Origin of the sequence: Sphaerisporangium rufum, from assembly GCF_016863395.1 — a bacterium.
Classification (GTDB): Bacteria; Actinomycetota; Actinomycetes; order Streptosporangiales; family Streptosporangiaceae; genus Sphaerisporangium; species Sphaerisporangium rufum.
This window is the reverse complement of record NZ_BOOU01000052.1, coordinates 115,343-172,114: the sequence shown is the minus strand read 5'-3', so window position 1 is coordinate 172,114 and position 56,772 is coordinate 115,343. Positions and strand designations below refer to the sequence as shown.

Annotated in this window: 52 protein-coding genes (2 of these 52 only partly in view); 28 read left to right on the top strand and 24 right to left on the bottom strand. The window is 73.6% G+C overall.

Features of this window, described 5'->3' with window-relative positions; genetic code table 11:
- Together Sru01_RS18760 and Sru01_RS18755 are read right to left on the bottom strand one after the other, a co-directional pair.
- Positions 1-1,455, bottom strand: the 5' portion of a protein-coding gene (locus Sru01_RS18760) for a hypothetical protein (protein ID WP_203987886.1). 558 nt of this gene lie to the left of the window's left edge; 1,455 of the gene's 2,013 nt are visible here — the first part of the coding sequence; the start codon lies at positions 1,453-1,455; the stop codon falls past the left edge of the window.
- Positions 1,456-1,692: 237 nt separating this feature from the next.
- Positions 1,693-2,832: a hypothetical protein gene (locus Sru01_RS18755; protein WP_203987883.1), complete on the bottom strand. Its 1,140-nt coding sequence runs from the start codon at positions 2,830-2,832 to the stop codon at positions 1,693-1,695.
- A gap of 535 nt (positions 2,833-3,367) precedes the next feature.
- On the opposite strand from Sru01_RS18755, the gene Sru01_RS18750 reads away from it, so the two are divergent.
- The 3 genes from Sru01_RS18750 to Sru01_RS18740 are packed head-to-tail and all read left to right on the top strand — an operon-like array spanning position 3,368 to position 9,473.
- The gene (locus Sru01_RS18750; RefSeq protein ID WP_203987880.1) at positions 3,368-5,113 is read left to right on the top strand and encodes a type I restriction-modification system subunit M; all 1,746 of its coding nucleotides are present in this window, start codon (positions 3,368-3,370) and stop codon (positions 5,111-5,113) included.
- Entirely contained in the window at positions 5,113-6,324 is a 1,212-nt protein-coding gene (locus tag Sru01_RS18745; protein WP_239137544.1) for a restriction endonuclease subunit S, read from the top strand. Before Sru01_RS18750 ends, Sru01_RS18745 begins: the two co-directional genes overlap by 1 nt.
- On the top strand, positions 6,324-9,473 hold the full coding sequence (locus Sru01_RS18740) for a type I restriction endonuclease subunit R (RefSeq protein ID WP_203987874.1): 3,150 nt from the start codon (positions 6,324-6,326) through the stop codon (positions 9,471-9,473). The genes Sru01_RS18745 and Sru01_RS18740 overlap by 1 nt, the downstream gene beginning before the upstream one ends.
- A gap of 111 nt (positions 9,474-9,584) precedes the next feature.
- Here Sru01_RS18740 and Sru01_RS18735 read toward each other — a convergent pair whose 3' ends face one another.
- Positions 9,585-10,052 (bottom strand): NUDIX hydrolase, encoded by a 468-nt coding sequence (locus tag Sru01_RS18735; protein WP_239137543.1) that lies wholly within the window; start codon positions 10,050-10,052, stop codon positions 9,585-9,587.
- A 477-nt stretch (positions 10,053-10,529) separates the two neighbouring features.
- Here Sru01_RS18735 and Sru01_RS18730 point away from each other — a divergent pair, with 477 nt between their 5' ends.
- A complete protein-coding gene (locus Sru01_RS18730) occupies positions 10,530-11,039 on the top strand; it encodes a DinB family protein (RefSeq protein WP_203987871.1) in 510 nt (169 codons plus the stop codon).
- Positions 11,040-11,138: 99 nt separating this feature from the next.
- On the opposite strand, the gene Sru01_RS18725 is transcribed toward Sru01_RS18730, so the two are convergent.
- A complete protein-coding gene (locus Sru01_RS18725) occupies positions 11,139-12,161 on the bottom strand; it encodes an alpha/beta fold hydrolase (RefSeq protein ID WP_203987868.1) in 1,023 nt (340 codons plus the stop codon).
- A complete protein-coding gene (locus tag Sru01_RS18720) occupies positions 12,158-12,652 on the bottom strand; it encodes an anthrone oxygenase family protein (RefSeq protein WP_239137542.1) in 495 nt (164 codons plus the stop codon). Before Sru01_RS18720 ends, Sru01_RS18725 begins: the two co-directional genes overlap by 4 nt.
- A gap of 1,025 nt (positions 12,653-13,677) precedes the next feature.
- Between Sru01_RS18720 and Sru01_RS35720 the strand changes: the two genes are divergently transcribed.
- Positions 13,678-13,893: a hypothetical protein gene (locus tag Sru01_RS35720; protein WP_239137541.1), complete on the top strand. Its 216-nt coding sequence runs from the start codon at positions 13,678-13,680 to the stop codon at positions 13,891-13,893.
- A 102-nt stretch (positions 13,894-13,995) separates the two neighbouring features.
- Here the strand turns inward: Sru01_RS35720 and Sru01_RS35715 are convergent, their stop codons facing one another.
- Positions 13,996-14,916, bottom strand: coding sequence for a hypothetical protein (locus Sru01_RS35715; protein WP_239137540.1), 921 nt, complete (start codon positions 14,914-14,916; stop codon positions 13,996-13,998).
- A 465-nt stretch (positions 14,917-15,381) separates the two neighbouring features.
- On the opposite strand from Sru01_RS35715, the gene Sru01_RS18705 reads away from it, so the two are divergent.
- From Sru01_RS18705 to Sru01_RS18695, 3 genes are all read left to right on the top strand, one after another.
- Positions 15,382-16,422, top strand: coding sequence for a radical SAM protein (locus tag Sru01_RS18705; RefSeq protein WP_203987848.1), 1,041 nt, complete (start codon positions 15,382-15,384; stop codon positions 16,420-16,422).
- Positions 16,419-17,087 (top strand): dTMP kinase, encoded by a 669-nt coding sequence (locus tag Sru01_RS18700; protein ID WP_203987834.1) that lies wholly within the window; start codon positions 16,419-16,421, stop codon positions 17,085-17,087. Before Sru01_RS18705 ends, Sru01_RS18700 begins: the two co-directional genes overlap by 4 nt.
- An 87-nt stretch (positions 17,088-17,174) precedes the next feature.
- Positions 17,175-17,621: an NUDIX hydrolase gene (locus tag Sru01_RS18695; protein WP_203987831.1), complete on the top strand. Its 447-nt coding sequence runs from the start codon at positions 17,175-17,177 to the stop codon at positions 17,619-17,621.
- 288 nt (positions 17,622-17,909) lie between these two features.
- Here Sru01_RS18695 and Sru01_RS18690 read toward each other — a convergent pair whose 3' ends face one another.
- Positions 17,910-18,377: a MerR family transcriptional regulator gene (locus Sru01_RS18690; protein ID WP_203987827.1), complete on the bottom strand. Its 468-nt coding sequence runs from the start codon at positions 18,375-18,377 to the stop codon at positions 17,910-17,912.
- Positions 18,378-18,518: 141 nt separating this feature from the next.
- On the opposite strand from Sru01_RS18690, the gene Sru01_RS18685 reads away from it, so the two are divergent.
- On the top strand, positions 18,519-19,343 hold the full coding sequence (locus tag Sru01_RS18685) for a methyltransferase domain-containing protein (protein WP_203987823.1): 825 nt from the start codon (positions 18,519-18,521) through the stop codon (positions 19,341-19,343).
- A 33-nt stretch (positions 19,344-19,376) separates the two neighbouring features.
- Here Sru01_RS18685 and Sru01_RS18680 read toward each other — a convergent pair whose 3' ends face one another.
- The 3 genes from Sru01_RS18680 to Sru01_RS18670 all read right to left on the bottom strand — a co-directional run bounded on the left by Sru01_RS18680 (position 19,377) and on the right by Sru01_RS18670 (position 22,709).
- Positions 19,377-20,336, bottom strand: a complete 960-nt coding sequence (locus Sru01_RS18680; RefSeq protein WP_203987808.1) for a DUF2786 domain-containing protein — start codon at positions 20,334-20,336, stop codon at positions 19,377-19,379.
- A gap of 94 nt (positions 20,337-20,430) precedes the next feature.
- Positions 20,431-20,634, bottom strand: a complete 204-nt coding sequence (locus Sru01_RS18675) for an Arc family DNA-binding protein (RefSeq protein ID WP_203987806.1) — start codon at positions 20,632-20,634, stop codon at positions 20,431-20,433.
- 80 nt (positions 20,635-20,714) lie between these two features.
- Positions 20,715-22,709, bottom strand: coding sequence for an AfsR/SARP family transcriptional regulator (locus Sru01_RS18670; protein ID WP_203987805.1), 1,995 nt, complete (start codon positions 22,707-22,709; stop codon positions 20,715-20,717).
- Between the two features lie 100 nt (positions 22,710-22,809).
- Between Sru01_RS18670 and Sru01_RS18665 the strand changes: the two genes are divergently transcribed.
- The 4 genes from Sru01_RS18665 to Sru01_RS18650 all read left to right on the top strand — a co-directional run bounded on the left by Sru01_RS18665 (position 22,810) and on the right by Sru01_RS18650 (position 26,961).
- Positions 22,810-23,688: an alpha/beta fold hydrolase gene (locus tag Sru01_RS18665; RefSeq protein WP_203987803.1), complete on the top strand. Its 879-nt coding sequence runs from the start codon at positions 22,810-22,812 to the stop codon at positions 23,686-23,688.
- A 144-nt stretch (positions 23,689-23,832) separates the two neighbouring features.
- Complete coding sequence (locus Sru01_RS18660; RefSeq protein WP_203987801.1) at positions 23,833-23,988, top strand: hypothetical protein; 156 nt, start codon at positions 23,833-23,835, stop codon at positions 23,986-23,988.
- Positions 23,989-24,152: 164 nt separating this feature from the next.
- A complete protein-coding gene (locus Sru01_RS18655; protein ID WP_203987799.1) occupies positions 24,153-25,310 on the top strand; it encodes a CaiB/BaiF CoA transferase family protein in 1,158 nt (385 codons plus the stop codon).
- A gap of 154 nt (positions 25,311-25,464) precedes the next feature.
- Complete coding sequence (locus tag Sru01_RS18650) at positions 25,465-26,961, top strand: carboxyl transferase domain-containing protein (RefSeq protein ID WP_203987988.1); 1,497 nt, start codon at positions 25,465-25,467, stop codon at positions 26,959-26,961.
- Positions 26,962-27,125: 164 nt separating this feature from the next.
- Here the strand turns inward: Sru01_RS18650 and Sru01_RS18645 are convergent, their stop codons facing one another.
- The 7 genes from Sru01_RS18645 to Sru01_RS18615 form a co-directional block, all read right to left on the bottom strand.
- Positions 27,126-28,262: a hypothetical protein gene (locus tag Sru01_RS18645; protein ID WP_203987797.1), complete on the bottom strand. Its 1,137-nt coding sequence runs from the start codon at positions 28,260-28,262 to the stop codon at positions 27,126-27,128.
- A gap of 296 nt (positions 28,263-28,558) precedes the next feature.
- Positions 28,559-29,779 carry a hypothetical protein gene (locus Sru01_RS18640; protein WP_203987794.1) on the bottom strand — a complete coding sequence of 407 codons (1,221 nt, stop codon included), beginning with the start codon at positions 29,777-29,779 and terminating at the stop codon, positions 28,559-28,561.
- Positions 29,769-30,284 (bottom strand): SigE family RNA polymerase sigma factor, encoded by a 516-nt coding sequence (locus tag Sru01_RS18635; protein WP_239137539.1) that lies wholly within the window; start codon positions 30,282-30,284, stop codon positions 29,769-29,771. Before Sru01_RS18635 ends, Sru01_RS18640 begins: the two co-directional genes overlap by 11 nt.
- Entirely contained in the window at positions 30,281-30,709 is a 429-nt protein-coding gene (locus Sru01_RS18630; protein WP_203987791.1) for a UCP033725 family protein, read from the bottom strand. The genes Sru01_RS18635 and Sru01_RS18630 overlap by 4 nt, the downstream gene beginning before the upstream one ends.
- Entirely contained in the window at positions 30,706-31,164 is a 459-nt protein-coding gene (locus Sru01_RS18625; RefSeq protein ID WP_239137538.1) for a hypothetical protein, read from the bottom strand. Before Sru01_RS18625 ends, Sru01_RS18630 begins: the two co-directional genes overlap by 4 nt.
- 10 nt (positions 31,165-31,174) lie before the next feature.
- Positions 31,175-31,996, bottom strand: coding sequence for a carbon-nitrogen hydrolase family protein (locus tag Sru01_RS18620; RefSeq protein ID WP_203987788.1), 822 nt, complete (start codon positions 31,994-31,996; stop codon positions 31,175-31,177).
- Positions 31,993-32,967: a DUF418 domain-containing protein gene (locus Sru01_RS18615; RefSeq protein ID WP_239137537.1), complete on the bottom strand. Its 975-nt coding sequence runs from the start codon at positions 32,965-32,967 to the stop codon at positions 31,993-31,995. Before Sru01_RS18615 ends, Sru01_RS18620 begins: the two co-directional genes overlap by 4 nt.
- Before the next feature lie 104 nt (positions 32,968-33,071).
- Between Sru01_RS18615 and Sru01_RS18610 the strand changes: the two genes are divergently transcribed.
- From Sru01_RS18610 to Sru01_RS18600, 3 genes are all read left to right on the top strand, one after another.
- Positions 33,072-34,250: a pyridoxal phosphate-dependent aminotransferase gene (locus Sru01_RS18610; protein ID WP_203987784.1), complete on the top strand. Its 1,179-nt coding sequence runs from the start codon at positions 33,072-33,074 to the stop codon at positions 34,248-34,250.
- Between the two features lie 77 nt (positions 34,251-34,327).
- Positions 34,328-34,525 (top strand): CopG family transcriptional regulator, encoded by a 198-nt coding sequence (locus tag Sru01_RS18605; RefSeq protein WP_203987780.1) that lies wholly within the window; start codon positions 34,328-34,330, stop codon positions 34,523-34,525.
- Positions 34,522-34,902, top strand: a complete 381-nt coding sequence (locus Sru01_RS18600; protein ID WP_203987777.1) for a Fic family protein — start codon at positions 34,522-34,524, stop codon at positions 34,900-34,902. Before Sru01_RS18605 ends, Sru01_RS18600 begins: the two co-directional genes overlap by 4 nt.
- A gap of 158 nt (positions 34,903-35,060) precedes the next feature.
- Here the strand turns inward: Sru01_RS18600 and Sru01_RS18595 are convergent, their stop codons facing one another.
- The gene (locus Sru01_RS18595; protein ID WP_203987762.1) at positions 35,061-38,261 is read right to left on the bottom strand and encodes a S8 family serine peptidase; all 3,201 of its coding nucleotides are present in this window, start codon (positions 38,259-38,261) and stop codon (positions 35,061-35,063) included.
- A gap of 331 nt (positions 38,262-38,592) precedes the next feature.
- Between Sru01_RS18595 and Sru01_RS18590 the strand changes: the two genes are divergently transcribed.
- Together Sru01_RS18590 and bar are read left to right on the top strand one after the other, a co-directional pair.
- Entirely contained in the window at positions 38,593-39,501 is a 909-nt protein-coding gene (locus Sru01_RS18590; protein ID WP_239137536.1) for a carbamate kinase, read from the top strand.
- A 58-nt stretch (positions 39,502-39,559) separates the two neighbouring features.
- Complete coding sequence (gene bar / locus Sru01_RS18585) at positions 39,560-40,666, top strand: barbiturase (RefSeq protein ID WP_203987759.1); 1,107 nt, start codon at positions 39,560-39,562, stop codon at positions 40,664-40,666.
- 145 nt (positions 40,667-40,811) lie between these two features.
- Here bar and Sru01_RS35710 read toward each other — a convergent pair whose 3' ends face one another.
- On the bottom strand, positions 40,812-41,378 hold the full coding sequence (locus Sru01_RS35710) for a CGNR zinc finger domain-containing protein (protein ID WP_239137535.1): 567 nt from the start codon (positions 41,376-41,378) through the stop codon (positions 40,812-40,814).
- 58 nt (positions 41,379-41,436) lie between these two features.
- Here Sru01_RS35710 and Sru01_RS18575 point away from each other — a divergent pair, with 58 nt between their 5' ends.
- The 3 genes from Sru01_RS18575 to Sru01_RS36260 all read left to right on the top strand — a co-directional run bounded on the left by Sru01_RS18575 (position 41,437) and on the right by Sru01_RS36260 (position 43,477).
- Complete coding sequence (locus Sru01_RS18575; RefSeq protein ID WP_203987756.1) at positions 41,437-42,729, top strand: MFS transporter; 1,293 nt, start codon at positions 41,437-41,439, stop codon at positions 42,727-42,729.
- The gene (locus Sru01_RS18570) at positions 42,695-43,279 is read left to right on the top strand and encodes an SseB family protein (RefSeq protein WP_203987753.1); all 585 of its coding nucleotides are present in this window, start codon (positions 42,695-42,697) and stop codon (positions 43,277-43,279) included. Before Sru01_RS18575 ends, Sru01_RS18570 begins: the two co-directional genes overlap by 35 nt.
- 66 nt (positions 43,280-43,345) lie before the next feature.
- On the top strand, positions 43,346-43,477 hold the full coding sequence (locus Sru01_RS36260; protein ID WP_275412186.1) for a hypothetical protein: 132 nt from the start codon (positions 43,346-43,348) through the stop codon (positions 43,475-43,477).
- A 32-nt stretch (positions 43,478-43,509) separates the two neighbouring features.
- Here the strand turns inward: Sru01_RS36260 and Sru01_RS18565 are convergent, their stop codons facing one another.
- Complete coding sequence (locus Sru01_RS18565; protein ID WP_203987750.1) at positions 43,510-44,172, bottom strand: SSI family serine proteinase inhibitor; 663 nt, start codon at positions 44,170-44,172, stop codon at positions 43,510-43,512.
- Positions 44,173-44,405: 233 nt separating this feature from the next.
- Here Sru01_RS18565 and Sru01_RS18560 point away from each other — a divergent pair, with 233 nt between their 5' ends.
- The 6 genes from Sru01_RS18560 to Sru01_RS18535 all read left to right on the top strand — a co-directional run bounded on the left by Sru01_RS18560 (position 44,406) and on the right by Sru01_RS18535 (position 49,384).
- Positions 44,406-45,272, top strand: coding sequence for a prepilin peptidase (locus Sru01_RS18560; protein WP_203987747.1), 867 nt, complete (start codon positions 44,406-44,408; stop codon positions 45,270-45,272).
- A 91-nt stretch (positions 45,273-45,363) separates the two neighbouring features.
- Positions 45,364-46,542: a chorismate synthase gene (gene aroC, locus Sru01_RS18555; protein WP_203987744.1), complete on the top strand. Its 1,179-nt coding sequence runs from the start codon at positions 45,364-45,366 to the stop codon at positions 46,540-46,542.
- Positions 46,539-47,045, top strand: coding sequence for a shikimate kinase (locus Sru01_RS18550; protein WP_203987730.1), 507 nt, complete (start codon positions 46,539-46,541; stop codon positions 47,043-47,045). The genes aroC and Sru01_RS18550 overlap by 4 nt, the downstream gene beginning before the upstream one ends.
- Entirely contained in the window at positions 47,042-48,118 is a 1,077-nt protein-coding gene (gene aroB, locus Sru01_RS18545; protein WP_203987727.1) for a 3-dehydroquinate synthase, read from the top strand. The genes Sru01_RS18550 and aroB overlap by 4 nt, the downstream gene beginning before the upstream one ends.
- Before the next feature lie 46 nt (positions 48,119-48,164).
- Positions 48,165-48,605: a type II 3-dehydroquinate dehydratase gene (aroQ, locus tag Sru01_RS18540; protein ID WP_203987724.1), complete on the top strand. Its 441-nt coding sequence runs from the start codon at positions 48,165-48,167 to the stop codon at positions 48,603-48,605.
- Positions 48,602-49,384, top strand: a complete 783-nt coding sequence (locus Sru01_RS18535; RefSeq protein ID WP_203987721.1) for an SGNH/GDSL hydrolase family protein — start codon at positions 48,602-48,604, stop codon at positions 49,382-49,384. Before aroQ ends, Sru01_RS18535 begins: the two co-directional genes overlap by 4 nt.
- Here Sru01_RS18535 and Sru01_RS18530 read toward each other — a convergent pair.
- The 4 genes from Sru01_RS18530 to Sru01_RS18515 all read right to left on the bottom strand — a co-directional run bounded on the left by Sru01_RS18530 (position 49,354) and on the right by Sru01_RS18515 (position 55,277).
- A complete protein-coding gene (locus Sru01_RS18530) occupies positions 49,354-50,535 on the bottom strand; it encodes a sensor histidine kinase (protein ID WP_203987718.1) in 1,182 nt (393 codons plus the stop codon). The two genes, Sru01_RS18535 and Sru01_RS18530, sit on opposite strands and share 31 nt — an antisense overlap.
- A gap of 3 nt (positions 50,536-50,538) precedes the next feature.
- On the bottom strand, positions 50,539-51,207 hold the full coding sequence (locus tag Sru01_RS18525) for a response regulator (protein ID WP_203987715.1): 669 nt from the start codon (positions 51,205-51,207) through the stop codon (positions 50,539-50,541).
- A 37-nt stretch (positions 51,208-51,244) separates the two neighbouring features.
- Positions 51,245-52,906, bottom strand: coding sequence for a carboxylesterase family protein (locus tag Sru01_RS18520; RefSeq protein WP_203987712.1), 1,662 nt, complete (start codon positions 52,904-52,906; stop codon positions 51,245-51,247).
- A gap of 214 nt (positions 52,907-53,120) precedes the next feature.
- Positions 53,121-55,277, bottom strand: coding sequence for an ATP-dependent DNA helicase (locus tag Sru01_RS18515; protein ID WP_203987969.1), 2,157 nt, complete (start codon positions 55,275-55,277; stop codon positions 53,121-53,123).
- A gap of 539 nt (positions 55,278-55,816) precedes the next feature.
- Between Sru01_RS18515 and Sru01_RS18510 the strand changes: the two genes are divergently transcribed.
- Positions 55,817-56,772, top strand: the 5' portion of a protein-coding gene (locus Sru01_RS18510; protein WP_203987709.1) for a hypothetical protein. Its footprint extends 586 nt past the window's final position; only the first 956 of its 1,542 coding nucleotides appear in the window; the start codon lies at positions 55,817-55,819; its stop codon lies off the right edge, out of view.

Here is a 56,772-nt window from a genome sequence, read left to right as displayed (position 1 = left end):
CAGCCCGCCAAGAAGGGGGTAAACGTTGCTGAGGCGGCGAATATCTGTCGGTCCCATGATCTGAGGCGACGCCGTACCGGTCAATCTAAGAGCAAGGTCGCCGATTCCTTGTTGAAATGGAGCTTGGTTGTCGAGAGTGTTGCTGAACGTTTTGATGAACCGATAGGTATCTTGAGGGCTCAAGCGAAAGGCGGCGCTGAGGCCTGGCACCGGGTTCTTCGTTGCACCTAAGGTGCTGGCCGACTGATGGTCTACATCGGTGAAATTGGCGCCCACGGCTATTTCGGTGGCGTAGGAGCCGGCGATTTCTGAGAGGTGGATGCGGGTGGGGGCGGCGAGCTTGAAGTCGTCGGCGGTGGTCATGACGGTGAAGGCGAAGCGGGCGGCGGCGTCGGTGTGCCGGCCGTCCTGCTCGTCGTAGGCGCCGGAGGCGGCGGCGAGGAGCTTGCCGAAAGTGTCGGCGGAGGTGTCGTCGATCGCCGCGCGGTCGTTGAGGTTCTTGAGGAAGTCGGCGAGCTGCGGTCGGCTGTCGGTCCGGCCGGTGGCGGGGTGGTTGGGCATCAGCCGGGCCAGGACGTCGCGGGGGAGCGGTGCGTCCCGGGTGGCGAGCGAGACGGCGAGCCGCGCGGCACCGGGGTCCTTGGCCAGGGCCGCCAGGTAGGGGGCGAGGGTCTTGCCGGAGGTCTTGTCACCGGGCGTGAAGACCTGGGTGGCGACGACCTGGGCCAGCCATTCGGTGGGGAACCGGCCGGCCGACAGCAGGTCGCCCATGCTGCGGCGTTCCTTCTCGCTCTCCGCCTTGCCCTTCATCGCCTTGCTGACGGCGGCGAACCCGGCCACGGCCGCGCCGCCGCTGATCGCCGTGGCGAACGCGCGGCTGACGGCGGCGATCGCCCCGTCCTCGTCCTCGGTGATGCCGTGGCGGAGGCGCTCGGCCAGCATGACCGTCTCGCGGGCGCCGAGGGCGGCGAAGAAGGCGGCGGTGAACTCCGCGTCGTTCGCGTGCTCGTTCAGCCGGTCCACGATGGCGCGGTACCGGTCGTTGAGGCCGATGTCCAGGACGTTGTTCAGCCCCGCCTTGTGGTAGTCGGCGGCGAGGTCCCGGCCGAGCCGGCGGGCCTCGGCGACGGGCAGGGTGGATTTCTCCTCGTACGGCACCAGGCCGGCGGAACCGTCGGGGGACCAGTCGGGGAGGGTGGCGGTGGCCTGGGCTATCTGGTTGCGGCGGCGCAGGTCGGGGAGGCGCTCGTCGATCCAGCGCTCGACCTCGGCGATCGGGTCGAGCGAGGCGGCCGGGACGCCGTTGGCGGCGAAGACCCGGCGGATGGCCTCGGTGCGTTCACCGATCACGCCGCGGGCGTGCTCCAGCTCGGTGATGAAGCCGCCCATCAGGTGCGGGTCGATGCCGGAGAACTCCGGCGACAGCGGTCCGGTCCCTGGCGGCGGTGTGCTCACGCCGATCCCCCTTGTCCACCTTCGGCACCGCGGTAAGCCCCGGCCCCACCGTAACGCAGATTTCCCGGCGGAAAGGGAGATCAACTCATCAAGTCTGCGTTGTTTGTCAGATAGAGCGTGGTTGGTCCCGTCAATTGCACTAGGTGGAAGCTATCGGCTATTTACGGCGTTTCATCGCCGCGATGGGCGCCGACCGGAATGCGGCCCGGAGTGAAGGCCGGGCCGCCAGAAGGGGATTCAGGGGGCGCGATGGGCGCCGGGCTCGCCGGATGCCGGGGCGGTCCGCCGCCTGCGGAAGGTTCGCCGGCCCCGGGGGAGGAGCAGCGCCGCGACCGCCACCATTGCCGCGATGAGCACGGCGAGCGCCACCGCCTCGCCGGGAAGCGCCGTCAGCGTCGCGCCCTCGTCGCCCATCGGGGACGCGGACAGGGCGAGGTGCAGCCGGACGGCGGCCGGGAGGGTGAGGACGAGCGACAGCAGGACCCAGGCGGCGACGAAGCGATCCGGTTCGGCGGCGATCAGCAGCATCAGCAGGCAGGAGACGACCAGCAGGGTGAGCGCCAGCTCGGCGGCCGGGACCAGGCGGTCACCGGCCGACCCGGCGGCCAACTCCCACAGCGACAGGTGCCCGGTCGTCTCGGTGCCGTCCGGGTGGCGAAGGTGGCGGGCCGCCCACGGCAGCGTCTCGGCGAGCAGGAGCAGCACGGCGAGCACGGACCCCTGGGCGGCGTACCGGAGCCGGCGGGGGAGGCCGGCAGGCTGCGGGCCGAGGCCGGCAGGCTGTGCGGCGCGGTCGGCAGGCTGCGGGACGAGGGCGCGGTGCCTCGCCGGGCAGCCGTCGGGCGGGCGGACGGCGGCGGCAGCCGTGCGGGACGCCGAGCCGGCCACGGGCCGCCCCGGCGCCGCCTGGACGTCGGGCGCGCTGTCGACCAGGGCCAGCAGACCCAGGCCGAGCATGAGCGCGAGCGTCTCGGCGAGCGCGGCGGCCACTCCGGGGCCGGCGGTGATCGAGGCCGGGAATCCGGGAAGGCGGGTGGGAGTGCCAGTGAGCGCCTGGTGCAGCCACATGGTGTTCAAGAAGCTCAGCACCGCCGCGAGCAGCGCGCACAGCACCACCGGGCGGGCCGGCCACCAGGCGGCGAGCAGGGTCAGCGCGAGGGCGAGCAGCAGCATGCCAAGCGCGCTCATCCCATGCCCGCTGACGTCCCGTCCGTCGTGCTGTGGCAACTCCCACAGCGAGAGGAGCACCGCGTGATCACATACCCATGCCTGGGTGCTGGTGATCAGCAACAGGACGGCCAGCCCGGCGCACCACACGGTGTACCGGATGCGCTGGACCGCCGGGAAAGGCTCTCGCCGAGCCGGACCGCTGGACATGGGAGAACGGCCACCGCTTTCCGATAGGGGGAAGAACGGGCGCAGTCGGGCGCCCGCCGAGTGCTCCGGCATGGACGTGGCGCGTGGCGCGGTCGGCCGGGTCTCGCGGGCCCGGGTGGCGCCGCTGGTCGCTTGGCGACGTTAGGCGGCGGCCTGGAGGGCCGGAACCGCCTGCCGGTGTCGCGGCGAGGCATCCCGGTTCGGTGGCCACGTCGTCCGTATGTCGTTCCCCGGGATGTGCGCCCGGTGCGTCCCATCCGGCTCTGGGCGAACGGCGCCCACCGGCGACGGGTGGTCGCCGGTGGGGCGGGTGAGCTTCCTCGACGGCCCGCGGCGCACGCCAGATCTCCAGGTGGCGTGCATCGGGACGTGCCTGTTGTTCCGCCGCCTGCCGAATTACGAGATTCGGTGACGGGATATCGGTATTGGAACGGTCACGCAAGAAATATGATGCCGCTTACGTGTTCCCCCCTTGCTGTACGCGCATTGTGGGGCGGCGCAGCCATGCACGCTGAGTGACCCCCCGAGGAGCCTAGTGAGCACACTTGGTAGTTTCATCTGGTCGATCGCGGATCGGCTTCGGGGTCCCTACCGCCCCAACCAGTACGGGAACGTGATTCTCCCGTTCACGATCCTCCGGCGCCTCGACTGCATTCTGGAGGCGGACCGCGAGACCGTCCGAGAGTTGGCCTCAGCACACCAGAACCCGAACCGGCTCCGGATCGAGGTCAAAAGGGCCACCGGCCGGCCGTTCTACAACACCTCGAAGTACGGCTTCGCCAACCTGCTGCAGGACGCGGACGGGCTTGAGGACAACCTCGTCGATTACATCGACCGGTTCTCCGCCGACGTCGATGTGTTCGAGTACTTCGACTTCAAGAAGGAGATCATCGCCCTGGAGAAGGCCGGTCTCCTGCGCGAGATCGTGAAGTCCTTCGCCGCCGTTGACCTGCACCCCGACGTCGTGTCGAACGCCGACATGGGGGACGCGTTCGAGTACATCATCCGCAAGTTCAACGAGGCCGCGAACGAGACCTCCGGTGACCACTACACGCCGCGTGACGCGATCCGGCTGCTGGTCGACCTGCTCTTCGCCGAGAAGGACGCCGCCCTGACCGAGGCCGGGATCGTCCGCACGATCTACGACCCCACCGCCGGCACCGGCGGCATGCTCACCGTGGCCGAGGACCACCTGCTCGCCCAGAACCCGGACGCCCGGCTGAGCCTTTACGGCCAGGAGTACAACCCGCAGTCGTACGCGATCTGCAAGTCCGACCTGCTCGCCAAGGGCCACGACGCGTCCAACATCGCCTTCGGCAACACGCTCACCAACGACGCCTTCAAGGGCCGCCAGTTCGACTTCTGCATGTCCAATCCGCCGTACGGCGTCGACTGGAAGCAGTACGCCAAGGCCGTCACCAAGGAGCGCGACGAGGCCGGCCCGTACGGCCGCTTCGCGCCGGGCCTGCCCGCCACCTCGGATGGCCAGATGTTGTTCCTGCTGCACCTGGCGCACAAGATGCGCGCCCCCGAGGACGGCGGCGGCCGGGCCGGGATCGTGATGAACGGCTCGCCGCTCTTCAACGGCGCCGCCGAGTCCGGCCCGTCCAACATCCGTAAGTGGCTGCTGGAGAACGACCTGGTCGACGCGATCGTCGCGCTGCCGACCAACATGTTCTTCAACACCGGCATCGCCACCTACATCTGGATCCTCGACAACACCAAGCACCCCGACCGTAAGGGCCTGGTCCAGCTCATCGACGGCACGTCGTTCTGGACTAAGATGCGCAAGAACCTCGGCTCCAAGGGCCGCGAGATCAGTGACACCGACCGCGCCCAGGTCGTCCGGCTGTACGCCGACTTCACCGACGCCGACCCGGACTTCTCCAAGGTGCTGCGCAACGACGAGTTCGGCTACTGGGCCGCCACCGTCGAACGGCCCCTCCTGGACGAGGCCGGCAAGCCCGTCGTCGATCGCAAGGGCAACCCGAAGCCCGACGCCAAGAAGCGCGACACCGAGAACGTGCCCTTCACCTACGGCGGCTCGACTGCCGGCGCCGCGGCCAAGGTCGAAGTCATCCAGGCGTACTTCGACACCGAGGTCAAGCCGCACGTCCCCGACGCCTGGATCGACTGGACCAAGGTCAAGATCGGCTACGAGATCCCCTTCACCCGCCACTTCTACAAGTACGTCCCACCCCGCCCCCTCGCCGAAATCGACGCCGACCTGGAAAAGCAGGTCACCAAGATCCTCGACCTCCTGAGGGAGGTCGAGCAGTGATGGACAGGTCCTGGCCCGTAGAAAAGCTTGGGCGCACGGCTCGGATCGGCAACGGATCGACTCCGAGGCGGGACAGCACCATCTATTGGGACAGTGGTGCCGTCCCATGGCTGAACAGCTCCGTCGTCAACGAGTCTCGTGTCACTCGAGCCGAACAGTTCGTGACTGCCGCGGCCCTCCGAGAGTGCCACCTGCCAGTTGTTGCTCCCGGCTCTGTTCTGGTCGGTCTGACGGGCCAGGGGAAGACTCGCGGCATGGCAACCATCCTCGACATTGAGGCCACGCTGAACCAGCACGTTGCGTACGTTACTCCTGACCCGAGCCGGTGGGTTCCGGATTATCTTTTGTGGTCACTCAGGGCGGCTTACGACGAGCTCCGATACCTCAGCGAGGAGAACGGAAGCACGAAGGGCGGCCTTACGTGCGAAGCTCTGAAGCAGTTTCGGCTGACCGTGCCTCCCCTCATGTATCAGCGCGCTGTCGTTGACTATCTCGACCGCGAGACCGTCCGCATCGACACGCTCATCGAGGAGCAGCAGCGCCTGATCGAGCTGCTCCACGAACGTCGCGAGGCAGTCACCGGTGCCGCCTTCCTTAACGCTCAGGCGCAGCAGCCTCTGAAACGCGTAGTCCGAGACGTCACTGTCGGCATCGTCGTGCAGCCTTCCCGGTGGTATGTAGATGACGGCGTACCTGCCCTGCGCGGCCTTAACATCAGCCGAGGATCTGTTTCTGCTCGTGACCTGGTGTACATCTCCGCTGAAGGTGATGAAGCAAACCCCAAGTCTCGCCTCAATGCGGGAGATGTTGTTGTGGTCCGAACTGGTCAGGCTGGTGCAGCCGCCAAGATCCCTAAATCGCTTGATGGTGCTAATGCTATTGATATACTCATAGTTCGCCCGGGGGCAGGGATTGACGCAGATTTTCTTGTCTGGTATCTCAATTCTCCTGTGGCCGCTTCTCGTATCAATGAAGGCTCCGTTGGAGCAATTCAAGGACACTTCAATGTAGGGGCTCTGCGTGAGTTGCCGTTGCCGATCTTCTCTCTTAATTTACAGCGCCGAATTGCTGTTGACTTGGATACGAAAGTTGCTGCTATCGACACCTTGATCGGCGAAACCAGGCGGTTCATCGAACTCTCGCGGGAGCGCAGAGGCGCGCTGATCTCGGCGGCTGTGACGGGGGAGATCGACGTGCGTGGGGCGGCGTGATGGCCGACCACCATGAGGTCGCCTTCGAGGCTGAGATCTGCGAACACCTTGCGGCCCACGGCTGGCTGTACTCGGAGAACGACACCGGGTACGACCCAGAGCGGGCGCTCTTTCCCGAGGACCTGTTCGCCTGGCTGGGGGCGACGCAGCAGGCGGCGTACGAGAAGGCGTTGAAGGCGGCGGGGTCGGCGGGGAAGTTCCTCGATGTGCTGGCCGCGGCGCTGGACCGGCCGCTGGAGCACGGCGGCGGGATGCTGAACATCCTGCGCGGTGGGGTGCAGTACATCGGCGGCGGCCGGTTGAAAATGGCGCAGTTCCGGCCGGAGACATCGCTGAACGAGACGACGAACGCGCACTACGCGGCGATGCGGGTCCGGGTGATGCGGCAGGTGCACTTCTCGACCGCCGACCAGCGCAGCATCGACCTGGTGTTCTTCGTCAACGGGCTCCCGGTCGCGACGGTGGAGCTGAAGACCGACTTCACCCAGTCGCTGACCGAGGCGATCCGGCAGTACCAGAAGGAACGCAACCCGCTGACCGGCGGCCGGCGCGAGCCGCTGCTGTCGTTCGGGCACCGGGCGCTGGTGCACTTCGCGGTCTCCAACGGCCTGGCCGCGATGACCACCCGGCTGGAGGGCGAGGATACGCACTTCCTGCCGTTCAACGTCGGCTACGAGAACGGTGCCGGGAACCCGCCCGCCACCGGCGGGCGGTCGGCGACGGCGTACCTGTGGGAGCGGATCTGGGAGAAGCACGCCTGGCTCACCATCATCGGCCGGCTGATGATCGTGGAGACCAGGGAGGAGTGGGACATCGCGACCGGCACGCCGGTGCGCCGGACGAGCATGCTGTTCCCCCGCTTCCACCAGTGGGAGGCGGTCACCAAGATCGTGGAGGCCGTGGCCGAGGAGGGGGTCGGCCAGCGATACCTGATCGAGCACTCCGCCGGATCGGGGAAGACGAACACGATCGCCTGGACCGCGCACCGCCTCGCCCGGCTGCACGTCGACGACCGGAAGGTGTTCGACTCGGTCATCGTGGTCGTCGACCGGACGGTGCTCGACGGGCAGCTCCAGGACGCGATCCGGCAGATCGACGGCAGCGGGAACATCGTTGCGACGATCAGCCCCGAGGACGTGCGCAAGGCCGGCGCGACGTCGAAGTCCGGCCTGCTGGCCCAGGCGTTGAAGAACGGCGAGCTGATCATCGCGGTGACGGTGCAGACGTTCCCGTTCGCGCTCGACGAGATCCGGGCCGACTCCGGCCTGAAGGGCAGGCGGTTCGCGGTCATCGCCGACGAGGCGCACTCCTCGCAGTCGGGGCAGATCTCCTCGAAGCTGAAGCAGGTGCTGACCGCCGAGGAGATCAAGGACATCGAGGACGGTGGCCCGGTCGACGTCGAGACGGTCCTGGCCGCGGAGATGGCCGAGCGGGCCGAGTCGAAGAACATCTCCTACTTCGCCTTCACCGCGACGCCGAAGAACAAGACCTTGGAGCTGTTCGGCCGGAAGGGGCCGGACGGCCGGCCGCGCGAGTTCCACCTGTACTCGATGAAGCAGGCGATCGAGGAGGGCTACATCCTCGACGTGCTCAAGGGGTACCAGTCGTACGAGACCGCGTTGCAGATCATCGGCAAGGCCGAGAGCGGCGACGGCGGCGAGGTCGAGGAGTCGGCCGCGCGCAAGGGGCTGATGCGGTGGGTGAAGCTGCACCCCACCAACATCGGCCAGAAGGTGCAGATCATCGTGGAACACTTCCACGTCAGCGTCGCCCACCTGCTGGAAGGCCGGGCGAAGGCGATGGTCGTCACCGACTCGCGCAAGGCGGCGGTGAAGTACAAGAAGGCCATCGACGCCTACATTGCCAGGCGGGCCGCCGAGGACGCGTCGTACAACTACCGGACTTTAGTCGCCTTCTCCGGCTCGGTGTCGATGCCCGAGGACGAGACGTGGAGCCAGGACTGGGGGCCGGCGCCGGCCAAGGACGTCGAGTTCACCGAGGCCAACATGAACCCCGGAGCGGGCGCCGATCTGGCCGCGGCGTTCAAGGGCGACACGTTCAAGGTCATGCTGGTCGCCAACAAGTTCCAGACCGGCTTCGACCAGCCGCTGCTCTCGGCGATGTACGTCGACAAGAGGCTGTCGGGGGTCACCGCCGTGCAGACGCTCTCCCGGCTCAACCGCACCCACCGCACCGCCGGCGGGGAGCAGAAGGCCAAGACGTTCGTCATCGACTTCGTCAACAAGCCCGACGACATCAGGGCCGCCTTCGAGCCGTACTACACCGACGCCACCCTGGAGACCGAGACCGACCCGTACGTCGTCATCAACCTGGCGGACAAGCTCGCCCAGGCAGGGGTCTACACCAGGGAGCAGGTCCGCCAGGTCGCCGAGCTGTGGGTCGCCCGCAAGGGCAACAACGCGCTCTCGGCGGCGATCAGCCCGGCCCAGCACGAGTTCCGGCGTCGCTACGCGGCGGCGATCGAGGCCGACGACAAGGTCACGCTCAACACGCTCGACCTCTTCCGCAAGGACGTCGCCACCTACGTGCGGCTGTACGACTTCATGAGCCAGATTCTCGACTACGGCGACCCGTACCTGGAGATGCTCTCGATCTTCCTCCGGCTGCTGGACAAGGTCATCGCCGATTCCTCTTGGAGCGCCGACGTCGACCTATCGGACGTGGTGCTGGCCGGCGTGAAGCACAGCAAGGGGATCCCGGTCGACATCTCGCTGACCGGGGACGGGCAGCTGAAGGGGATCGGCGCGGCCGGCACCGGCACCAGGAAGGAGCCGAAGTACGTCGCGCTCCAGGTCGTCATCGAGAAGCTGAACGACCTCTTCGGTGCCGAGTCGTTCGCCAGGTCCCAGATCCAGGAGTTCGTGCAGGGACTCCTGCAGCGGCTGCTCGCCGACACCAACCTGGTCCAGCAGACCCGGGTGAACTCCAAGAAGCAGTTCGTGGAGTCGGCGGACTTCCAGTCCGCCGTCAGCGAGGCCGTCGCCGACAACCAGCACGCGCACAACACCATGGCCGACTACTTCTTCACCGACGGGCCCAGGGGCCAGGAGGTCATCGCGGCGCTCGCCGACGCGTTCTACGAGGCCGCGATCGACAACGACGCGGTTCAGCCTTCTTCGCGACCGTGACGGCCCGAGGCGCCGGGGCGGGTTCGGCGGCGGGCCGGGGCGTGCTCCGCGCTGATCGCGACCACGCCCCGGACCTGGCCGGGGATCCGGCGTCGGGGAGGTCCTATCGGGTCATCGCTGCGTGATGATCTTCTGCCAGGTCTGGATGGTGCGCTTGTAAGGTTCGGGCATGCGCAGGGCCGGCACCTCAAGGTAGCTGAACAGCCCGAGCTCCTTGTGCTCGTTCGAGCTGCGCACCTGCTCGTCGCCGTCGTAGGTGGTGCCATAGCTCACGATGAAGGTGTGCCGGTTTCTGGTGATCTCGTAGACCCAGGTGTCGATGATCTCCTCGACGCTCACCGTGAGGTTCAGCTCCTCGAAGACCTCCCGGTAGACGCACACCTCCGGTGTCTCACCGACCTCAAGCTTCCCGCCTGGTAGTTCCCACTCGTCCCGCTCGTTCATGAGCAGCGGGACCTTCCCGCCCATGTCGACCACCAATTTCACCGAGATCGGCAGTTGGTACTCGAAATATCCGGGGTTCCGCTCGACCAGGTACTCCGGCATCCCATTACTACGAAGGCGGTCAGGGCCGTCCATGCTCAACTCCTGCTTCCACTGTCCGTAGGATGGCTGCTCGGCTTCTCCCAGCTCGCTGGCTGTCGAGGGCTCCGCTTTTCGCTCAAGATACTGCCACGAAGGTGACCGCCTGACGTACGGCCACGGCGATGTCTGGCACGTCTCTTGCCGTGCGTCAATAACATTCTCTGGATTTGCGGAGACTGACGTCATCTGCCCGGATGTGCCGCAATTATCGTAAGGGCGATGGGGAAAAGCGGCTCTTTCCAAACGGCTCGGGGCGGCGTACGGCCGGGTGCTCGTACTCACTGGGGAGCAGGAGGTCGCCGGCCCGGGAAATGTCGGTGGTGAGGGCTATGGTCGTGGGTGTGTGCGAGTGAGACACCGGGTGCGGCAGTTGAGCCGCGCGTGGTGGGCCGCGAGAATCCGACATCCCTGACCGGAGGCCGCCGGGCCGGCCGGTGAGTTCGTGATGTCCAGAACCGGAAGGCGGACCGGATGACCGTGTCGAACGAGACCCTGAGCGGCGAGCGGCGCGATCTGCTGCAGACGCTGGCCAAGCACCGGGGGTTCCTGCGCCAGACCGTGCGGGGGCTGGACGACGAGCAGGCCGCCCGGCGGACGACGGTGAGCGAGCTGACCCTGGGCGGCCTGATCAAGCACGTCGCCACCACCGAGTCGCTGTGGATGGGCTTCGCGACCGGCGGCGCGGATGCCATGCGGCTGGAGCCGGAGGACTGGGCGGGTCAGCATCGCATGGGTGAGGGCGAGACGCTGGCCGGTCTGCTGGAGGGCTACGAGCAGGTGGCGGCGCGCACCGACGAGCTGGTGGCCACGCTGCCCGACCTGGACGCCTCGCACGAGCTGCCGAAGGCGCCGTGGTTCGAGCCGGGGGCGCGCTGGTCGGTCCGGCGGGTGCTGCTGCACGTCATCGCCGAGACCGCCCAGCACGCCGGGCACGCCGACATCATCCGCGAGGCGCTGGACGGTGCCAAGACCATGGGCTGACGCGCGGGTCCGCGTCGCCGGTGCCATGCGGTCGAGGCGATATGGCGGCCGGCGCCGGCCGCGGTCCGCGCGGTCCGGTCATCGGCCCGCGCGGTCCGGTCAGCGAGGTGCGTGGCGGCGGAGGAACGTCCGGGCGGTCGCCTGCGCTCGCGGCGCCGCCGGGCTGAGCCAGAAGGCCAGGTGGTCGTCCTGCTCCAGCCAGTGGTGTTCGGCGCGGGGGATCCGGCCGGCCGCGTACTCGCCGTCGGAGAACGGCACGTCGCCGTCCTGCCTGCCGTGCACCACCAGCGTCGGAGCCGTGATGCGCTCCAGCGGCGGGCCGGTGTGCCGGAGCTGCGCGGCGTCGTTGTCGGTCCCTGGCCAGCGCCGCTGGTAGGGGAACGTGGTGGCGAACATCGCCTGGAAGAACGCCCGCACCCGGGGCGTGCCCATGATGTACGCGACCCGGGCCGCCCGCTGCTCGGCGGTGAAGGTGCTGGTCTCGTCCAGGGTTCCCTTGACGATGGCCTCTAGGGAGATCTTCGCCGTCAGCGCGGCGATCTTCTGGCCGATGGCGTTCAGAAAGGCCCGCTGTACCGGGGCAGGCTCGGCGGCGGGCCGGGGTGTGCTCTGCGCGCTGATCGCGACCACGCCCCAGACCCGGCCGGGGTGGCGGGCCGCGAACGTGTAACCGACCGGGCCGCCCGCCGAGATCGCCAGAACGCCGACCCGGTCGATCCCGAGCCCGTCCAGCAGCGCTGCCAGCAGGTCGGCCTGCTCCTCGTTGGTCCGGCCGCTGTCCAGCGGGGTGCCGAGGTATCCGGGGCGGGACGGGCTCAGGATGCGGAACCCGTCGCCGCGCAGCCAGTCGGCGAACAGCCGGCCCTGGTCGGCGCCGCCCAGCCCGGCGTGCACGACCAGCACGACCGGCCCCCGCGTCCCGTACAGGTCGTACTCCACCGGGCCCAGCCGGGTGGTCGCCGTGCGCAGGTCGACGCGGACGCCGTCGGCGATCTCGCGGCGCGGATCGTCGTTCACCCCGCCGTCCCACAGCAGCAGCCCGGCCAGGCCCAGCGCGGGCAGCCCGACCAGCACGGCCAGCGCGACGCGGACGGCCCGGACGATCCGGCGCGGGCGGGTCATGCCGGCCTCCGAGCGGCCGGCGTCGCGGGCCGGGCCAGGGCGCCGACCGCGATGACCAGCACGAACGCCGCCAGCGCGGTGCCGGTCCGGATCGTGTGGAAGGTCTCCCACCGCGCCAGGATCCCGGTGTATCCCTCGGGGACGACGGACGTGGCGGCCCACCGGCGGAAGTGCCCGTGCAACGGGACGTTGCCGAAGACGGTGACCAGCAGCGAGGTCATGGTGAGCCCGGCGGCCACCGCCGCCGTCCGGCGGGCCGGCCCGCGCTCGGCCACCGCCAGAGCGGCGGTGGACAGGATGGCCAGCGCCATCGCGCTCTGCATGACCGGTTCGTTGACCTTCATCATCGCGGTGTGGAAGGTCAGCCGGACGTCCAGCGGCACGGCGGCGAACGTGGGCACCACGTTCGCCGCGCCGTACCCGAACGCACCGGCGAGCAGCCCGGTGGCCAGCGTCGCTGCTGCCTGGGCGTACCTGACGGGGATTCTCATAGACCGAGATCCTCGCCCGGCCTGGGTGGTCCGGCGTCCCGCACCGAGCGGCCGCCGGCGTACCTCCCGGGATGAGAACCTGCCGCGCCTACCACCGTGGAAGTACCAGGACGTACCCGGCGCGCGGCGGGATCCAACCGATAAGGCGACCGTTCCGTCACCGGGCCGGATCAGCCTGAAATCGGACGGCAACCAGATGTCAGCCGTCGAAAAGTACGTTCAGGGCGGGCGATCGGCGTCCGTATCACGAGGTGTCGAGGCTCCGGCCGAGCAGGGAGACGAGATGGCAGGCACCCTCACCGTGTACTACCGCCCGGCGAAAGGCATCCTCGGCGGCGCCGGATACATCTACGACTTCGGACACGTGATGGTCGAGGTGCGCGACTCCACCGGCAAGCGCACCTCGCTGGACGTGTGGCGCGAGGAGCACGGCACCAAGATGTACGTGAACCCCAACGTGGACGACGTCCGCCGCGCGGAGTTCGCCGACAAGCTGTCCTTCTCGATCTCCGACCAGAAGGTCGCCGATGTCGTGAAGTACATGAACGACAAGCGGGCGAACCCCGGAATCTACGACCTGGACACCAACAGCTGCGTGACCGTCACCGCGGCCGCCTTACGCATCGCCGGGCTGATGAACTTCCGCAAGGCGTACGCGACGCCGGCCGACCTGTGGAAGGCGCTGCTCAACCGGGTGGACGACTACCGGCTGCGGCCGGTCTACGTGGACCAGCGGTCCATCCGGGGCGTGCTCGGCGCGGTGGGTCAGGTCTCGTACGTGGGGGAGCGGGGCGAGGTCGGCCAGGTCGCGGAGACCGGGGTGCGCGGCGTGGTGGGTGTCCGGGGCCAGACGGGGGTGGTCGGGCAGGTCGGGGTGCACGGGGAGGTGGGCCAGGTCGCCGAGACCGGGGTCCGCGGAGTGCTGGGCGTCCGAGGGCAGACCGGGGTGGTCGGCCAGGCCGGTGTTGGGGGTGAGGTGGGCCAGGTCGCGGAGACCGGGGTCCGCGGGGTGATCGGCCGCCGCGTTGACCGCGCTCGGGTTCCACCTGGCCTGCGCGGTGGTGATGGGCCTGGACGGATTCGTGCTCGCATTCGCCGCCGGGCTGCCCTGCGTGGTCTATACGGCCGCGACCCTGTCCGCGGTCATGCCGGTTCCGGCGCGCTGGGGTGTCGCGGGGGCGGTCGCCATGGCGGTCGTCGGATGGCTGGCCTTCTGGCTCGGCCGCGAGACCCGGCCCTGACCGGGCTCCCCGGCACCCGGCAGTCGCCGTCCGGGACTTCGCTACCCGCCCAGCCTCGCCGGGGACGCAACAGACGTCCGCTCCGATCGCAACCCCCGAGCCCTACCCGCGGTCGAGCACCGCCGCCAGCTGCCCAACGCCGGCCACTCGCGGATGCCGGGCCACCAACTCTCCGGCGATCGCCCGGATCGCCGGCCGGTCGCGTACCTCGCTCGGCGCCTCCTGGCCGGCGGCGAGCAGCGCGTGGGCGGTCTGCTCTGGCTTGCCCCACATCCACCACGCCCGTGCCAGGTCGGTGTGCAGCCGCCCCCGGCGCTCCGGGGTGGGGAACTGCTCCGGCCGTAGGCCACGACCCGCGTGCAGCGCTGTCCCGGCATCGCCGAGCGCCCAGTGCACACTGACGCGATACAGCGTCACCTGAGGCGATACCCCATCGCCTCCCCGCGAAATCCGCGACACCCGCTCCGCCTCGCCGATCAGCTCCAACGCCCGGTCCCGGTCCCCGGCCTGGGCGGCGTTGTAGCCGCACGTGCACAGCATCCGTACATACACCGCCGCCTTCACCGTTGTACGCAGCCCTGCCGCCTCCAACCGCCCAGCCGCCTGCAACGTCACCCGCTCGGCGATCTCCGGGCGCCCCTCATGCCGCAGCACGATCCCCAGCGCTCGCGCCGAAGCGGCCATCGCGGCCACCGAACCCGACCGCGCCGAGGACGCCGACGACCGGTCCGCGGTGATCCGGCTCGCCGGCCTTCTGCCGATCTTGTTCAACGCTCCGGTCGCCACGTCATAACACGCCGCCAACAACACCAGCGACGACGGCGTCCCCGTACGCTCCGCGGCGTGCTGTGCCGATGCCAGCAGATCAGGTAGCCCGCCGACCACCGCTGCCAGCTTCCCGGCGTCATACGCCCGGCGCGCTCCGGCCAGCGCCGCCTTGACGTCCCCCACCTCGGCCGCATGCGCCGGCGACGGGGTCAAGGCGAGCGCCTCATCCAGCCTGTCCAGCAGGTGCAGCGGCACTGACAGACCCGCCGCGGCCATCAATGTCCGACGTCGCATCGGGTCCTCGCTTCCGCTGGTGCCGCCTGCCGCCACGTCCACGATCGGCGACGCACTGCGGCCTGGACCAGCCGTAGGCGATCCTCCACGCCTCAAGGCGCCGCATCTCCGGCTGCAGGGCATCGAGGATCGCCAGGGCGATCTGCTCGACGGCAATGCCGTCGCGTTGGCAGGTGAGACGTATCTCTTGGGCTCGGCGTTGCAGCTCGGCCCGTCGTGCTCGGCTCATCGTGGCCATCGTGGACCTCCGGCGCGAACAACCTGCACCGAGAGTAGTCCTGCCGACACGCGCGAGGCATTGCCTTTGATGGCAATGTCCCGGGCGAACAGCGACATTGATGCGTTCACCTGCCGCAGCGGACCGTGATGCAGGACAAAGCAACGCCGGCCGCCCTAGGGCCGGCAGACCAGAGAAGGTGAGCCTTGGTGAGCGCTCTCACCGATCTCCCCATGCCAGGCCTCTCCGGCGGCGCCGTCGACTTCGCCCGCCGCGGCGGCCAACTACGGGTCTCCTTCACGCCTCGCTGCCAGCTTGGAAGCTGGTTCTGCCACAACGAAGGCGAGGTCCCACCGAGGATCACCCACCACGACCGGACCATTCAGCCGCGACGCCGGGCACTGGCCCCGGCCGACTACCTGAACGCGATCAACACGATGACCGCCGCCGGCATCCGGCGGGTCTTCTTCACCGGAGGCGAGCCCCTACTGTCCCCGGCGGCCCGCCCGGTCCTTCAGGGGATCCCCACCCACCAGCCCAGCCAGTACACCACCACGCTCATCACCAACGGTCTGACTCTCGTCAAGGAGCTGCCCTGGCTGGGTGACACCACGCTGGATCGGGTGAAGGTGTCGCTGCACTACTTCTCCGACGCGTCCATCGCCGCGATCGCCGAAGGGAAACCGGGCGACATCGCCAAGATCAAAGCAGGGATCGAGGCCGCCATCGACGTGATCCCGACCGTCGAGCTCAACCTGCTGCTGCAGGAGCAGAACGCCCACGAGGTGATGGACATAATCGCCTACTCCCGCCACCTCGGGACCGGCCTGCAGATCATCGAGCTGGTCGACACCGATCACAACGCGGGCCTCGGCGGAGCCAAGATCCCCTCCGTAGACATCGCCTCCTACCTGCGGGCCATCGCCACCGCCGAACAGGTCGTGACCACCGGAACCGGTCAGGGGAGGCGCGTCTTCACCGTCACCGGCAGCACCGGGCCGATGACCATCGAGGTCATCGATGCATCCCTCGGCCGCCACCACGTCGGCCAGTGCACCACCTGCCCGGCGCGCCGCAAATGCATCGAGGGGTTCTGGGCGCTGCGCCTGGACTCGGCGGGCACCCTCGCCCCGTGCCTGCTCCGCACCGACCTGCGCATGGACGTCACCCCCTACTCCGATGACCCGGCCGCGCTGCTCTCGGCGGTCTCGGCCCACCTGGACGCCTTCACTGAAGGGACACTCCGTTGACCACTACGCAGACCACTGCCACTGCCCACTCGGTATCGGAGGCCTACCAGCCAGCCGACACCCCCCGCCGCGGGATCTTCGTGGTCCTCGAAGGAGTCAGCGGGTCAGGCAAGTCGACTCTCGCCACGATCCTGGCTGAACGGTTCGCCTGCTCCCACTTCCACACCGTCCCCTCTCCGGTCAGCGAGCTGCAGCCCTACATCAACGCCCACGCTCGCGCGTTCCCCCAACTGGCGTTCTACCTCGCCGGCGCTCTCCACGCCTCCGACCTCGCCCGGGAAGCCCTCACGACCGGGCACGCCATCGCCGACCGGTACGTCAACTCTGTCATCGCCAACCACGCCGCAGTCCACGGCCTTGAAAACGACACCGTCGCCTCGGCGATCGCCCCGTTCGCCGGCTACCTCACCACCCCCGACCTGACCATCTATCTCCGCACCGATCTGGACGCCCTCACCGAACGGATACGTGCCAAACGAGACCAGACCCAAAGCGACCGAGACCTGATGCGTGACCGGGCCCTGCTGGCGCGGCTCCAGGACCACTATGACCAGATCGCCCGCAGCGACCCGACCGGCTACCTGCTGCCCACCGACGGCCGCGCCCCCAACGAACTCGCCGATCACATCGCTGCCTTCATTCCCGCTGGGGCCGATCGAGGCTGACGGCCGACCGGGCGGCGCCGTGCAAACCCGCGACGCCGCCCGGTTCCTTGACCCGACCACAACGAGCCGGCCGGGTACCGTGGCCCAGTGGCCGATCACATCTTCCGCCCTCACGTCGGCGTGCACCTCATCCTCGTTCGAGACGGCAAGGTGCTGCTGCTGAAGAGGGCGAATACCGGTTTCGCCGACGGCTCTTGGTCTGTTCCCGGTGGCTGCCTCGAAGAAGGCGAGGCTCTGCCCGCCGGCGCGGTCCGCGAAGCGATCGAAGAACTCGACATCGTCATCGATCCCGCCGAACTGGTCTTCGCCCACGTATGCCACCACGCAGACCCTGACGGCCAAGCCCGCATTGGCATGTTCTTCACCACCACGCGGTGGACCGGCGAGCCGGTCAACGCCGAACCAGGTAAATGCAGCAAGATCGACTGGTTCGACCTTGTCGACCTCCCCGAACAGATCGTCCCCTACATCCGCACCGGGATCCGGGCATACCAGCACGGCCGGCCGTTCAGCCTCGACGGATGGACCGGATAGCCGAACGCCCACCTGCGGGACATCGCAAGGCGATGATCGCTTCCCATCTCCGCTCATCACCCATGGTCGTCGTGCGCCTGCCCGGCGGTGACGTTCCGCTGCTGCCCGCCTCGTGGCCACCGACCCGACCGTCATGAGGCCGCCATGACCGACTACCAGTTGTGGCCCGAGACCAACGGCCCTGACACACCGGGCGTGCGAGGGAATCCGGGACTACTCGGTCCGCTGGGACCGAGCACGCGCCGGCCGGGCGGACGGCGGGGCGCACCTGGGCTGCAGCACGCCCGGTCAGCGGGCGCTGGCCGGGTGGCAGTGGCATTCCTCGCCGGGCGGGTGCGGCGGGCCGGCCGGGGTGAGGCCGGCCCGGGTGCGCGCGGCGGCACGGAAGTGCGGGCACTCGGTGACGTCGGCGTGCGAACAGTCCAGCGCCGTCTCGATCAGGTCGAGCGCCGCCCGCGCCTCGGCGATGCGGCGGGCCAGGGCGGCGTGGTGGCGGCGCAGGATCTCCCGGCGCTCCGCCGGGTGGCGGACGGCCAGCATGTCGCGGATGTCGTCCAGCGTGAAGCCGGCCTCTTTGGCGCGAAGGATCAGCGCCATCCGATAGAGGTCCTCGTCGCCGTAGCGACGCCGATCCCCCCGGACGCGGGCGGGGGCGAGCAGGCCGGCCGACTCCCAGTGCCGCAGCACGTGCGGCGCCAGCCCGAACCGGGCGGCGGCCTCGCCGATGGACAGCATCCGCCGGGGGGCCGTGCTCATGACATACCCCGGGTCCGCCGGGCGCGCACCGCCCGGCCGATGCGGCGGGGTGCCGTCGCGCCGCGGCCGGCGACGGCGCTGCCCCGGCCAGGGGTCCGCGACGCGTTCGCCGCCGGGCCGGCGGGGGAGCCGGGTTTCCCGATGGCCGCGAGGACGGGGCTTGACTTCATGTCGACATTAAGTCCGATGCTGGCCGACATGTCGAACGAGCACGCCACCGTGGAGAACGAGGACCCGGCCCTGCTGCGGCTGCTGGACACCGCCGACGCGTTGCCGGGCGCGGCCATGCTGCGCGCCTGGACCTACGAGCTGCTGCGGCCGGCGCCGGGCGCCGCCGTGGTGGACGTGGGCTGCGGTGGCGGGCGCGCGGTCGCCGAGCTGGTCGAACGCGGCGCCAACGCCATCGGGGTGGACGCCGACCCGCGGATGGTCGCCGCCGCCCGGCGCCGCTGGCCGGGCACCGACGTGCGCCTCGGGGACGCCGCCGACCTGCCGCTCGGGGACTGCGAGGTGCACGGGTACCGGGCGGACAAGGTGCTGCACGAGCTGCTGGACCCGGTCGCGGCGCTGGTGGAGGCCCGCCGGGTGCTGGCACCGGGCGGCCGGATCGTGCTGGTGGGCCAGGACTGGGACACCATCGTCATCGACTCCGCCGACCCCGCGCTGACCAGGGCCATGGTGCACGCCCGCGCGGACACCGTCGCGAGCCCCCGGGTCGCCCGCGCCTGCCGCAACCTGCTGCTGGACGGCGGCTTCACCGAGGTGACCGTGGAGGTGCGCACCGCGGTGTTCACCGGAGACCGGATGCTGCCCATGCTGCGCGGCCTGGCCGAGACCGCCCGCGCGGCCGGGGTGGACGGCCGGGAGCGGGTGGACGGGTGGCTGGCCGACCAGGAACGCCGTGCCGCCGCCGACCGCCTGTTCATCGCCCTCCCCCTGTTCATCACCGCCGCCACCCGACCCTGACCTCCGCGGATCGTCGCGGTGACCTGTCGGGGGTCAGCGGGGAGCGGGGCGGGGCGGCAGGGCGGCGGCGGGGGAGTGGAGGGTGCGGTCGCCGAGGTCGGCGCGGTGGCCGGCGGCGCGGCCGGTGTGGTAGCCGTCCGCGTCCAGGGGCGTGGTGCGGGCGTGGCGGAGGCCGGGGAAGCGGCGGTCGAACTCGGCGCGTACCAGCGCGGTGCGGTCCAGCAGCACCAGCTCGGCGCCGGTGCCGGCCAGTTCCTCGGTCATCTCGGCCATCCGCTCGCGCAGCCGGGCCGCCACCCCGGCGCCGAACCCGACGTAGAAGGCCCGCCGGAACCCGGCGGCCCCCCTGGCCCGCCGGCCGGCGTCCGCTCCGGCGCCCGGCGCGTCGCCATGGACGCTCTTCGTGCCGGCAAGCGGACGAGAGGCGGCCGGCCCGGTGTCAGGGCCGTTCCTCGCACCCGCTCGCGTACCGGGGACGACCGCCGGGCCGGGAGGGTGGCCGGCATCCGCTTCGGCGGTGGCGCGGCGCAGGGCCGGGGCGACCTGGTTCTCCATCTGCAGGGTGAGCGACGGCAGCAGGATGCGCAGGTCGTCCAGCACCGCCTCCGGGCCGACCACGGTGAGGGTGACCCGGCGGGCGCCGCGGATGCCGCGCCCCTTGACGCCGGTCCAGTGCTGGGCGCCCTTGCAGCCGAGGGCGTCGCAGACCAGGTGCAGCGCCCAGCAGCGTTCCCGGGCGTGGCCGCCCCGGTTGGAGACCTCCATCTCGATGCCGTCGATCGTCTCGGCGCGGCCGGTGCGGCGGCGCCGGACGGCGGCGGCGGTCAGGCCGTGCCGGAGCATCAGGGCCGCCGCGTGCGCCGAGGCGAGCGCGGCCTCCTCCTCGCCGGTGCGGGGATGCTCGGCCAGCTCCAGCAGCCGCCGGACCCGCTCCATGACCTTGTCGTTGGCCGCGTCCGTGGCGGCGGCCGCCGGATCGCTCGGATGGTGCACCAGCCGACCGTACCGCCTGGCGGCCGCACACCGGGGCACCCGGCCGGTCTCGCGGGCGTAAGGGTTCGCCGGGCGGGTCGGCTCGGACGGGCGGTCATCGGGCGAGCCGCTCCAGCAACTCCCGGTCTCGCTCGGCGATCCTCCGCCCCATCGCGCGGTAACGCTCCCGACTGCGGCGGGCGATGTACTCCTCGATCGCGAGCACCATCGCCGAGTTGACGCTCTGGGCGTCTCCGCTCGCGATCTGCTTGATCTGCTCGTACGTCTCATCCGGAAGCCGCAGTCGAGTCTCCGCCATACAGCCGATGGTGCCACTTTCCGGCACCGCCTCGCCGCGGGCATCGAACGCCGCCTGGGGGCCCGGTGCCGGGGTGGCCTTCAGGACGGCGGGGCGGTTCGCGTGGTGCGGCCTGGGGCCGGCGCGGACCGGATGCCCGGGGCCGCCGCGATCGCGGCGAGGACCTCGGAGACCGGGCCGAGGCTGAGCAGGCCGCTCGCGGCGCCCGCCAGTTCCCCCGCGGCCGGCAGCAGCGCGGCGTGCGCCCGCCGCAGCGGCGGGACGTCGCCCAGCTCCAGCGCGGCCCTGGCCAGGAGGGTCCACAGCGCTTCGGCGAGCAGGTCATGGGGCGGGTCGGGGGCGTCGCGCAGCGCCCGGGCGGCCTGGTCGCGCCGCCCGCCGGCCAGCAGGAGCACCGGCAACGCCCACGGGCGGTAGGGGCCGAAGTCGTCGGGATCGGCCGATTCGGGAGCGCGGCCGTGGCGCAGGCGCAGGGCGAGGCCGGCGAGGGCGGGCAGGCCCTCGCTCAGTCCCGGCATGCCGGCCGAATCCAGCAACTCGCAGGCGGCGCGCAGGGCCGACTCCTTGGCCTGGAAGGCGATCCCCGGCTCCTCGGCGCGGCGGAGTGCGCGGTACCAGGTGGTGAAGACGGTCACCAGCGGCCGGTCGTGGCGCTCGGCGAGGGCGTCCAGCAGGGCGGCATGGCGGTCAGCCCGGGTGAAGTCGGCGACCGCCGCGGCGGACTGCAGCTCGATCAGCCGGCCCAGCACCTCGTAGGTCGGCAGGCCGTGCCGGACCGACCGGGCGGTGATCTCCGCCCCGATGCGGCCCCGCTGTCCGGACATGCCGGTGGTCTGGAACGACTGCATGTACCGCGCGTTGAGGGCGAACGCCAACAGGGCCGGATCGTCCAGGCCGCGGGCGATGCGCTCGGCCTCCCGCGCCGCGGCGCCCGCGCGCGGGGAGCCGGTGCCGCGTGATTCCAGCGCGACCGTCGCCAGCAGGCGTGCCCGCAGGCCGGGGGCGGTGTCGGCGGGCAGGGCGGCGAGGGCGCGCTCGGCCGCGGCGACCACCCGGGCCGCCTCTGCGGAGTCGTCGGACCTGGGCCAGCTCGCCGGGACGTCGTAGGCGCCGATCACCCGGGCGGTCACCTCGGCGTCGCCGAGGTCCTCGGCCGCCTGGACGGCGGCGGCGCGGTGCTCGCGGGCGGCGAGCAGGCCGCCGGCTCCGGTGACGGCCAGGCCCCGCATGAGCCCGACCGTCGCCTCCAGGCGCAGGCCCGCTCCCGGAGCCGCCCGGTCGTGGGCGGCCGCCGCGTTCGCCCACACCTGGGACGCCGGGTCCGCGGGCGGGTCGAGCCGGTCGGCCTGGCGCAGGATGTCGGTCTCCAGCTCGCGCAGCCGCGGCCCGGGATCGAGGCCGAACTCCTCGGAGAGCGCGCGGCGCGCGCCGCGCAGGGCCGCGAGCGCGTCGGCCTGGCGTCCCGCCCGGTAGTACGCCAGCGCGAGCAGCCGCCAGCCCTCCTCCCGCCAGGGGTGCGCCCGGGTGTGCGCGTCGAGGCCGGGTACGGCCTGCGCGGCCCGGTCCAGCGCGAGGAGTGCCTCGGCACGCCGTTCGACCGCGCGTGACCGCAGTTCCGCCAGCCTGGCCCGCTCCGGCTCCGCCCAGGGCGCCGCGGCGAAGTCGGAGTAGGCGGGCCCGCGCCAGAGCGCCAGCGCCGCGTCCAGCCGGGTGAGCAGCGCGGACGGCTGCTCCCGGGCCTCCACCGCCTGCTCGAAGCGCCAGGCGTCGACGGCGTCCGGCGCGGCGCGCAGCGCGTAGCCGGTTCCGGCGGTCACGATCAGGCTCGGCGGTGTCCGGGGCGGGCGGCCGGGCTCCAAAGCCCGGCGCAGCGCTCCGACGAACGTGCGGATCGCGCCGATCGCGCCCGGCGGAGGGTCGTCCCAGAGATCGGCGGCCAGCAGGTCGACCGATACCACCCGCCCGCCGGCCGCGACGAGCCGGGCCAGGACCTCCCGGTGCCTGGGCCCCTTGAGCGGGACCGCCGCCCCCGCGGCGTCCCAGGCCGCGACCGGCCCGAGGACCCCGATGAACACCCGCCTCCCCCTCTCCCCGCTCTTTCACGTTAGCGCTGATCGGACGCTCATCGGGGGCGGGCAACCTGGGGGCGTCCGACCGACCGAGGAGAAAGATCTCATGACGAGCGGCATTCCGGGCTTCACCTACCACCGCGTCCCCGTCGGCGACGGCGTCGCGCTGAACACCGCCACCGGCGGGTCCGGGCCGGCGGTCGTGCTGCTGCACGGCTTCCCGCAGACCCACCTGATGTGGCGGCACGTCGCCGCCGAGCTGGCCGCCGACCACACCGTCATCTGTCCCGACCTGCGCGGCTACGGCGCGAGCGACAAGCCGGCCGAGACCGGCCCGGACACCTACGCCAAGCGCACGATGGCCGCCGACGTGGTCGCGCTCGCCCGCGCCCTCGGCCACGAGCGGTTCGCCCTGGCCGGGCACGACCGGGGTGCCCTGGTCGCCTTCCGGGCCGGCCTCGACCATCCCGCCGCCGTCACCCATCTGGCCTGCCTGGACGTGCTGCCCACCCTGGACATGTGGGACGTCATGCACGGCGTGTCGGCCGCCGTCGGATGGCACCTCTATCTCATGGCCCAGCCGCCCGGCCTGCCGGAGAAGATGATCGCCGCCGACCCCGACGCCTTCTTCGGCGCCTTCCTCGACCAGTGGGCCAAGGACCCCGAGGCGATTCCCGCCGAGGCCCGCGGCGCCTACCTCGCCGCCTGCCGCGACGCCATCCCGTCGATCGTCGCGGACTACCGTGCCTCGGCGGGCGTCGACGTCGCGCACGACGCCGCCGACCGTGCCCGCGGGACCCGCCTGCGCATGCCGGTGACCGTCGTCCAGCAGGACTGGGGCGCGGCCCTCGGCTACGACGCCGCCGCCGTCTGGGGTGCGTGGGCCGGCGACCTGCGGCACCACACCACGACCGCGGGCCACTTCATGGCCGAGGAGGCCCCGGCGGAGATCGTCGAGCGCCTCCGCGAGCTGCTCGCCCGCTGATCGTTGTTCCGCTGAATCCACCGCTGCCCGGAAGGGTATTTGTCGGGTTTTTCCGGGCGTTAAAGGCGTCGCGGGATTGGCGGTGGTCGCTGAGGGTAGCCGTTGAAGTGGAGAGGGCCGACGAGAAACGCGAGGTGGAACGATATGGCATCGGTGGTCGACCGCATCAAGGCCTACCTGAGCAGCCCCAAGGGGCACGCGCACGTGGAGCGGGCCAAGACGATGGCCAGGGACCCGCGGAACCGGCGCAAGGTGCAGGAGTTCGTCGACAGGTGGCGCGCCCGCCGCGGCCACCACTGATCCACCCGGCGGGTGGCCGCGAGCAGGGGTCACCCGCCGGCCATCACTCCGGCCCGGCCGGTGTCGAGGGGAATTGTGGGGGTGCCCGGGTGTCGGGAGGAGGGGTCTTTTGGCAGGCTTTCCGGTAAGCACCGGAGCGCCCTCGACCCTCGTGGAGGCTGACCTTGCAGGGACCTCTCAGCGACATCGTCGTCCTCGACCTGTCCCGCGCGCTCGCCGGGCCGCACGGCGCGCAGATGCTGGGCGACCTCGGCGCGACCGTCATCAAGGTGGAGCATCCCGACGGCGGTGACGAGTCGCGCGGGTGGGGCCCGCCGTTCGCCGGCCCGGACGGGGACGTCTCCACCTACTTCCTGGCCGCCAACCGCAACAAGCGCTCCATCACCCTTGACCTGAAGTCGCCGGAGGGCGCCGAGCTGCTCGCCCGGCTGGTCCGGCAGAGCGACGTGCTGGTGGAGAACTTCCGCACCGGCGTGCTGGACCGGCTCGGCTTCCCGGTGGACCGGCTGCACGAGCTCAACCCGCGCCTGGTGATCCTGTCGATCACCGGATTCGGCCACGACGGGCCGGAGGGCGGCCGCCCCGGGTACGACCAGATCGCCCAGGGCGAGGCCGGGCTGATGAGCCTCACCGGGCCGTCGCCGGACGAGCCGTACCGGGTGGGGGCGTCCATCGCCGACCTGCTGGCCGGCATCCACGGCGCCTACGGCGTGGTGGCCGCGCTGTACGAGCGGGAGCGCACCGGGCGCGGCCGGGTGGTGCGCACCTCGCTGCTGGCCTCGGTGGTCGGCGTGCACTCCTACCACGGCACCGCCTGGACGGTCGGCGGCAAGGTCCCGGCGGCGGCCGGCAACCACCACGCCTCGATCACCCCCTACGGCGCGTTCCGCTGCGCGGACGGCATGATCCAGATCGCGGTGGCCAACGACGCGCAGTGGCGGCGGCTGGCCCCGCTGCTGAACATCGACCCGGCCGCGCCCAAGTACGCGGCCAACCGCGACCGGGCCGCGCACCGCGACGAGCTGATCACCGACATGGAGAAGGCGCTGGCCGGGCACGACCGGGCGCACTGGCTGGCCGCGCTGGCCGAGCTCGGCATCCCGGCCGGCGCCATCCGGTCGATCGACGAGGTGTACGCCTGGGACCAGGTGCGCTCGCAGGACCTGCTGGTCACCGTGGACCATCCGGTGCTCGGCCCGATCGAGCTGCCCGGGTCACCGCTGCGCTTCGACGGCGCGCCACCGGCCGAGCATCTGGCCCCGCCGGCCCTCGGCCAGGACAACGACGCGGTGCTCGGCTGGCTGGCGAAGCGGGAGGCGTGAAGGTGCGCGGCGTCCGGCCGGCACGGGGCGCCGGTGCGCCGGCCACCCGGTGCGGCGACCACGCGGCACCGATCGGCCAGGGACGTGCCGGCGGCCCGCCGCCGGCCGGCGGGGACGGGCCGCGGTGAGCCCGGAGCGGCCGGACGCGCGGACGATGATCCGGATCGTGCTGGACCCGGGCTCGTGGCGGTCCTGGGACGAGCCGGCCGGCGACCGGGTGCCACCGGACTCGACCTACGCCGACGACCTGGCGGCGGCCCGGGCCAAGACCGGCTACGACGAGTCGGTGGTCACCGGCGAGGGCCTGCTGGCCGGCCGCCGGGTGGCCATCGTGGCCTGCGAGTTCTCCTTCTTGGCCGGGTCGATCGGGGTGGTGGCCGCCGGGCGGCTGGTCCGCGCGGTGGAGCGGGCGACCGCCGAAGGGCTGCCGCTGCTGGCCTCGCCCGCCTCCGGCGGCACCCGGATGCAGGAGGGCGCGCTCGCCTTCGTCCAGATGATCAAGATCAGCGCCGCGGTGTCCGCGCACCGGGCCGCCGGGCTGCCCTACATCGTCTACCTGCGCCACCCGACCACCGGCGGGGTGTTCGCCTCGTGGGGGTCGCTCGGGCACGTCACCGCGGCCGAGCCGGGCGCGCTGATCGGCTTCCTCGGGCCCCGGGTGTACGAGTCGCTGCACGGCTACCCGTTCCCCGAGGGGGTGCAGGTGGCGGAGAACCTGTTCCGGCACGGGCTGGTGGACGCGGTGGTGTCGGCCGAGCACGTCCGGGACACCGCGATCCGCGCCCTGTCGGTGATGTGCGCGCCCCGCGAGGCCCGCCGGGCCGCCACCGGTGACGCCGCCGGCCCGGCCACGCCCGCCGGCCATGACGCGGACCAGGCGCATTCAGAGGTGGGGGCGTGGGAGGCGGTCACCCGGTCCCGGCGCGACGACCGGCCGGGGGTGCGAGCGCTGCTCCGGCTGGCCGCCGCCGATGTCACCCCGCTGAACGGCACCGGCGTCGGCGAGAACGACCCCGGCCTGCTGCTCGCGCTGGCCCGGTTCGGCGGCGCCCCCGCGGTCGTCCTCGGTCAGGACCGGCGGCGGCTGCGCGAAGGCCCGCCGCTCGGCCCGGCCGGGCTGCGGGTGGCCCGGCGCGGCATGCACCTGGCGTCCGAGCTGGGCCTGCCGCTGGTCACGGTGATCGACACCGCCGGGGCGGCGCTGTCCAAGGCCGCCGAGGAGGGCGGGCTGGCCGGCGAGATCGCCCGCTCGCTCGCCGACCTGGTGATGCTGGACGCGCCGACGGTGTGCCTGCTGCTCGGTGAGGGCGCCGGCGGCGCGGCCCTCGCCCTGCTGCCCGCCGACCGGGTGCTGTGCGCGCAGCACGGCTGGCTGTCCCCGCTGCCGCCCGAGGGCGCCTCGGCGATCCTGTACCGGACCATCGACTTCGCCCCGGAGATCGCCAAGACGCAGGGCATCCGGGCGGCCGACCTGAAGCGGGACGGCATCGTCGACGAGATCATCCCCGAGTTCCCGGACGCCGCCTACGAGCCGCGCGCGTTCTGCGAGCGGGTGGCCCGGGCGCTGGACCGGGAGATCACCGGCCTGCTGGCCCGCCCCGCCGCCGACCGCCTGGCCACCCGCCTGGCCCGCTACCGCCACCTCGGCTGAACGACCGGCCCGGCGAGGCCGGCCGTCGCGACGCGGAGCCGTTCCCCGCCGGTGGGACGCCGGAGCGTCCCGGGCGTGCGGGGGGACGGCCGGCCACCAGGCCGGCTCGCCGGTCCCGGTCGGGGAGCCGGTCCGATCGGCGGGCCGGGGGAGTGTCGGGACGGTCAGCGGCGCGGGACGGGGGTGGCCAGGGGAACGTCGGGCCACATCGGCCGGTACGCCGGCCGGTCCTCCCGCCACAGTTCCTTACCGGCGTGGTCGTAACCGGTGACCCGATAACCCTGGCGGGCGATCGTGCTCGAACCGCGTACGGTCGCGCTGAACATGGCCAGACCACGGTGCCACGGATCGGCCGCCGTCGTGGCCCGGACGGTGTCGCCCTGCCCGCTGCTCAGTACCACCTCGGCGGTTCCGCGGCCGGCGTAGCCGAACAGCCGCCCCTCGCTCAGCAGCACGCTGCCCGGCTGCCGGCGGTCCACCTTGGCCCCCGCTTCGGGGACACCGAATTCGCCGATGGCCTCGCCGGCCCGGGTGCGCCAGATGATGTCGTCGCTGTTGGCGTAGAAGGTCGCCCGGAGTCCGCCACCCAGGTGCAGGACGGGGCTGAGCGGCCGCCTGCCGAGCGTCGCCGGATCGGGCTCGGCCCGCTCCCGGTGCAGGACCTTTCCGCCGGAACCGGTGAACTCGTAGGTCGCCGGTCGCGTGTTCGACGGGAACGTGGCGGTCCAGATCGCGGCCGGTGCCCCCGCCGGCCGGTACAGCAGGCCGCGGATCCGGGTACCGGCGGCGGTCACCAGCACGACCCCGGTCACCGGGGCGCGGGCGACGCCATAGGCCAGGACGGTCCTGCCTCGCGGCGGGTCGCCGGCGCCGGCGACGTACCAGGCGGGATCGCCGGTGTGCTCGGCACTGCGATCCGCCCGGCACCCCCCCGGCGCCCCGCCGAAAGTGACGTCCTCCCCTATCTGGCAGAGCGTGTCGTACACCGGGGCTCCCGGTGTCACCGGCACGTCCAGCCCGACCTGGTACGGACTCCGGGTGAACCACAGGCGCATCCGGCCGCCGTCGGCGGGGTGGCGGATCACGATGCTCTCGCCCAGCGCCGGATGCTCCGCCAGCAGGCTCTGGAACCCGTCCTCGTGCGCGACGGGGGAGGCGGCGGTCCTCGCGGCGGCCCGGCCGTCCGCCGCCCCGCCCCGCACGACGAGGACGGAGACCAGGGCGGCCGCTCCGGCCAGGGCGACGGCGAGGACGACGCTCCGGCGGCGGCGTGACCGGCGTAAGTCGGGCTGTGGTTGCACGCCGCGATCCTAGCGATGATCTACGACGGTTCATGGTGATAACGGAATCGACGGGCCCCGGCGGTCCGGGACCGCAGGCCACCTGGCCGCGCCTGGGCACGAAGATGGAACCGGTGGGCCCGGAGCCCGGTGCCGCCTGCCCGCCTGTTCTCGTGCCGGAGTACCGCGGCGGAATCCGCGGGACGATGACCTGCGGGCGCGGTGGTCGAGCACAAGGAAGGCATGGGCGTCCGGTCGGGGCCGGGTGCGGAGGGGCGGAGCCGGGCCGGGAGGTGAGGTGCCGGCCCGGCCGGGGGTCAGCCGCCTCCGGAGGAGGCCGCGGGCGAGGCGGTGGGCTTGCCGTCCCACAGCGGCTTCACCGGCGGGGTGTCCTGGCGCCACAGCTCGCGGCCGTCGGCCGCGTGGCCGGTGACCCGGAAGCCCGCCGCGTAGACGTCGCCGTCCGGATCGAACGGCGCCGAGAACAGCACGGCGCCCTGCTTCCACGGGTCGGCGGCGGTCTCCGCCGACACCGAGCGGCCGTCGGGCAGGGTGAGGGTGACCCGCGCGGTGCCGGCCCGGGCGAACCCGAACCAGTACCCCTCGGCGATCCGGTCCTGCACCGGCGTTCCGCTGCCGTCCAACGCCTCGGCCATGGTCTCACCGGCGTTCACGACCGGTGACGAGGAGATGACGTCCAACCCGATCAGCTTGCGACCGTTCCACCAGACCAGCGACTGATCCTGGTGCAGGCGGGCCGTCACCCCGCCGTCCAGCCGCGCCACCGGCCCGACCGGCGCCGCGTCCGTCGCTGTGAGCGGATCCGGCAGGTGGATGATCCGCTGCAGCCGCTTCCCGTTCCGGTCCGACAGTTCGATCGCGGTCACCCTGGCCGCGCCGGGATGGCGGACGCTCCATATCGCGCGCGGCGCACCGGGTGGCTGGTCGATCCGGCCGGGATAGCGTTTGCCGCCGTCGGTGATCGCCGCGACCTTGGCCGTCCCGTTCATGGCCGCGCCGTACATGACGACGATCGCGGGACGCGGGAGCATGGAGTCGGTGCCGCCGGCGTACCATCCCGCGCCGTCCGGGGGCGGCTGATCGGCACAGCCGGCGGTCGAGCCGCCGGATGGCAGCTGGGTGGCCGAGCACAGCTGCAACCGCGTGTCCCCGGCCTGGTCTTTCGTCCGGCTGAACCAGAGCATCGTGGTGCGGGCGGTGCCCTCCCCGGTGAGATGGAGGCTCTCGCCGATCGGCGGGTTCTGTGCCGTGCCGGCCTGGTAGGCGTCGTGGTAGGTGAACGTCGCGGCCGGGGTGGGCGGCGTGGCGGTGGCGGCGGTGTTCGCGCCGCCGGTGCCGAGCACCAGGGGCAGGCCGGCCAGCGCGGCCCCCGCCGCGAGCGGGACGGCGGCCAGGCCGGCCAGCCGGCGGCGGCGGGCGCCGCGGGTGCGCCGTTGCACCTCGGCCCAGGCGAGCGGGCTGGTGGTGTAGGTCGAGGCGCGCGCGTCCAGCGCCGCGCGCAGGTCGTCATCGATCATCGTCGGTCTCCTTGAGTGCGCGGCCGAGGGCGGTGACGGCCCGGCTGGCGTGGCTCTTCACCGCGCCGGGGGTGACGCCCATCGCGTCGGCGATCTCGCGTTCGGAAAGGTCCAGCCAGTAGCGCAGCACGACGGCCTCGCGCTGCCGGCGCGGCAGCCGGTCCACCGCGGCCAGCAGCGCGCGGTGGCGTTCGGCGACGAGGTACGCCTGCTCGCCGCTGCCGGCCGGTGGCGGCGGCTCGGGGCGGCGCAGCCGGGCCAGCCGCAGGTGGCGCAGCCGGTTACGGGTCAGGTTGCAGACGATCGACCGCAGGTAGGGCAGCGCGGCGTCGTCGTCGCGCAGCCGGTTCATCCGCGCGTGCAGGCGGGCGAACGCCTCCTGCGCGATGTCCTCGGGGTCGTCCGCGCCGAGCAGCCCGGCCAGCCGGACCATCGCCGGGTAGTGCGCGGCGAAGGTCTCGGCGAACGTCGGACGCCCGCGGGCACGAGAGGGTGCTTGGGTCACACCTGAGAGACACTCGGGTCCCGGGACGGTTGGCAGGGGATCGACACCCGTTCCACCCGGATGGAGTGCACCTCGTCGTGCGGGACGACGACCTCGTAGGCGCCGTGGTCGACCATCCAGTAGCCGAGGGCCTCGGCCTTCAGGCCGCTGTGCCCGGTGTAGGCGATGTGCAGGCCGTCGTCGTCCTCGTCCAGCACCACGCACGGCTCGCCGCCGAACGCGCCGACCGTGCGCAGCAGCACCAGCCAGTCCAGCTCCGCGCGGCGGACCCGGCGCCGCCAGTAGCCGCCGGTCTGCTCGAACCCCTCCCGGGGCTCCTCGCAGAACAGGGTGACCTCGTCGGCGCCGGGGCCGAGGGCGGCGGCGTAGGTCTGGCCGCCGGTGTGGGCGATGTGGCCCAGCCCGACGGGCTCGATGTCGTTCATGCGGCGGGCCGCCAGGTGAGCCCGTCGTACTCGGCGAACGCGCGGTCGCCGCCGGCGGTGAGGTGGTGGATCGCGGCGCCGGCCGGGATGGGCATCGGCGCGGTGTGGAACTGCGGCACCACGTGCCGGCGGGAGGTGGTGAAGCCGTTGCCCGCGAACGGCGGCGAATCGTTCCAATCTCCGCCCATGTGCGGGCCGTAGGGCACGACGTAGGTGTCGGTGTCGCGGCTGTGCCAGCGCATGACGTACAGCTCCGGGACGCCGGGGCCGAGCTCGGACCCCTCGAACACCAGGTCCAGCGCGGAGACGAGCTGCTCGGGGCTGGACAGCCGCGAGCAGTCCTGCACGCGGTAGACGTAGCCGGAGATGATGGTGCGCTGCCCGGCCAGGTAGGGCACCAGCAGCCGGGGCGGGATGACCTTCTGCATGGGCGTTCTCGGCGCCGGCTCGCTCACATCCCGCATCTTACGATCCGCCGGCCCCGGCGCCCGGCGCCGCGGGATAAATATCGGGCCGCCGGTGCGCCAGGCTGGGCACGGTGGCGCGCACCCGCGCGGTCTCCGCCGGGTCCACCTCGACGACCTGCACGGCGGGCACCGGGCCGAGGTCGGCGCGCACCACGCCCATCGGGTCGACCAGCATGCTGCGGCCCACCCCGAACCCGTCGCGCGCCCGCGGCTCCGGCGCCTGGCCGACGGCGACCGTCCAGGTGGTGTTCTCGATGGCGCGGGCGCGGACCAGGGTGGTCCAGTGCTCCTCCTTCATCGGGCCCGACCCCCAGGCGGCGATGACGGCGAACACCTCGGCGCCCTGGTCGACCAGGGCGCGGGCCAGCTCGGGGAAGCGGATGTCGTAGCAGGTGATGAGGCCGACCCGCAGCCCGGCGAGCTCGACCACCACCGGGGTGTCGCCCGGGGCGACCAGCTCCGACTCGCGGGCGCCGAAGGAGTCGAACAGGTGGATCTTCCGGTACGCGGCGACGGCGCGCCCGCTTCGGTCCAGCGCGACGGCGGTGTTGTGCACCCGGTCGCCGGCCGGTTCGAAGACGCCGATGACGACGGCGATCTCGTGCGCGCGGGCCGTCTCGGCGACCGCGGTGAGGAACGGGCCGTCCAGCGGCTCGGCGGCGGCGGTGATGCCCCGGCCGTACCGGGCCAGGGTCGCCTCGGGGAACACCGCGAGCTCGGCACCGCCCGCCGCGGCGCGGCCGAGCGCGTCACGGACCCGTTCGAGGTTGGTCTTGGGCTCCTCGGCCACCGGTATCTGGCACAGGGCGATACGCGTCACCGTTCAAGCGTACGGCCGGCGGGCGCGGGAGGGCGCCGCAGCGGCACCCGCTCGCCCCATGTCAGGCACCGCCACACCCACTCCACCGGCCCGTAGGTGAACCGGGCCAGCCATCGATCGGCGAACCAGGCCAGCGCGGCGGCGGTCAGCACCGCGAGCGCCAGCACCCCGGCCCGCCCGGTGTCGTAGGGCAGCAGCGGGCGGGTGGCCAGCGAGACCGCGGTGCCGGCCAGGTAGGCGGTCAGCGCGATCCGGCCGAGCGGCTCCAGGAACGCGAGGCGGCCCAACCACCGCCGGTGGGCGAGCAGCAGCCCGGTGCAGTACGCGGTGGCGGCGGCCAGCCCGGCCAGCGGGTACACCGCGATGGCGAACGGGATGCCGTAATAGACGTCCGGGTGCGCCCACAGGTAGAGCCAGCCGCCGGTCAGCAGCGCGCCGAGCGCGGCGCTCGCCGCGAACACCGGCCACCAGGCGGCCGGCCCGGGGGCGTAGCGGGCCGCGGCCATGCCGAGCAGCAGCAGCCCGGGGATGAGCCAGGAGCCGCCGCCGTGCAGCAGCGCGGCGGCGAGCGTCGCGGCGGCCCCGGCGGCGAGCACGGCGGCGCGCGGCAGGAAGGTGGCGGGCAGCAGCGCGGCGGCGCCCCACGCGGCGTACGGCAGCAGCACCTCGCCGGAGTTGACCAGGGTGTGCAGCGCGCCGAGGGCGGCCAGCACGGCCAGCCGGCGCAGCATGACGGCCCGCGGCCGGGCGGTGCGGTCGGCCGCCGATCGCAGGAACAGCACGAAGCCGATGCCGAACAGGAAGGAGAAGATGGGGAAGAAGCGGCTCTGCGCCAGGTTCTCCACCAGCCAGTCGGCCGTGCTCGGCGTCCGGTGGGGGAGTTCCTCCACCGCGTGCTGCCAGGCGTTGACCAGGGTGATGCCGCAGACGGCGAACCCGCGCAGCATGTCCAGCTCCCGGACCCGGTTCACCGCGCCCCGCCGGGGCGGACCCAGTCCACAAAAGCCGCAAGGCGCACAATCACCCGCAAAAGGCTAGCGCGCCGGCGCCGGGCGGGGTCGGTAGGCTGGCGGCCGTGGACGACGTACTGGTCGAGCGGATGCGCGGGTTCGGCACCACCGTGTTCGCGGAGATGACGGCGCTGGCGGTGCGCACCGGGTCGATCAACCTGGGGCAGGGCTTCCCGGACACCGACGGGCCACCGGCCATGCTGCGGCGGGCCGCCGACGCGATCGCCCACGGGCACAACCAGTACCCGCCCGGTCCCGGGCTGCCCGAGCTGCGCCAGGCCGTCGCCGCGCACCACCAGGACCACTACGGGCTGTCCTATGACCCCGGCGCGGAGGTCCTGGTCACCGTCGGCGCGACCGAGGCCATCGCCGCCACGGTGCTGGCGCTGTGCGAGCCGGGCGACGAGGTGATCGTCTTCGAGCCGTACTACGACTCCTACGCGGCGGCGATCACGCTGGCCGGCGCGGTCCGCCGGACGGTCACCCTGCGCCCGGACGGCGGCCGGTTCGCCTTCGACCCGACCGAGCTGCGGGCCGCGGTGACGCCGCGCACCCGGGCCGTCCTGGTCAACTCGCCGCACAACCCCACCGGCACCGTCTTCACCGGCGAGGAGCTTGCCGCCATCGCCGCGCTGTGCCAGGAGCGCGACCTGGTCGCCATCACCGACGAGGTGTACGAGCACCTCACCTTCGACGGCGTGCCGCACGTGCCGCTCGCCACCCTGCCGGGGATGCGCGAGCGCACCGTGATGATCTCCTCGGCGGGCAAGACCTTCTCGGTCACCGGCTGGAAGACCGGGTGGATCTGCGCGCCGGCCCGGTACGTGCGGGCCGTGCAGACGGTGAAGCAGTTCCTCACCTTCACCGCCGCCGCCCCCTGGCAGCTCGCCGTCGCCTACGCGCTGCGCGAGGAGCTCGGCTGGGTGGCCGGGCTGCGCGAGTCGCTGGCCGCCAAGCGCGACCGGCTGGCCGGCGGGCTGGCCGCCGCCGGGTTCGGCGTCTACCGCCCGGCGGGCACCTACTTCGTGCAGGCCGACATCCGGCCGCTCGGCTTCACCGACGGCGCCGAGCTGGCCCGGCGGCTACCGGAGCTGGCCGGGGTGGTCGCCGTCCCCACCCAGGTCTTCTACGACCACCCCGAGGCGGGCCGGTCGTTCGTGCGGTTCGCGTTCTGCAAGCGCGACGAGGTCATCGACGAGGCCGTCGGCCGGCTGGCCGGGCTGCGCGCCACCCCAACCGGCTGACAACGTTCGGTAAATGGTCATACACTCACCGTGTCGGAAATGATCCGGATACCGGTGGGGCCCGGGAGGTATGACCAATGACGCTGCGCCTCAGCGACGAGCACTTCGCCGCCCTGCGGCGCCGCGCCGAGAAGGAGGGGCGCAGCGTGCGGCAGGTGGCGCACGCCGCCGTGGAGGAGTACATCGCCCGCCGCGAGGCGGACGAGGAGGTGCACCGGCTCGGGGCCGCCGCGGCCCGCCGCTGGCGTTCGGTGCTGGACGATCTCGGCGAATGACCCGCTACCTGACCGGCGAGCAGGTCCTCGGCCTGGCCCGGCTGGCGCTCGCCGCGCCGCCGCGGCTGCGCGACCGGGGCCTGCTCGACGCCGCGGTGCGGCGCCCGGCGGCGTCCATGTTCGGGCACGAGGCCTATCCGCACGTCATGGTGAAGGCGGCCGCGCTGCTGCACTCGCTGGCGGCGCACAGCCCGTTCGCCCGGGGCGGCCGCCGGGTCGCCTGGATCAGCACGGTGGTCTTCCTGGAGTACAACGGGGTGGAGCTGGCCGCCGCCGACGCATCGGCCGGCGACCTGGTCCGCGCGGTGGCCGCCGGCCGGTACGCCTGCCTGGACGAGATCGCCTACGGCCTGCGCGGCCTGCTCGCCCGGGTCTGACCCGCGCGCCGGCGCCGCTCGCCCGGCGGCTTCCCATGCCGCCTGGGCGGGTCGTCGCGTCCGGTGCCTTCGGCGGATCGGCCGGGGCGGGTGGTCGTGCTCAGGCCCGCCCCGGCCGGGCCGGCGGGCGCCGGGGGTGCCGGCGCCCGCCGGGTGGGTCAACGCTGGACGGCGTAGGCGCGGGTGATGGTGTGCTTGACCGCGGTGCCGTCCGGACCGGTGGCGGTGGCGCGCAGCGACACGTACCCGGCGGTGCGCGGGTTGGTGATCACTGTGAGCCAGGCGCCGCCGGTGCGGACCACGGGCAGCGGACGCCAGGTGGTGCCGTCGTCGGTGGAGGCCTCCAGGCGCAGGCCGGTGAGCTTGCCGCCTTCGGCGCGGGCCTGCAGCGGGGTGACCGAGCCGGGGCGGGCCCGGTTCAGCTCGCTCAGGCCGTGCGGCGCGAGCTTGACCGACGGCACCTCCACCAGGGCGAACTCGGGTGCGGGCGCCGAGCGGAAGGTCCAGGAGGACTCCACTGCGGTGGCCAGGTTGGCGTAGGGCACGTTCCGGCGGGCCGAGACGGCGACGGTGTAGGTGCCGGTGCCCTCCGGCGTCTCCACCTCCAGGCCGCACTGGCCGCCGGCCTCGCAACCGGCCAGTTCCTGCGTGCCCAGTACCTTTCCGTCGCGGCTCACCGTGGCGGTGCCGGTGGCGTGGCCGTCCCAGCCCATCCGGCCGGCCCCGGCGTCGGTGAACAGCCCGTCCAGGACGTAGCCCAGGGCGTTGCCGTCCTGGTAGACGAACGGCGCGGACGGCCCGGTCGCCGCGGCGTTCCACACCTCGGTCGCCGGCGCGCTGCGCACCGGATAGGGGTTCAGGTCGGACTCGAAGTAGAAGCCCTCGTCATGGCCGAACGCCCCGCTCATGTTCAGGCCGCCGGCCGGGGTGACGTAGTTGGTGAGAATGCCGGGCGCCTGTACGGTCTCGGGCGAGCCGAAGAAGTTGACCTGCATGTCCGGCAGCGTCAGGCTCCGGTCGAACAGGCCGGGGGCGGCGACGTCCTGGCCGTGGAAGCGGACGGTGACCTTGCGCATGTCCGCGCGGCGGCCCTGGATGACCGGGTCGGCGGGCAGGCCGCCGGTGTAGTGGCCGGCCACGTCGTAACGGACCGGGCCACCCGCCTGAGCCGCCCGGTCCCACACCGACCTGGCCATGAACTGCAGGCCCGGCAGCCGGGACGGCAGCACGTACAACCCTTCGTTGGGGTTGCCGCTGGACCAGGTATAGAACCCGAAGAGCTGATCGCCGTCCTTGTGTAGCACGTTGAGCGACGCGAATTCCTGGGGCTTGGCGGCCGGGTCGTCCACCGAGAAGCGCACCTGCTTGGAGCGGCGGGCGTCCAGCACCACCTCGGTGTCCTTGGCGACGGTCAGCCGCTGGTAGCCGAGGGTGTAGCCGGCATCCTCGTACAGGTCGGCGGCCAGCGTCCACTCGCCCTTGCTCAGCCGGGCATGCCCGGTCCCGTCCTGCAGGAGGACGTCGCGGAACCGCTGCGCCTTCAGGTCGTAGATCGTGGCGAAGCCGAACGGGATCGGGGCGCCGTCGTGGCCGGTCGCCTTGATGGTCACGTCGTAGGACTCGGGTTCGACGTAGGCGCTCGCGAGGCTGCGGACGGTGGTGTCACCGGTGGTGGCGGTGACGGTGCCGGCGTGGTTGCCGGTGGGCAGGCCGGCCTTGAGGGTGAGGGTGACCGAGCCGGTGCCGCCGGCGGGCAGCCGCAGCCGGTCGGCCGACAGGGTGTAGGGGCCGTCGGTGGCCAGCGCCAGCTCCACCTCGGTGTCGCCGGTGTTGGTGTAGGTGAGTTCCCTGGTGACGGTCTGGCCGCCCGCTTGCGGCCATTTCAGGTAGGCGTTGATGTTCGGGGTTTCGGTGACGATCTGCTGGGCGATGGTGCGTGGTACGTCGACGCGGCCGGTGCCCTGTTCGGTGGGGGTGAGGCCGTCGGTGGGTTTGGCGGCGCCCATCAGGGCGGCCTTGAGCCGGGCGCCGGACCAGTCGGGGTGGCGCTGGGCGAGGATGGCGGCCGAGCCGGACACGTGCGGGGTGGCCATCGAGGTGCCGCTATAGGAGATGTAGGCGTTGTCCCCGCTGCCGCCGGCGTTGGCGGCGACGATGCCGACGCCCGGTGCGGTGATGTCGGGCTTGATCGCGCCGTCGCCGACCCGCGGGCCGCGGCTGGAGAAGCCGGCCAGCTTGTCATTATCGTCCACCGCGCCGACGGTCAGCGCGGCGTCCGCGCTGCCCGGGCTGCCCACCGACTCCGCAGTGCCGGCGTTGCCCGCGGCGATGACGAACAGGGTGCCGGTGCTTTCGCTGAGCTCGTTGACGGCCTGCTCGATCGGGTCGACGTCCTCGCTGTCGGGGCCGCCGATGCTGATGCTGACGACCTTGGCCTTGACCTGGGTGGCGGCCCATTCCATGCCGGCGATCAGCGCCGAGTCGGAGACGCCGTAGAGACCGCCGACCTTGCCGAAGGCGATCTTGGCGTCCGGGGCGACGCCGCGGTACTTGCCACCGGAGGCGGCGCCGGAGCCGGCGACGGTGGAGGCGACGTGCGTGCCGTGCCCGACCTCGTCTCCGGTGTCGGGCTCGTCGGAGAAGTTGGCCTCCTGGGTGACCACGCCCTTCAGGTCGGGGTGGGCGTGGTCGTAGCCGGAGTCCAGCACGGCCACGGTGACGCCCTTGCCGGTGAGGCCCTGCTTCCAGGCTTCGGGCGCGCCGATCTGCGGGACGCTCTTGTCCAGCGAGTAGGACAGCTTGCCGTCCAGCCACAGCTTGGACACCCCGGAGGCCAGGGTGCGCGCCCCGGTGCCGCGCCCGAGCTGCTGCCAGGCGGTGGCCGCCTGCGCCTTGGGGATCCGGGCGGCGGTCAGGCCCAGCCGGGGAACGGCGCGGCCGGTGATCGCGGCCTTGGGCGCCGGTCCGCCCTGGGTGATGACCGGGATGTCGGCGCGGTGCGCGTCGTCGTAGCGCCAGGCGGCCAGCTGGGTGACGTCGAACAGCCGCCGGTCCACCAGGCCCTGCCCGATCAGTGGCGCCGCGTCGGACGGGACCACGTAGGTGTGCCCGGCCATCGTGCGGATCGAGAAGGAGACCTTCCGCCCCGCGCCGCGCTCCACCCGGTACGCCGGCGGGCCTTCCCGGCCGGCGGTGACCGTCACCCGGTCCCCGGTGATCAGCGTGATCTGGGTGGACCCGCCGCCGGAACGGGGGGCGGGCTGCGGCGCGGGGGCCGCCGCGGCGGGCGCGGCGAGCGCCGCCGTACCGCCAAGGACGAGCACGGCCGCCACGGCCGCGGCTCTGACTTTCGGTGTCATCAGCATCCTTTGCTAGAGGACAACTACCGTCATCTGGTTATTAGTCACTTGAGGGGGGAAGTGGTTGGCGGCCGATCCCGTAGAAAGCCGTATGTCCGAAATAAAGTTTCTTCGGGCTCGAAAAAGCGGATTCTTAGCGCCAAAGGCGGCGATTATCGTCAGGTCGCTAACCCGATTTGCGGTCGGTGCCTATCCGGGGCCGGCGGCGGCGGACGGTGGCACCCGGCCGGGCCGGCGCCGGCCGCGGGTTGGCGAAAGTTTCCGAACATACGGGCGTTCGTGGGCAGAGATGGCCAATGAGGGGCGGCCGGCCGGTGGATAGCTTCGGGCTGTGGGGGAACGCGTCCTGGTCGCGCTGGGCGGCAACGCGATGACCGGGCCGGACGGCAGTGCCTCGCCCGGCGACCAGCGGCGCGCCGTGGAGGGCGCCATGGCGCACGTCACGGCGCTGATCGGCCGCGGCCACCAGGTCACCGTGACCCACGGCAACGGCCCCCAGGTCGGCAACCTGCTGCTGAAGAACCAGCTCGCCGCGGACGTGGTGCCCCCGGTCCCGCTGGACTGGTGCGGCGCGCAGACCCAGGCCACCATCGGCACGCTCATCCTCAACGCGCTCGGCGAGCGGGCGGCCGTCGTGGTGACCCGCACCCTGGTGGACGCGGCCGACCCGGCGTTCGGGCACCCGGTCAAGCCGATCGGCCGCTATTTCGACGCCGCGCAGGCCCGCCGGTTCGAGCGGCTGGGCCAGACCTGGCGGGAGTTCCCCGGCCGGGGGTGGCGGCGGGTGGTGGCCTCGCCCGAGCCGCTGGAGATCCTGGACGCCCCGGCCGCGCTGGCGCTGATGGCGGCCGGATACACGGTCGTGGTGGCCGGCGGCGGGGGAGTGCCGGTCGTCCGGCGGCCGGACGGCACCCTGGCCGGGGTGGAGGCGGTGGTCGACAAGGACGCCGCCGCCGCGGTGCTCGCCCGAGCGGTACGGGCGGACGTGCTGATCATCGCGACGGACGTGCCCGCCGCCGTCGTCGGCTTCGGCACCGCCGACCCGCGGCCGATCGGCCGGATCACCGCCGCCGAGCTGGGCAGGCTGCACGCCGCCGGGCACTTCGCCGGTGGCAGCATGGGGCCCAAGGTGGCCGCCGCGCTGCGGTTCGCCGTGTCCGGCGGCCGGGCGGTGATCACCTCGCTGGAGCACATCGGCGAGGCGCCGTCCGGCCGGGTCGGCACCGTGGTGGAGGGTTGACGGCCGGCGCGCCCGCACCGGCACGTGGTGTCACGTGATGTAAGCGAAAGGGGAGGACATGCCGGATCCGATCGAGGTGCGCAAGGTCGCCATCGAGAGCGTCACCGACGCCTCCGGGCTGGCCCGGTTGATCGACGACGGGGTGATCGAGGCCGACCGGGTGCTCGCCGTCATCGGCAAGACCGAGGGCAACGGCGGCGTCAACGACTACACCCGCATCCTGGCCGACCGGGCGTTCCGCGAGGTGCTGCTGGCCCGCGGCACCCGCTCCGCCGAGGAGGTCGCCCAGGTGCCGCTGGTGTGGTCCGGCGGCACCGACGGCGTGCTCAGCCCGCACGCCACGATCTTCGCCTCGGTGGACCCGGCCGGCGTCCAGCCCACCGGCGAGCCGCGCGTCTCGGTCGGCGTGGCCATGAGCGACGTCATCCTGCCCGAGGACATCGGCCGCCCGGCGATGGTGGAGAAGGTCGCCGCCGGCGTCCGCGAGGCCATGAAGATCGCCGGTATCGAGGATCCGGCCGACGTGCACTACGTGCAGACCAAGACCCCGCTGCTCACCCTGGCCACCATCACCGACGCCCGCTCGCGCGGCCATGACGTGGTGACCGAGGACACCGGCCCGTCGATGGACATCTCCAATTCCACCACCGCCCTCGGCATCGCCGTCGCGCTGGGCGAGATCGAGATGCCGGCGGCCGACCAGATCCACAAGGACCTGTCGCTCTACTCCAGCGTCGCGTCCTGCTCCTCCGGCGTCGAGCTGGACCGCGCGCAGATCGTCGTGGTCGGCAACGTGCGCGGCATCGGCGGCCGCTACCGCATCGGGCACAGCGTGATGCGGGACGCGCTGGACGCCGACGGCATCTGGGCGGCCATCCGCGACAGCGGCATCGAGCTGCCCGACCGGCCGCACTCCACCGATCTCGGCGACCGGCTGGTCAACGTGTTCATGAAGTGCGAGGCCGACCCCACCGGCCGGGTCCGCGGGCGGCGCAACATCATGCTGGACGACTCCGACGTGCACTGGCACCGGCAGATCAAGGCGGCGGTCGGCGGGGTCGCCGCCGCGGTCACCGGCGACCCGGCGGTGTTCGTCTCGGTGGCCGCCGTCCACCAGGGCCCCTCCGGCGGCGGCCCGGTCGCCGCCATCGCCGACCTGGGCTGAGCGCCGGGACCCGGCGCAGCCGTGCCGGCCGGTCAGCGGCCGGCAATCCCACCTCCGCCCCGGCCGGCCATCCCGCCGCCCGCCCGCCCCGCGCGGGCCGGGCGGGAGCTCGGCATGCGCCCGGCGTGGCGGGCCGGCGGGCGGGTCAGCCGCCCGTCTGCCCGCCGCGGGCGCGGTAGCCGCGCATCTTGGTGCGGCTGCCGCAGATGCTCATCGTGCACCAGCGGCTGCGGCCGGACGGGCTGCGGTCGTAGTACACCCACCGGCAGCTGTGCGCGGCGCACGCCTTCAACCGTGGCCAGGTGCCGTCGGCGACGGCGGCGAGCACCCCGCAGGCCAGCTGCGCCACCAGGGCGGGCAGCCCGGCCAGCCCGGCCGCCGGCACCGCGCGGGCACCGCCGCCGGCGTCGATCGCCAGGCGCAGCGCGGCACCGGCCAGCATCTCCTCCAGCACGGCCGCCGACGCCGGCGGCACGTCCACGCCGGCGTGCGCCTGGCACACGTCGCGCAGCGCCTCGCGCAGCCGCACGCACTCGGCCACCGCGCCCTCTTCGAATCGCAGGCCGGGCAGGCCGTGCGCGGCGCAGAACTCCGCCAGGTCGGCCGCCGTGCGCAGCCCGTCCCGGCCGGCCTCCAGGTCGGCGGTGTTGGCGAAATCTTGTAGCAGCGCCAGCGCCGCGGGCGCGGGCGCCCGGCCGCCGGGCTGCTCCATGCCACCAGATTACCGGTGCTGTACTGTCTTGCGGTAACCGTTACCTGTGGGAGGGGTAGTGTCGGTAACAAGCCCGACGGGCGTGCTGCGCCGCGACCGCGATTTCCGCCGCTTCTGGCTGGGCCACAGCGTCTCCGCGATGGGTGCCCAGGTCACCGCGGTCGCCCTGCCGCTGGTCGCCTCGCTGACCCTGGGCGCCGGACCGGCCGGGGTGGCCGCCGTCGCCACCGCCGCGTTCCTGCCCAACGTGCTGCTCCCGCTGCTCGCCGGGCACTGGCTGGAACGGCGCCGCCGGCGCCGGGTGATGATCGCCATGGACCTGTTCCGCGCCGCCGCGCTGCTGGTGGTGCCGCTCGCGCACCTCGCCGGCCTGCTGTCGATCCCGCTGCTGGTCGCGGTGGCCTTCGCGGTGGGGGCGGCCGGCGTCGTCTTCGACATCGGCGGGTTCGCCTACGTGCCGTCCCTGGTCGCCGAGCGGGATCTGCCGGCCGCCAACCAGGCCATGCAGGGTTCCACCACCGCCGCGCAGGTCGCCGGGCCCGGCGTGGCCGGGATGATCGCCCAGCTCGCCGGGCCGGCGCCGGCGGTGGCGATCGACGCCGCCAGCTACGTGGCCAGTGCCGCCGGCGTCGCCGGGGCGCGCCGGCCCGAGCCGCCGCCGGCCGCCGCCGGCGCGCCGTCCGGCATCCTGGACGGCCTGCGGCCGATCGCCCGCAACCCCTTCCTGCGGGCGCTCACCGCGCACGCCGCGGTCTACAACTGCGCGGCGCAGATCCTCACCGTCAACCTGATCGTCTTCGCGGTCACCGAGCGCGGCCTGGGCGCCGGCCTGTACGGCCTGGCCCTCAGCGCCTCCGGGGCCGGCGCGCTCCTCGGCACCCTGGTCGCGCTGCGGCTCGCCGGGCGCGTCGGGTACGGCCGCGCGTTCGCCGCCGCCCTGGTGCTGTCCACCGGCACCCCGCTGCTGCTCGCCGCGCTGCCCTGGCGGGGCGGCGCGCTGGCGGCGGCGCTGGCCGCCGTCCAGCTGGTCGCCGGGGTCGGGCTCGGCGCGGCGAACGTCCTGTCGGTCACCCTGCGCCAGGTCATCGCGCCGCGCGGCGCGCTGGCCCGCACCAACGGCGGCTACCGGCTGCTGATCTACGGCGTGCTGCCGATCGGCAGCGCGCTCGGCGGGGTGATCGGCCAGGCCGCCGGCTGCCGGGCCGGGGTCGCCGCCGGCGCGGCCGGCATGGCACTATCGGCGCTGCCGATGTTCGCCCGCCGGGTCCGTTCCCTGCGCGAGCCGGGCGACGCCGCGCCGGGTAGGCTCGACGGTCGTGCCGAGCATTCCGCAGCCACTGGTGCCCGATGACGACGGCGCCGCCGACCCGGCGCTGGCCGCCGCGCTCGCCGGGCACGCCGCCGGCACCACCGGCCCGGCCGAGGTGGCCGCCGCGCTGGCCGGCGCCCGGCTGCTGGTGCCGGTCGTGGCCGTGCTGACCGCCGCCGAGACCGGCGCGCACGGCCTGCGGCAAGAGAAGGAGAGCGAGATGGCGCTGCCGCTGCTGGTCGGCGCGGACGGCCGCACCGCCGTCCCGGCCTTCACCGGCAGCGGCCCGCTGCGCCGCTGGCGGGCCGACGCCCGGCCCATCCAGGCGCTTGCCCCGCAGGTGTGCCGGGCCGCGCTCGGCGAGGGCGCCGCGGCGGTGGTGGTCGACGTGGCCGGCCCGGCGCCGTTCCCCATCGAGGGCGGCCTGCTGCACGCCCTGGCCGCCGCCGGCCGCCCGGCGGGCGGCCCGGACGAGCTGCGCGGGCTGCTGGCCGAGCTGTCCCGGCACGCCGACGTCACCGTGGCCCGCGTCCCGGACGCCCCCGGCCCGCCGCGGCCGCGCGGCCTGCGCGCCCTGTTCCGCCGCCGCTGACCCCGCGTCCCGCGGGCGTTCGGAACCTGCCCGTCCGGGCCGGCACTGGCGTGCGCCTGCCCGTTCATGGTGATCCTGGACGCACATCAACGTGGCCTGCCGGCCGCCGGCTACGACCTCGTCTTCCTGGTGGCGGCCGGACTTGGTCTGACCCTCGCGGTGGCCGGCTCGCTGCTGCCGCGGGACCGGCGGGGCTGACCCGGGCGCTGGACGTCCGGCCGTCGCAGCGCTCAGAAGGCGGCGACGGAGCGGAGGGTGACGAGCATCGAGCACTGGTTGGTGAAGACGCGCAGCCCGGAGATGGTACGCGGGCCCCACACGCCCACCGCCCAGAACGTCACCGGCGCGTAGGTCGTCGGGCAGGCCGTGGTGTCCGACGGCCGGAGCCGGCCGATGTCGCCGTTCACCCGGGTCAGCTCGGCGCAGGCCTCCCGGGGGCGCGGATGCGATCCGGCGCTGGATCCGCAGTCCAGCACGGCGACCCGGTCCGGCGGCCAGACCACCGGCCCGGGATTCACCGACAGCACCAGCGCGCGCGTCACCGGCGCCGTGCCGGCCTTCCTGATGGTCGCGCTCCGGGTGGTCCCGGCGGTCCGGTCGTCGCCGCCGCCCGCGCCGTCCACGGGGGGCGTCCTGCCGCCCGCGACCTTGGGGATCATCGCGGTGCCGGTGCCGGTGCCGGTGCCGGCCGCGGCGGGCGGCGCGTCCGGCCCCGGCCCGGCATCTGCGAGCGCGGAACGGCCGGCTCCGGCGTCCGCGAACGCGGGCCGATCGGCCCTTATGTCAGCGAGCGCGGGACGGCCGGCCAGGATCACACCGGTGAGGGTGGCGCCGGTCAGGGTGGCGGCGGTGAGGGTGGCGCCGCTCGCCAGGTGCCGGCGATGAGATCGCATGCCTTCCCCTTTCCGGGAACGGATCTCGATGATCTCTAGGTGTCGGTTCGACAGATCATCTCCAGGCGGGAGCGGCGGGTCGCATGAGGAACGCCGGTCGTCCGGCCGTTTTTGCGGGAGTTTTCCAGGCGACCGGGCCCACGAGGCGTTACCCGGGTCCGTGCCGTCCGGGCCGGGCCGCGTTCCCGCCGTTCCCGCCGTTCCCGCGCGGCCCGGCGTACTAGGGTCGGCGGGTGTCCATCATCGTCGCCGGCGCCGCGCTGCTCGGCCTGGTCGCCGGGCACTACGCCCGCGCCCTGGCGGCCGGCTTCGCCCCGCTCCCGGACGACCCCGCGCCCCTGCCCCCCGGGCAGGAGCCGCCCGATGGCCGTCCCCGCGGCACGCCCGCGGCCGGCGGTCCACCCGGCGGCCCGGCGGTGGAGGGCGGTGACGCGCCCGAGGACCGGGTGGTCACCCGGGAGGAGGCGCGGGAGCTGCGGCGGGCCTACCGGGCCGAGGCGCGGGCGGCGTTCCGCGGCGCGCTGCGCGCCCGGCCCGATCTCACCCGCCTTCCGGTCGCCGAGCTCGCCACCGCGGCGGCCTGCGCCCTGGTCGCCTGGAGGTTGACGGCCGCGCCCGCCGGCCTGGACCCCGATCTGGACCCCGATCTGGCCCACGGCCTGGCGCGCTGGGCCCTGCTGATCGCCTGGCTGTACGGGGCGGTCGCCGGCTGCGCGCTGACGATGATCGACTGGCGCACCCGGCGGCTGCCGGACGCCATCACCCTGCCGTCGTACCCGATCCTCGCGGTGCCGCTGGCCCTGGCCGGCGAGCTGCCCGGCGCGCTGGCCGGCGGGCTCGGCCTGGCCGCCGGCTACTTCGTGCTGTGGTTCGCCCGACCGGACGCGCTCGGCCTGGGCGACGTCAAGCTGGCCGGGCCGGCCGGCATGCTGACCGGCGCGCTCGGGGTGTCCGCCTGGGTGACCGGCGCGCTGGCCGGCCAGCTGTTCGGCGCCCTGTACGCGATCGCGCTGCTGGTCAGCCGGCGCGGCACCCGGCGCAGCCACTTCCCGCTGGGGCCGTTCATCGTGCTGGGCGCGCTGGCCGGCCTGCTGCGCTGACCGGCCTCCCGCACCGGGCGGTCCGCCGCGCCGATCGCGCCACCCGCCCGCGCGGTGAGGGCAGTGGGCGGCACGTGGAAGACTTGTCACCATGTTGCGCTGGTTGACCGCAGGTGAGTCTCACGGCCCCGAGCTCGTCGCCATCCTGGAGGGCATGCCCGCCGGCGTCGAGGTGACGACCGCCGACGTGCGGCACGCCCTGGCCCGGCGCCGGCTGGGGCACGGCCGTGGCGCGCGGATGAAGTTCGAGCAGGACGAGGTCACGATCGTCGGCGGCGTCCGGCACGGCCGCACGCTGGGCAGCCCGGTGGCGATCCGGGTCGGCAACAGCGAGTGGCCCAAGTGGGAGACCGTCATGGCCGCCGACCCGGTCGACCCCGACCTGCTGGCCGCCCAGGCGCGCAACGCCCCGCTGTCGCGCCCGCGCCCCGGCCACGCCGACCTGTCCGGCATGCAGAAGTACGGCTTCGACGACGCCCGCCCGGTGCTCGATCGCGCCAGCGCCCGGGAGACCGCGGCCCGGGTCGCGCTCGGCCAGGTGGCCCGCGCCTTCCTGCGCCAGGCCCTCGGCGTCGAGATCGTCAGCCACGTCGTGGCGATCGGCGCGGCCGAGGCCCCCGACGGCGTGGTGCCCGGCCCCGGCGACCTGGCCGCGATCGACGAGCACCCGGTGCGCTGCCTGGACGCGGCGGCCGGCACCGCGATGTACGAGGAGATCGAGGCGGCCCGCAAGGAGGGCGACACCCTGGGCGGCGTCGTGGAGGTGCTGGCCTACGGCCTGCCGCCCGGCCTGGGCAGCTACGTCCACTGGGACCGCCGGCTGGACGCCCGGCTGGCCGCCGCGCTGATGGGCATCCAGGCGATCAAGGGCGTCGCGGTGGGCGACGGGTTCGCCACCGCCCGGCGGCGCGGCTCGCAGGCGCACGACGAGATCGAGAACACCCCGGACGGCGTGCGGCGGGTCACCAACCGGGCCGGCGGCGTCGAGGGCGGCATGACCAACGGCGAGCCGCTGCGGGTCCGCGCCGCGATGAAGCCGATCTCCACCGTGCCGCGCGCGCTGTCCACCGTCGACGTCGCCACCGGCGAGCCCGCCAAGGCGATCAACCAGCGGTCCGACGTGTGCGCGGTGCCCGCCGCCGGTATCGTCGCCGAGGCGATGGTCGCGCTGGTGCTCGCCGACGTGGCCGTCGAGAAGCTCGGCGGCGACTCGGTGGAGGAGGTCGCCCGCAACCTGTCCGGCTACCTGTCTTCGATGGTGATCAAGTGACCTCTCCCAGAGTCGTGCTCATCGGCCCGCCGGGCTCGGGCAAGTCGACCGTGGGCCGGCTGCTGGCCGGCCTGCTCGGCACCGGCTTCCGCGACACCGACGCCGACGTGGAGGCGGCGGCCGGCAAGGCCGTCGCCGACATCTTCGTCGAGGACGGCGAGGAGCGGTTCCGCGAGCTGGAGGCCGATGCCGTGCGCGGCGCGCTCGCCGGGCACGGCGGGGTGCTGGCCCTGGGCGGCGGCGCGGTGCTGGACCCGCGCACCCAGGAGCTGCTGGCCGGCCACCCGGTGGCCTACCTGCGGGTCGGCCTGGCCGACGCGGTGGCCCGGGTCGGCCTGGGCTCGGCCCGCCCGCTGCTGGTGCTCAACCCGCGCAGCCGGCTCAAGGCGCTCATGGAGGAGCGCCGCCCGGTCTACGAGCGGCTGGCCACCCTCACGGTGGAGACCGGCGGCCGCACGCCCGACGAGGTGGCCGCCGAGATCGCCAAGGGGCTCCCGGCGTGAGCGTCACCCGCATCACCGTAGGAGGCGAGCGCCCCTACGACGTGGTCGTCGGCGCCGGCGTGCTCGGCGAGCTGCCCGGCCTGGTCGGCCCGCGGGCCGGCACCGTCGCGGTGATCCACCCCGAGACCCTGCCGGAGATCGCCCGGCCGGCCTGCGGCGCCCTGGAGGCCGCCGGGTACGCGGTGCTGCCGCTGCCGGTGCCGGACGGCGAGCGGGCCAAGACGGCCGAGGTGGCCGCCGGGCTGTGGTCGGCGCTCGGCCGGCACGGCATGACCCGCTCGGACGCGGTCGTCGGCGTCGGCGGCGGGGCCACCACCGACCTGGCCGGCTTCGTCGCCGCCACCTGGCTGCGCGGCGTCACCGTGGTGCAGGTGCCGACCACGCTGCTCGGCATGGTCGACGCCGCGGTCGGCGGCAAGACCGGCATCAACACCCCTGAGGGCAAGAACCTGGTCGGGTCCTTTCACCCGCCGGCCGGCGTGCTGTGCGACCTGGCCACCCTGGTCACGGTGCCCCGGGACGACTACGTCGCCGGGCTGGCCGAGGTGATCAAGGGCGGGTTCATCGCCGACCCGGAGATCCTGCGCCTGGTCGAGGCCGACCCCGAGGGCGCCCGGGAGCCCGGCGGCCCGCACACCCGCGAGCTCGTCGAGCGCAAGATCAGGGTCAAGGCCGAGGTGGTGGGCGCCGACCTGCGCGAGTCGGGCGTCCGGGAGATCCTCAACTACGGCCACACCCTCGCGCACGCCATCGAGCGGGCCGAGGACTACCGCATGCGGCACGGCGAGGCGGTCGCCATCGGCATGGTCTACGCCGCCGAGCTGTCGGAGCTGTCCGGCCACGCCGCCGCCGGCCTGGCCGCGCGCACCCGGGAGATCCTGGCCTCGGTCGGCCTGCCGACCGCCTACCGGCGGGAGGCCTGGGCCGAGCTGCGCGACCACATGCGGGTCGACAAGAAGAACCGCGGCGCGGTGCGGCGGTTCGTCGTGCTGGACGGCGTGGCCGCGGTCGCCCGGCTGGAGGACCCGCCGGAGGAGCTGCTGGAGGCGGCCTTCCGGCGGATCGCCCGATGAGGGTCGCCGGCGGGGACACCTGGAAGACCCGGCGGAGGGGATGACGATGCGGACGGTCTTCGTGCTGAACGGGCCGAACCTGGGCCGGCTGGGCAGCCGCGAGCCGGAGAAGTACGGCGCGGCCACCTTCGCCGACCTCGCGGCGCTGTGCCGGGCCACCGGCCGCGAGCTCGGCATGTCGGTCGAGGTCCGGCAGACCGACGACGAGGCCGAGCTGGTGTCCTGGCTGCACGACGCCGCCGACCAGGCCATCCCGGTGGTGCTCAACCCGGCGGCCTTCACCCACTACTCCTACGCGCTGCGCGACGCCATCGCCCAGCGCACCGCGCCGCTGGTCGAGGTGCACATCACCAATCCCGCGGCCCGCGAGGAGTTCCGGCACACCTCGGTGGTGGCCGGAGTGGCCTCCGGTACGATCGCCGGGTTCGGGCTGCGGTCCTACGAGCTGGCGCTGCGGGCGCTGGCGGACGGTATGGAGGGGGCATGAGCGCGTACACCTCGTTCGTCGCGATCGGCGACAGCTTCACCGAAGGGCTGAACGACCCGGGGGAGAACGGCCACTTCCGCGGCTGGGCCGACCGGGTCGCCGAGCGGCTGGCCGCCCTGTCGCCGGAGTTCCGGTACGCCAACCTGGCGGTGCGCGGCAAGGTGCTGGCCCAGGTCGCCGAGCTCCAGGTGCCGGCCGCCATCGAGCTGAAGCCCGACCTGGTCACCTTCAGCGCGGGCGCCAACGACCTGCTGCGGCCGGGCTCCGATCCCGACCGGCTCGCCAAGACCTTCGCCCGCGCGGTCCGCGACCTGCGGGCCTCCGGCGCGGAGGTGGTGCTGTTCACCGGGGTGGACCCGCGCGACCTCCCGCTGATGCGCCAGGGGCGCGGCCGGTTCGCCGTCTTCTACCTGCATGTCCGGTCCATCGCCGACCTGTACGGCTGCCACCTGGTGGACCTGTGGTCGATGCAGTCGATCCGCGACTGGCGGGCCTGGAGCGACGACCGGCTGCACATGAACGCCGAGGGTCATCGCCTGGTCGCGGCGAAGGTGTGCCGGGCGCTCGGCGTGCCGTGCGACGACGACTGGCGATACGACTGGCCGCCGCGCGAGCTGGTGGACCGGCGGGTCAAGCTGCGCGAGGACCGGCTGTGGCTGCGCCGGTACCTGCTGCCCTGGATAGGCCGCCGGCTGCGCGGCACCTCCTCCGGTGACCTGGTGGACGCCAAACGCCCCACGCTGGACCCCTACCCCGCGCCGGGCCCGCCCCCGTCCTGAGCGGCGCCGCCGGCGGGGACGGTGGCGCGGACCGCGAAGCCGCCGGTGCCGTCCGGCCCGGCGTGGAAGGTGCCGCCGAGCAGGGTCACCCGCCGGTGCAGCCCGGCCAGCCCCATCCCCGAGCCCGACCCGGCCAGCGCCGGGTCCGGGCCGCGGGCCGGCCGGTCGTTGCGCACCTCGACCTCGGCCCGCCCGCCCGGGTAGGCCACCGCGACGGTGACCGGCGCGCCGGGGGCGTGCTTGCGGGCGTTGGTGAGCGACTCCTGCACGACCCGGTACACCGCGCGCGCCACCACCGCGGGCACCGTCGCCGGGTCGCCGCGCACCGCCAGCTCCGCCCCGTCGGCCGCGGCCAGCGCGGACAGGTCGCCGCCGGTGTCGTCGTCGGTGTGATATCCGGCGCGCGGCGCCGGCACCGGCCGGGCCCCGGTGGTGACCACCCGCATGAGATCGCCCAGCTCGGTGAGGGTGCGGGTGCCGGCCCGCCGGATGTGCTCGGCGGCGGCGCGGGCTTCGGCGTCGGCGGTGGTAACGCGCAGCGCGTCGGCGTGCAGCACGATCTCGGTGACGTGGTGGGTGACGATGTCGTGCAGCTCGGCCGCCAGCCGCCGGCGCTCGGCGGTCTCGGCGCGCTCGGCGAGCAGCCGGCGCTCGGCGTCGGCCAGCTCGGCCCGGCGGTGCAGCGCGCGCAGCAGCTCGACCCTGGTCCGCAGGTAGAGCGCGACCAGCGCGGGCAGCGCGGTGGCCGACAGTGCGACGTACACGCGGGGCCAGCTCGGCGCCCACAGCGGGATCGCCGGGATCGCCAGCACGGCCGCGAACGCGAACGCCTGCCGCCACGGCAGCACGTACACCAGAAACGACACCACCAGCGAGGCCGCGGCCGGCGGTGCCGGGCCGCCGGCGAGCGCGAGCAGCGCGGTGACCGCGACCGCCAGCGTCCCGACCGTGCGCGGCAGGCGGACGACCAGCGGCAGGCAGGCGTCCAGCAGCAGGTTCAGCGCCAGTTCCGGCAGCGGGCCGTCGCCGGCGAACACGATGATCTGCACGGCGGCGCACGAGACGGCCACGCCGGTGGCGGCCAGCAGCGTCACCCGGCGGTCGCGGCCGGTCAGCAGTGGCCGGCCCGGCCGGATCCCCCGGAATCGCACGGATCATCTCTCCGGTCCGCCGGGCTCGCCGAGGAGCCCGGCCTGGTGGGCGAGCAGGGCGGCCTGCGTGCGGTGCGCCAGATCGAGCTTGACGAGCAGGCGGGAGACGTAGCTGCGCACGGTGGTCTCCGACAGGAACAGCCGCCGCGCGATCTCGGCGTTGGTCAGCCCCTCGCCGAGGCAGGCGAGCACCTCCCGCTCGCGTTCGGCCAGCCCGGCGACCCGTGTCCGCGCGGTCTCCCGCCGCAGGTCGCCCTGGGCGGACCGGGCGAGCAGCCGGCGCGTCACGCCCGGCGACATCACCACGTGCCCGGCGGCGGCGACCCGGACCAGGTCGAGCAGGTCCTCGGCGGGGGTGGTCTTCACCAGGAAGCCCGCCGCCCCCGCCTCCAGCGCGCCGAGCACGTGTTCGCCGGAGTCGAACGTGGTGAGCGCGATGACCGCGGGCGGGCCGGCGAGGGCCATGATCTCGCGGGTGGCGGTGATGCCGTCCACGCCGGGCATCCGCAGGTCCATCAGCACCACGTCCGGCCGGTGGCGCAGGACCTCCTCGACCGCCTCGGCCCCGTCCCGGGCCTCGCCGGCGACCTCGATCCCCGGGCCGGAACCCAGGATCGCGCGCAGATGGCGGCGGACCATCGGATCGTCGTCGGCGAGCAGCACGCGGATCACGCTTGCACGGTAGCCGCCGGCAGGTACGGCCGCACGGTCAGCCGCCCAGCCCGGCCCAGAAGCCGCAGCGGTGCTCCTGGCGGTAGCGGGCCGGCCCGATTCCGCCCTGGTCGGCCGGGCGCATGCTCAGCAGCGGCCCGCCCGGCCCGGTGAAGGCCGGCCAGGCGGGCGCCCCCGCGGCCCGCGGCCGGCCGGTGCGGGCGAACGACGTCCAGTAGCCGATCATCTGCCCGGCCAGCCGCCACTGCCCGGCCGTCATGGCGTGCCACGGCCGCCCGCCCAGGTCGAACAGGTACGGCAGCTCGCTCGCGTGCTGGGCGCCCAGCGGGAAATCGGCGGTCACCCCGCTGACGTTCGGCGCGTGCTCGTCGGCGAACTCGTAGGCGTACACGGTGGTCCGGGCGGCCAGCGCCCGGTCACCGGCCAGGGTCGGGCAGGCCCAGGCCCGGTCGGTGCTGATCGCCGCCCACGCCTGGCCGGGCGAGGCGAAGTCCCGCAGCGGATACTCCCGGGCCACGGCGTCCGCGTGCTCCCCGAACGCCCCCTCGATCAGCTTCGGGTAGTTCTCCGCCGTCACCGGGTACCCGGCCTGGGCGACGCCGGCGACGAAGCCGGTGGCCTCGTCGCGGTTGCCGCCCGATATCACCGGTATCCGGGCGAATCGCCCGGCGCGCAGCGCCCGGGCCGGGTCGAGCGGGAGCAGCGGCGTGCCGTAGGCGAGGTTGGAGGCGAAGCCGTCGTTGACCTTCATCAGCTCGGCGACCGGCTTGGCCCGCAGGCACGCCAGCTCCGCGCCCTTGGCGCAGCCGAGTTGTCCGGCCGCCGACAGCCCGGTCTCCTCGCTGCCGGCGAGCGGGCTGTAGGGCCGGATCGGCGGGATGCCGGGGATCGGGACGTAGGTGCCGCTCACCCAGTCCAGCAGGCACGACCCGGACTGGATGATCGCCTTGGCGGCCAGCCCGCGCAGCGCGGGCGAGGTGAGCAGCGCGCAGGTGCTCATCCCGCCGGCCGACTCTCCGAACAGCGTCACGTTGCCCGGGTCGCCGCCGAAGGCGGCCGCGTTGCGGCGCACCCAGCGCAGCGCCTCGACCTGGTCGGCCAGCCCGAACGTGCCCGAGCCGGCGAGCCCGGGCAGCGCCAGGTAGCCGAACGCGCCGAGCCGGTAGTTGGGCGTCACGACGACGACGTCGCCCTGGCCGGCCAGCCGGCGGGCGCCGTACAGGTCGCCGCCGCCGGTGGTGTAGCCGCCGCCGTGCAGCCACACCATCACCGGCCGCGGCCCGCGCGCCGGCCGGGACGGTGCGGTGACGTTGAGATAGAGGCAGTCCTCGGCGCCGGCCGGCTTGCCCGACGCCAGCTGCGGGCACTGCGCGCCGGGCCTGGTCGCGCCGGCCACGCCGGTCCAAGGCGCGGGCGGCACCGGGTCGGTCCAGCGCAGCGCGCCCACCGGCGGCCGCGCGAACGGGATCCCGGCGAAGGTGCGGACCGTGCCGTCGTCCAGGCCGCGGATCCGGCCCGCGTCCAGCCGGACGACCGGCCCGTCCAGGGAAGCGCTCGGGGCGCCGGTCGGGGCGCCGGTCGGGGCGCCGGTCGGGGCGCCGGTCGGGGCGGCGGTGGCCGGCGGGACGCCGGCGGCGGTGGTCAGGCAGCCGGCGGCGAGCAGTGCCAGCAGCCGGGCAAGGGGTCTGGGTGCGAACATGCGGCCAGGCTCGCGCGCCGGGCCCGCCCGCCGGTACCGGCGAACGTTGCGACCCGCCGGCGCTTTGTTGCGCCCGGCCCGAGCCGTCCCGTCACGCCGTCCGGTCGGACCGCGGGTCCGGATGGCGTCGACGCGGACGGCGACCTGATCTCGGAGACCGCCGGCCCTGCCTGCCCCAGCCGGATGGCGTCGCCGGGTACGGCGGCCGCGCGGGTCAGGACGCGGTGAGGCGGCGCAGCGCGGCGCGGACCTTCGCGGGGTCGGTCGTCGCCCAGAACGGCGGCAGCGAGGCGCGCAGGAACGAGCCGTACCGGGCGGTGGCGAAGCGCGGGTCCAGCACGGCCACCACGCCCCGGTCGTGCTGGGAGCGCAGCAGCCGGCCGGCGCCCTGCGCCAGCAGCAGCGCGGCATGGGTGGCGGCCACCGACATGAAGCCGTTGCCGCCGCGCGCCGCGACGTGCCGCTGCCGGGCCGAGGCCAGCGGGTCGTCCGGCCGGGGGAACGGGATGCGATCGATGATCACCAGGCTGAGCGACGGCCCGGGCACGTCCACGCCCTGCCAGAGCGACAGGGTGCCGAACAGGCAGGTGGCCGGGTCCTCGGCGAACTGCTTGACCAGCTGCGAGGTGGAGTCGTCGCCCTGGCACAGCAGCGGGGCCGACAGCCGGTCGCGCAGCGCGTCGGTGGCGGCCCGGGCGGCGCGCATCGAGGAGAACAGGCCCAGGGTGCGGCCGCCGGCCGCCTCGATCAGCTCGGCGATCTCGTCCAGGTACTCCTTGGGCAGGCCGTCGCGGCCGGGCTGCGGCAGGTGCGCCGCGACGTACAGGATGCCGCTGCGCGCGTGGTCGAAGGGCGAGCCGACGTCCAGCCCGCGCCAGGCCTTGGCGCCGCGCGCCGCCGCCCCCCGTGCGCCGTCCCCTTCATCGTCGCCGCCGTCGTCCGCGCCGTCGTCCGCGCCGTCGTCCGCGCCGTCGTCCGCGCCGTCGTCCGTGCCGTTGTTCGCGGCGTCCTTCGCGGCGGCGGAATCCGCCGGACCGGTGCCGCCCGGTGCCGGCTCCGTGCCGCCGGGGGCGTCCGGGGCGGGCGGGCCGAGGCCCCACTGGCGGGCCATGCCCTCGAAGGTGCCGCCGAGGGCGAGGGTGGCGCTGGTCAGGATGACCGTGCGGTCGGCGAACAACCGGTCGCGCAGCATGCCGCCCACGCTGAGCGGCGCCACCTTCAACGTCGCGGGCCGGCGGTCGGTCGCCGCCTCCAGCCACACCACCTCGGCCCGGTCGACCTCGGAGTCGCCGCCGAAGGCCTCGAGGATGCGCTGCGCGGTGTCGTGCACCTCGTCCAGGGCGGTGAACGCGGCCTTGCGCTGCCCGGCCTGCTCCGGGTCGTCCCGGCCGCCGCGGGAGTCGCGCGGGCCCATCGCGGTCAGGCAGGCGGCCGCCGCGTCGCGCAGCACGGTCAGTGTGACGCCGAGCACCTGGGGAAGCTGGTCGAGCCGCCCGGCGGGGGCGGCCGACAGCAGCGCCTTGAGGTCCTCGCCGGCCTCCTGCAGCCGGTCGGCGACCGCCTGTTCGATCAGCCGGCCGACCCGGCGCACCGCGACCGAGACGGCGGTGTCGGACAGCTCGGCGGTCACCACCCCGGTGACCCGGTCCACCAGCTCGTGCGCCTCGTCCACCACCACGACGTCGTGCTCGGGCAGCACGGCGAACTCCTCCATCGCGTCGATGGCGAGCAGCGCGTGGTTGGTGACCACCACGTCGACGTTGCCGGCCCGCTCCCTGGCCTGCTCGGCGAAGCACTCCGCGCCGCTCGGGCAGCGCGAGGCGCCCAGGCACTCCCTGGCGCTGACCGAGAACTGCCGCCACGCCTGCTCGCTCACCCCCGGCACCAGCTCGTCGCGGTCGCCGGTCTCGGTGGTCTCGGCCCACTCCTGGATGCGCTGCACCATCCGGCCGGTCGCGCCGACCTCGCGCGGATCGAACAGCTGGGCGTCCTCCTCCTCGGGCCAGCCGGCGCTCGCCTTGTAGCGGCAAAGATAGTTTCGCCTTCCCTTGAGGATGGCGAACTGCGGCTCATGCGGGAGCAGGTCGCCCAGCGCCCCGGCCAGCCGCGGCAGGTCACGGTCGACCAGCTGGCGCTGCAGGGCGATGGTCGCGGTGGAGACCACCACCGCGCTGTCGGACTCGATGGCGTGCCGGAGCGCGGGCACCAGGTAGGCCAGCGACTTGCCGGTGCCGGTGCCGGCCTGGACCGCCACATGCTCGTCGTGCTCGATGGCGTCGCGCACCGCCCGGGCCATGGTGACCTGGCCGGGCCGCTCGGTGCCGCCCACCGCGGCGACCGCGGCGGCCAGCAGCCGCTCGAGCGGCGGCAGGTCGTCCTCCTCGGCGTCCTCGGCCTCGAAGTCGTCGGTGTCGTCGAAGTCTTCGGTGTCGCCGGTGGCCGGGGACTCGGCGGACTCGGCCGATTCGCCGGAGCCGGCGGGCTCCGGGGACCGGTGGGCCTCCGTCACGGCGGAACCGTCGTGGCCGGACCCCCGGCCGCGCGCGCCGGGGCCCTCCCCGGTGTCGTCGAGGATCTCGTCGAGGGCGTCGCCGGTGGCGCTGGGAGAGTCGTCGAGCACGGCATGCAACGCTACCGGCCGCGGCGGGGTCGTCGGGCCCGGAGCGGCGGGCCGACCCGCGGTGCGTTACGGGTTGATCTCGGCATTCCGGATCCCGGGCGGTGGTTCCCATGGCAGACTTGCGGGGATCGGGTCCAGGGGGGTCAACGATGACCTGCCGGTCGGCCGTCCGTTCCACGGGCCGCCCGCGCGGGTGGCCTGCGGGATCGTGATGATGGCGACGAGCATGGTTCGGTAGGGTTCCTTGGTCGAGTGGACGAATAAGGCTGGTTGAAGCGACGATGTCTGCCATGTCGGAAGTTGTCCCACTGCCATCGTTCGGTGAGGTGTTCTTCGACGCCCGGGGCCAGGAGCGCGTGCTCAGGGTCACCTGGCACGACGGCACCCTCGTGCTCAGCCTGTGGCGAGGCGAGATGTGCACCGCCAGTTTCCGGATGCCCATGGACGACGTCGGCCGGCTCCTCGACACCCTCGACGAGGGGTACGCGGAGGCCGGCGGCGAGTACGCCGAGGGCGAGGAGGACTACGCCGAGGAGGCCGGCGCCGAGGACGGCTACTCCGACTACCCGGGCACCGGCCAGTACGCCCGCCCGGGCGGCGAGACCGGCGAGGAGGACGAGGGCGAGTACACCCAGGCGCTCGCCTATCCCGACGACCCCTACGACGAGGACGAGCCCGCCGGCCACGAGCACTACGGCCGGCCCGGCCCCTACGACCAGGATGAGCCTTACGACCAGGACGAGCCCTACGGCCGGGAGGAGCAGGTGCCCGCCGCGGCGCTCGGGCCCAACGACGTGCTGGTCGCGCGGGGCACCGCGCCGGTGGCCGACAAGCTGGTCGCCTCCGGCCCGCGGCCGGCGCGCGGCGAGCCCGGCCGTGCCGGGCGCCGCGAGCGCGGGCCGCAGGAGCGGCCGGACGCCGGCGTCCCCGGCCATCCCGGCCTGGCGGCGGCCCACCACGGCCACCCGGCCCGGCCCGAGCCGGCCCTCGGCCTGGTCCCCCCGCAGGTGTCGCACCAGATGCCGGAGACCGGCGCGCAGCAGGCCGCGCCGCTCGCCGACCACACCAACTTCGAGAGCACGCCGCCCACCGGCTACGCCTTCCCCGGCGAAGGCGTGCCGGCCGCCGCCTACCCGCCGGCCCGCGAGCACCGGGGCGGGCGGGGCCACGGCGGTGACCACGGCGCGACCGGCGAGCATCCCGCGCCCGACTACGGCGCGACCGGCGACTACCGGGTCCCCGCCGA

What these genes read in the sequence shown, in the direction of transcription:
- Sru01_RS18755 (WP_203987883.1), bottom strand. Translation starts at nt 2,832, where the DNA reads ATGTCCAGCGGTCCGGCTCGGCGAGAGCCTTTCCCGGCGGTCCAGCGC.
- Sru01_RS18745 (WP_239137544.1), top strand. Translation starts at nt 5,113, where the DNA reads ATGGACAGGTCCTGGCCCGTAGAAAAGCTTGGGCGCACGGCTCGGATC.
- Sru01_RS18740 (WP_203987874.1), top strand. Translation starts at nt 6,324, where the DNA reads ATGGCCGACCACCATGAGGTCGCCTTCGAGGCTGAGATCTGCGAACAC.
- Sru01_RS18735 (WP_239137543.1), bottom strand. Translation starts at nt 10,052, where the DNA reads ATGGACGGCCCTGACCGCCTTCGTAGTAATGGGATGCCGGAGTACCTG.
- Sru01_RS18730 (WP_203987871.1), top strand. Translation starts at nt 10,530, where the DNA reads ATGACCGTGTCGAACGAGACCCTGAGCGGCGAGCGGCGCGATCTGCTG.
- Sru01_RS18725 (WP_203987868.1), bottom strand. Translation starts at nt 12,161, where the DNA reads ATGACCCGCCCGCGCCGGATCGTCCGGGCCGTCCGCGTCGCGCTGGCC.
- Sru01_RS18720 (WP_239137542.1), bottom strand. Translation starts at nt 12,652, where the DNA reads ATGAGAATCCCCGTCAGGTACGCCCAGGCAGCAGCGACGCTGGCCACC.
- Sru01_RS18690 (WP_203987827.1), bottom strand. Translation starts at nt 18,377, where the DNA reads ATGAGCACGGCCCCCCGGCGGATGCTGTCCATCGGCGAGGCCGCCGCC.
- Sru01_RS18685 (WP_203987823.1), top strand. Translation starts at nt 18,519, where the DNA reads ATGGCCGCGAGGACGGGGCTTGACTTCATGTCGACATTAAGTCCGATG.
- Sru01_RS18675 (WP_203987806.1), bottom strand. Translation starts at nt 20,634, where the DNA reads ATGGCGGAGACTCGACTGCGGCTTCCGGATGAGACGTACGAGCAGATC.
- Sru01_RS18665 (WP_203987803.1), top strand. Translation starts at nt 22,810, where the DNA reads ATGACGAGCGGCATTCCGGGCTTCACCTACCACCGCGTCCCCGTCGGC.
- Sru01_RS18660 (WP_203987801.1), top strand. Translation starts at nt 23,833, where the DNA reads ATGGCATCGGTGGTCGACCGCATCAAGGCCTACCTGAGCAGCCCCAAG.
- Sru01_RS18650 (WP_203987988.1), top strand. Translation starts at nt 25,465, where the DNA reads ATGATCCGGATCGTGCTGGACCCGGGCTCGTGGCGGTCCTGGGACGAG.
- Sru01_RS18640 (WP_203987794.1), bottom strand. Translation starts at nt 29,779, where the DNA reads ATGATCGATGACGACCTGCGCGCGGCGCTGGACGCGCGCGCCTCGACC.
- Sru01_RS18630 (WP_203987791.1), bottom strand. Translation starts at nt 30,709, where the DNA reads ATGAACGACATCGAGCCCGTCGGGCTGGGCCACATCGCCCACACCGGC.
- Sru01_RS18605 (WP_203987780.1), top strand. Translation starts at nt 34,328, where the DNA reads ATGACGCTGCGCCTCAGCGACGAGCACTTCGCCGCCCTGCGGCGCCGC.
- Sru01_RS18600 (WP_203987777.1), top strand. Translation starts at nt 34,522, where the DNA reads ATGACCCGCTACCTGACCGGCGAGCAGGTCCTCGGCCTGGCCCGGCTG.
- Sru01_RS18595 (WP_203987762.1), bottom strand. Translation starts at nt 38,261, where the DNA reads ATGACACCGAAAGTCAGAGCCGCGGCCGTGGCGGCCGTGCTCGTCCTT.
- bar (WP_203987759.1), top strand. Translation starts at nt 39,560, where the DNA reads ATGCCGGATCCGATCGAGGTGCGCAAGGTCGCCATCGAGAGCGTCACC.
- Sru01_RS35710 (WP_239137535.1), bottom strand. Translation starts at nt 41,378, where the DNA reads ATGGAGCAGCCCGGCGGCCGGGCGCCCGCGCCCGCGGCGCTGGCGCTG.
- Sru01_RS36260 (WP_275412186.1), top strand. Translation starts at nt 43,346, where the DNA reads ATGGTGATCCTGGACGCACATCAACGTGGCCTGCCGGCCGCCGGCTAC.
- Sru01_RS18565 (WP_203987750.1), bottom strand. Translation starts at nt 44,172, where the DNA reads ATGCGATCTCATCGCCGGCACCTGGCGAGCGGCGCCACCCTCACCGCC.
- aroC (WP_203987744.1), top strand. Translation starts at nt 45,364, where the DNA reads ATGTTGCGCTGGTTGACCGCAGGTGAGTCTCACGGCCCCGAGCTCGTC.
- aroQ (WP_203987724.1), top strand. Translation starts at nt 48,165, where the DNA reads ATGCGGACGGTCTTCGTGCTGAACGGGCCGAACCTGGGCCGGCTGGGC.
- Sru01_RS18535 (WP_203987721.1), top strand. Translation starts at nt 48,602, where the DNA reads ATGAGCGCGTACACCTCGTTCGTCGCGATCGGCGACAGCTTCACCGAA.
- Sru01_RS18520 (WP_203987712.1), bottom strand. Translation starts at nt 52,906, where the DNA reads ATGTTCGCACCCAGACCCCTTGCCCGGCTGCTGGCACTGCTCGCCGCC.